Raw genomic sequence first — 57,671 nt, 5'->3', positions numbered from 1 at the left:
ATTATGCAGCGCCAACCCGGACAATCAGCAATTTCTCTCGCCCAAGATTTGCTGTTTAGCCGCACCACAAGTGAAGTTGAACCTTTGCCATTCTTACGCACGGATCAGGCTATAAATATCTTGCTGGTTTTAGGTCATGATGAAAACTTGCAACTCGAACAAGAAGCAATTATTTTGCAACAAATTCTGGAGAATAAACCGCAAATAAACTATAATTACTCAGGATTTGCTCCTTGTATGGTGAAAACGCTGATTCAACCAACGCCACAAGAGTTGATTCAAGAATTAGAAACTAAGGCTTACAATGTCTTTTTTTACGCTGGTCATGGATTGCCTGGCCCAGATGGAGGACTGTTGTTTTTACGTCCTAGCAAGACACTCAATGGCATAGAATTAGCGCAAGTATTAACTCGGAGTGGACTAAAATTAGCTGTTTTTAACGCTTGTTGGGGAGCGCAACCAGCAGCAGTTAATCACCAAGCAATTCCCGCCAGTAGTTTAGCGGAAGTACTAATTCGTCATGGTGTACCAGCAGTTTTGGGAATGCGAGATGTAATTGCTGACCATGAAAGTCACAGTTTTATTAAAGCTTTTGCGGCAGCTTTGCGATCGCGCAAGCCAATTGATGAAGCTGTGGCGGAAGCACGACAAGAAATGTTAACACTGTATAAGTTCAACCAACCGGCTTGGACTTTACCAGTTCTGTATTTACATCCAGATTTCAATGGCGAACTTGTTAAAAGCATTGATGAGGGAATTACAGAGTTACCAGATATTTCAATTGTCAATATAAATATTGCTACTTCTAAAGCTTGTTTGCGATCGCTTGCCCCAGGAGGTAGAACTTGGTTTTTGCGAGCAGGTGTAACGCGCATTGGTCGTACTCAAGACAATGATATTGTAATTCCCGAACCATCAGTTTCTAAGCGTCATGCCGAAATTTTATGCCGAAATACTTTTGCTGGCACTACTCCAGTACAAACTTATTATTTACAAGATCTCTCAACTTACGGCACAACTTGGTGTTTAAGCTCTAATGGTTGGCAACAAATCCTTCGGGAGGAAGTACCTTTACAATCTGGTAGCAAGTTAAAGTTTGGGAATTCTAGCAATGAAACTTGGGAGTTTGTTATTGAAAATTAAGCATTCTTTCAGGATAAAAATTGCAGTGAATTGTATACTTCCTGCCTTATGCTGGCTCTGACATAATTTTTCTGATTCAATTGCTAAATAAAATCAGTTTAATTTTTGCGGAAATTGTAATTTACAACTTGTAGCAGTCAGTACTGCGAAATAATTCATCAGGAGTCGAAAAATGATTAAAAAAATCAACAATTCCCACAATCTCTCATCCTCGGTAACTCAAGTGGAATTAGAGTTCCTCGAACTACTGCTCCAACCCGAAGATGCAGCTTATCCTTGGAATCCTGCTGATGATCAAGCAGAGACATATTTTGATGAATTAGAAAAGCAGTTTGCTATGCAGGATGTTTTGGAGGAAGAACTCAATACTAGAGCGCAATCTTTTTACGGAAATTTAGATAATTTATGGTCTCAAGCGGCAAATTGTGGTGATTACAACTGTAATACAAATGCCAGCATTTTAGACAGTCTTTGTGAAACTTTACATACTTTTGCGACTGGAGTACCAAAAGGGTGGCTAAAGGCGATCGCTCAGAAAGCTACAGAAGTAGCAGCCGTGCAGCAATCAATCAATGAACAGTTAGTGCAGTGTGTTCAAACAGTATTGCCTACATGGGAAACAGACGATCTAGCAGTTTTCGCTCGTCCTTATGCCTATGCGATGCGTAGTAGTGAACAGCAAAACCTAGCATCAGTTATGAATAAAATTAAAAATCGGGATTGGGCGACTTTATCAGAAATGGAGCAAGCTAAAGTTAGTGTGGCGATCGCCTATTATGCTCTCAGACAGCTAGACAAATTGGAAAATGAAGCTTAAATATAAATTTGCTTTGACTGTCTAAATTATGGGCTGAGATGAAATCGCCAGAGCCACTGGATTTTCTCTCAGGTAGCATTTGTATTGCTGATATCAATAAATGATTAGTCTTTATCCTAATCTATCCTTAGATGGGTATATCTTTCTTTAGATAGAAGATACTTAGAGTATTTTTAAGTTAAAGCAATTTTTATAGCGAAGCAATCTATCTTGAGATAGAAACAATCTTTGAGTTCAAAAAACCTAGTTTCATAATCACAGGAAAAGGTGGGCAGAAAGTAAATTTGCTACTTCTACCCTTTAGTTGATAATTTTATCTGAGATTTATTTGGGGCCGAGAAAGCGAGTAGCGAAATTTTGCGATCGCGTTGGTGACAATGCCCTTGCCTTTAAAATTGCCGCCATCAAAACAGCGTAAGATAAAACCCCAACAATTACTAACAACAAAGCATTAATAGAACCTGTTGCGTTCCATAAAGCGTGGAGTGCGGATGCGCTTAGATAACCAATCGAGAGAATTTGCCAACTCTGACTCGGTTTGAGAACAGCCAAACCGATAAAATATCCCAAGTAGCCACTATAAGCCATGTGACCAGCAACAGAGCCTAAAACGCGAGGAATCAGCAATTGTAAGCCGGCTAATTGGCCAGCCGCACCAATACCTACCTGTTGACTAACATTTTGTGTGATATCTGGTACATACTGTCCAAGAGTTTCTAACAGAGTAAACCCCAAAGCTGAAGCTGTTCCTAGGAGAATGCCATCTAGAGGTTCCCACACACCTATGCGTTCTCGCCAAGGTGAAGGCAATTGTCTGCCAATCACAAAAGCTCCCAGTACAGGTAAGGCCTTAAGCAATTCTTCCATCAACCCTGCACCAAAGAACATTCGTACTAGCAACTCAGTCAATGTAGTAGAATCTTGGGGTGAAGGTAAATTACCTGGCAGAACGCCGCGAAACACAAAGATAAATAATTCTAAGACAGGACTCAGTAAAATTAATGCTGTTGTCAGCGCTGTACCAACCAGTACCCACCAAGGCTTTTGCTTACCACACAATTGATAAACAAAGTAGTAAACAACAAAGGCAATATAACTGGCGACAATGACTTGGTTAGCCTGGGGTCTACCAACAGTCGCAAACATTAGCACAACAAAAACTACTGTGAGTATTCCTGGGACAAGGTAAGCTTTACTTGTTAAATCCTTACCAGTAGAAATAATCGGAAAAAGTTGTGTAAAGCTAACTGAATCAGGCTGCTTGATTTGGGTGTGATTCTGGTAGTTAGCGGCTGAAGGCAATGATGCGTTTTGTTTCGTCATCATTGTCGGTTGAGGTATTAAGTCATACTCAAAAATAAATTGTGGGCCATCACTACCTAAAGCAATGCGATCGCCTGATTGTAATTCTTGGCACCCATAAAAACGTTCACCATTGAGATAAGTACCATTCGCACTATTTAAATCACAAATTACCCAAGTAAATTTATTATCTGGAGACGAAGATAGAGGACGAACCGCAGCATGACGACGAGATACCATTCGATATGTCATGGCATCCAAGACAATCTGACAGCTGGGGTCACGTCCAATTACCATCTCTTTACTTGCATGTAGTGCGTAACGAGATTCTGAACCAAAAGCTGCTGTATTACCAGACACCAGCCGCAGAAAAGCGTTATGTCTTGCGTTTTTGCCTGTCATCGAGTTAGAGTGTCTTCCCAAACTAATTCATCAAATATTCTGGCAGGATGACTGAACCTTAGCCATACCAACAGCAGAATTGCTAAATCCACTATAGCTTTAGTCTCTGCTAACAAATTCAAAATTTTCTCATACAAAATTTAAAATTATCTAACTCAATATTGACAAGCATTATGGCTAATTGGAGTGTCTTATGTGCCTATTTGCTAAGAAATATTTTTCTTAATACATAAATATGATGTTTTGAAAAGCCTACAGGCAAAAAATGTACGGTAATTTCTGGAATTTTTAGTAGTATTTGCCACATCTTGAGTGATGGAGAAAATATAAAATTAGCTATCCAAAAAAAGAATAAGAAACCTTATACTTTTTAAAGTATAAGGCTTAACTAATTTTTGCTTTCATTCTTAAACTTTTGCCACTTCTGGATGTTCGACCTTAGTACCCAGTACTTTCAGAAATTCTGCTAACCAACGAGAATGTGCAGGCCAAGCTGGTGCTGTTACGAGATTTCCATCTACTACGGCTTCATCAACTGGGATTTGTACATAAATACCACCAGCAGCACGCACATCTGGACTACAAGCTGGATAGGCTGTACAACTTTTACCTTGCAGTACATCAGCAGCAGCTAATAACTGCAAGCCATGACAAATGGCCGCAATAGGTTTATTTGTTTGAGCAAAGTGACGAGTAATTTCTAGCACCTGTTGATTTAAGCGTATGTATTCTGGTGCGCGGCCTCCGGGTATTACAAGCGCATCGTATGTGTTAACATCTACCTCGGTAAAAGTCGCATTCAAAGTAAAGTTGTGACCAGGTTTTTCACTATAGGTTTGGTCTCCTTCAAAATCGTGAATAGCGGTTCTTACCTTATCACCTGCTTTTTTGTTGGGACAAACAGCATGAACAGTGTGTCCTACCATTTGCAAAGCTTGGAAAGGAACCATCACTTCATAATCTTCCACAAAATCGCCCACAAGCATTAAGATTTTCTTAGCTGCCATGTTGTTATCCTCAGTTTTTAGTTTTGGATCAATAGTCTATTGAAGCTTGAATATTGACCATTGACTAAAATTAAAGCAAATGAAATTCTGCTATGGCATTAGGAAAATTTTTATTTTCGTGGCTGGGACGGCTGAGTTTAATCAATGCAAATCGCTGTAGGGGAGTTAAAGCCGCCCATTGTTCTAAGGTTAAGTTTACGCCTAGTTCTTGGGCTTTTTCTTGCAAAGTAACTGGCAAATTACTAGAGTCCATCCACACAGGATAAGGATCTACAGGTAGTTGTGCCACAGGTGTACCTGTCCTTTCTAAAATTAGTTGCTGGAGATATTCTTTATAAGTTTCAATTTCTGTTTGTGTGGTGCAAGGCAGTTCAAATAAAGCTTCACGCTCATCTTGAGTCATCTGCAACCAATCTGATAGCTTGAGTTTGATACCACAAGTATCTAATTTATATCTCACCTGCATAGGTATACAACGCAGAGAAGTGACAAAATCTGCTTCAAATTCAAAAAAGGTTGTCATACTTTAGGTAATTTTAAAACATACTATAGGAATCCGCTTTGATTCCTGCAATAATTTGCGTAGGAAGGGAACTCTTAACAGGGAAAAGGAAACAGATAAGAAGGAAGAAAAGTGTACTGAGGTTTTTTGAGAAATCAAATATGAGTCCTATAGTGAACACAAATCACTATTTATAATATTATAAAAACATTTATTAAAATATAAACATCTCATTTATGAGATAGAAGTTAGTGGGATTTATGGGAATTACTAGAACGAATTATTAAATAGCTGATAGATAAAGCTAAAATTGCTATACCTAAGCCGATTATATCAATTCCTGTGACTTTTTCTAAGTCAAGAATAATGATTTTACGAGCGACAGCAATTAAAGAAGTTACAATAACTAATTCTACTTGGAATACGTGTTTGCGTAGGTAAGCTGTGATATTTTCGAGGATTTCTAAAGCAATTAGAATATTTAAGAACAAGCCAAATATTTTAAATAATGTTGTATTGAATTTTCCATAAGGAGTATCAAATAACTCTTTAATCAAAAAAGCACCTAAATCTCCGATCGCTACTAATATTACTAGCACCATTAACACAGATAAAACCTTAGAAACTATAACCTCGACGTTTTCGATAACGTGCATGAAGCCTTCATCGGTAAATACTCCGAAGATGTTTTTGAATAATTTTTTCATCTGGTGCATCCTGGTTTTAGTTCAACAATAAATTGGTAATGATGAGTGTTTCAAATTATCATCATTGACTAATGTCTATTGATTGAATTACTAAGTATAATTCTTAATTACCAATTTCTTGTTTAAGGATATACCAAGCAGATCACCATTGCGACGACTGGAGTTGATAATTTTTGCTTGTAACTTCTATAGAAATTGGCACTAGTTGGACTGCACAAGCTTTTAATTCTGGTTGCAGAGAATCTGGACAAGATTCGGGATGGGTGAGGGCGTTAGCTTCAGCATCATTTGCCCAGAGTGCGCCCCAGTGCATGGGGACAAATACAGTACCAGGTGCGATCGCCTTAGTCACTTTTGCAGGAAAATGAGCTTGACCACGCCGCGATCGTACTTCTATCACTTGATTATCGGTAATTCCTAACCTAGCCGCATCGCGGGGATGAATTTCAATAAACGGTTCGGGGTGCATCGAGCGAATTTTTTCGATGCGGCCAGTACGCGTTTGCGTGTGCCAATGTCCGTAAAGCCTTCCTGTGGTTAACACAAAAGGATAATCGGGGTCTGGTGGTTCAGCTAAACCTTTAGAGTAATATGCGCCGAACCGCGCCCGTCCATCAGGGGTGTGAAAGCGTAAATCTGTGTACAGGCGTTTTGAGGCATTAGGAAGCGGAGAATAGGGAAATTCATTACTCCCCACTTTTGGATGCGGCCAATGCGTTGGCCCTTGTTTCTGTAATTTTTCATGACTAAGACCCGACATATCGCAAGGGCGATTTTGAGTTAGCTGGGCAAACTCGGCGTAAACTTCGGCAGAATTAGCAAAGTTAAACTTATCGCCAAAACCTAACCTTCGTCCGACTTCCGCGAAAATTTCCCAATCGGCTTTGGCTTCTCTTGGCGGTTGACGGAATGCTTGACACAGAGTTACCCGGCGTTCAGAATTGGTCATTACGCCAGTTTTCTCACCCCACTGGGCAGCAGGTAACAACACATGGGCATAAGCGGCGGTTTCTGTGGGATAGTATGCGTCTTGATAAATTGTGAAAGGCGATCGCAATAACGCTTTTTTAGTCCGTTCCAAATCTGGCATACTTACAGCTGGGTTAGTAGCTGCAATCCAAAGTAAACCCACATCGCCAGTTTCCAAGCCTGTAATCATATCCCAAGCAGTCAAACCAGGGGTAGGAGAAATTTGTCCCCGCTTCAGTCTCCAAAAATCTTCTACTTCGGCGCGATGCTGGTCATTTTTCACCAAGCGATAACCGGGTAATAAATGTGATAAACCTCCGGTTTCTCTACCTCCCATAGCATTCGGTTGACCTGTTAACGAAAACGGCCCCGCCCCTGGCTTACCGATTTGTCCAGTCATCAAGTGCAGGTTAATAATAGTTCTAACCTTGGCTGTACCTTCACTTGATTGGTTGACACCCATCGACCACAAAGACAGCACCCGTTGTGATTGACCCCAATAACGGGCGGCTGTTTCTAAATCTTCAATACTGATACCGCATTGACGCGCTGCTACTTCTGGCGGATAGTGGCGAATAACTTCTGCGTATGCCGAAAAATTGCTGGTACAGTCATCGATAAACATTGTGTCAATGTAGTTCCAACGCATTAATAAATGGGCGATACCATTTAACAAATCAATATCTGTACCGGGACGAATTGCTAAGTGTAAATCCGCAGCTTCGGCGGTGGGTGTGCGACGAGGATCAACCACAACCATTTTCATTTTGCGATTTTTTCTATGGTATTTTTCCAGTCGGTTAAAAATGATGGGATGACATTCTGCTGTGTTAGTACCAATTAAAAATGCACAATCAGTTAACTCTAAATCTTCGTAACAGCAGGGCGGGCCATCAGCACCAAAACTTTGAATATATCCAGCAACCGCACTGGACATACATAAGCGTGAATTTGCATCAAAATTGTTAGTTCCTAAACAACCTTTTAAAAGTTTTTGGGCTGTGTAATAGTCTTCGGTTTGAAATTGACCAGAACCATACATACATATCGCTTCTGTCCCTTGGGTGAAGCGCACAGTTTGAATGCGGTTGGTGATGAGATCAAAAGCTTCATCCCAACTAACTTGGCGGAACTCTTGATCTAAAGACTCCCGCACCATTGGGTAATGTAATCTATTTTTATCTAAAGATTCTGCGATCGTTGCGCCTTTAACACAAACCATACCCTGACTTGATGGGTGCGATTTATCGCCTCTTACCCGCCAAGTCGGATTTCCCTGACTATCTCGATTAGTGGCTTTATTAAGTTGCGCTGGCGGCGAAACTTCTAAACCACAGCCAACACCACAATAAGGACAAAGAGTTTTAGTAAATTCACTCATGTAGCTACACCACTGTTGATTTTTAGAGGCTAGACACAGATAATTCATCTGTGTTCATCTGTGGTTTTTTATAAAAATAATTTTGGTAATTTAGTAATAGAAATTAATGATTAACCGCTGATGTACACAGATGTAGGTGAACGAATAAGGATGAAATTAATTAGTAGCTAATTTCATCCTTGATTTTCCAGAGTTATTCTTCAGCTAAAATTGTTGATTGTTGATTTGAAGATTCTGGTGATTCTTCCGGCGCACCTGCAAAAGAGCCTTGTGGTTCTTTGAGGAAGAAAGCACACATAAAAGCACAAATCATTGCTGCTATACCCATTGTGGAAAATAGGGTTGGTGCATCGGTTAAGCTGTAAATTGTCAGGTAAACTACGCCGCCAAAATTACCGTAAGCTCCGACGTTACCTGCAATTTGTCCGGTGGCTTCTTTTTTGATGAGGGGGACAATACCGTAAGTTGCACCGCAGCCAGCTTGGGCAAAGTATGCACAAAACATAGTTACGGCGATCGCCAGCCCAATTGGCCAGTTAGCATTAATAAAATGTGCCATCAAATAGCCAACTGCAATGCCAGCAGAAATAATGGTCATTGTCCATTTGCGAGAACCAAATTTATCAGAAATTACGCCACCGCTAGGACGAGAAACTAAGTTTAAAAATGGATAAGTTGCCGCAATCATCGCTGCAACTACGTGTTCTAAAGCAAAGGTTTTTTCAAAGAAAGCTGGCAGCATGGAAACAGCTGCTAATTCTGAACCAAAGTTAGTTACATAAGTAAATTCGAGTATTGCAACTTGGCTGAAGTTATAACGTTGTGCGGGAGCGTAAGTTTTCTTGCCAGTTAATAGTTCTTTGTTAACTTCGTAAGCTTTGTAGGTTTGGTAAGCAAATAATCCAGCTAATACTAACCAAACTAAATACATTTGGCTCAGAGTCAAAAAGTGAATATTTTTTTGTTCTAACCGCCAAGCTAATAAACCAAGGGCAAATATCAAACCAAAATTTGAGACTATCATTGCCCAGAAACTTTTGACGCTGGTAACTTCTAAAGCACCATTTTTCTTAGGTCGCTTGTAGACTTTGCCAGTAGGCGTATCTTGAACGGTATTAAAGTAAATTACGCCATAGATAGCGGCAATGATACCAGTAAGAGCGATCGCCAACCGCCAGTTAGACCCACCACCAGCCAAGAAGCTAGTAGCAATAGCAAGCATCGGTAAGGCAAACTCTGCACCAAAAGCCCCAAAATTTCCCCAACCGCCATAAATACCCTGCGCGCTTCCCATCTCTTTCGGTGGGAACCATTCAGCTACCATGCGGATACCGACGACAAACCCGGAACCGACAATTCCCATCAATAAACGGCTGATGACTAATTGGTTAAAGTCCTGAGATAACGCCGTCGCTAAACAGGGAACAGCAGCAAATACCAACAATATCGAATAAGTAATCCTGGGGCCAAAACGGTCTAACAGCATCCCAATGATTAGCCGCGCTGGAATCGTTAAGGCTAAGTTACAGATTCCTAAAGTTTTAATTTGCTCAGGTGCTAAACTTAGTTCCTTGCCAATCGTGGTAGCAAAAGGAGCAAAGTTAAACCAACAGACAAAGGTGAGAAAAAATGCAAACCAAGTCTGATGTAAGATGCGATAACGATCCCTGAATGAAAATAAATTTTTTAACATTCCAATCTTCCTGATTTTAGGGGAGTGGGGCGTTGGGGAGTAGAGTTACAAAAGAAAAACGAACCGCAAAGGACGCAAAGGACACAAAGAAATTAGAGTTTGAGAGGGTTTATAAGTAAGTCATAGACTATTGACTATTGACCATTGACTCTTGACACTATTGACTACTCTTCATGAGCAAACCGACGATAAAGGAAATCTAAAGCGTAGTTCCGCAAGTTGTAGTATTCAGGGTCTTCCATAATGCGGCGACGGTTGCGGGGACGGCCGAAGGGAATCTCTAAAACTTCACCGATTTGAGCAGCTGGGCCATTTGTCATCATCACCACTCTGTCGGCGAGAAACAACGCCTCATCAATATCGTGAGTAATCATCAGCACGGTAACTTGATGGTCACTCCAGATTTGGAGTAATTCTTCTTGCAATTCTTCTTTGGTGATTGCGTCTAATGCACCGAAGGGTTCATCTAGAATCAAGACTTTGGGACGGATAGAAAGGGCGCGTGCGATCGCAACTCGCTGTTTCATCCCGCCGGAAATTTGACTTGGTTTCTTGTCTGCGGCTTCGGTGAGTCCCACCATTGCTAAGTGTTCTCTAACAATGGCGCGTTTTTCGGCTTGGGGCTTTTTGGGAAATACGGAATCGACAGCTAAATAAACGTTCTCAAATACACTCAGCCAAGGCAGTAAGCAATAGTTTTGAAATACCATCATCCGGTCTGGGCCTGGTTCGGTGATGGGTTGGTCTTGCAGCATAACAACGCCATCGGTGGGTGTGTTGAACCCGGAAATCATGTTGAGGAGGGTGGATTTACCGCAGCCAGAGTGACCAATTAAGCAGACAAATTCGCCTTCACGAACTTTGAGGTCGATGCCATCGAGGACGGTGTAGGGGCCTTCAGGGGTGGCGTAAATTTTGCTTACGCCTTCGATGACGAGGAAATTGTCTGCTTTGGTTTGTGGTTGTTTGAGAGTTTTATTTACTAATTGCATGATATTTTTCTGAATTTATTATTTACTCACGCAGAGGCGGAGAGGCGCGGAGAGTTTGAGGGAGATGAGAGAGTTACAAAGGACGAATGATTAAATAAAGACTTCTTCTATACGGATGTCTCGTTTGATTTCTAGGCTTTTGAGGTATTCTAGGGGGTCTGAAGAGTTAAAAACTTTACCGTCGAATAGGTGAATTGGGTCGTCGTATCCGGTATCAAGTAAGCCGAGGTCACGGGCGGCTGCACCAAAGATGTCTGCACGGCAGACTCTTTCGATAACTTCTACCCAGTTTTTGGGGAAGGGTGTTAAGCCCCAGCGTGATAGTTGAGTTACCATCCATAAGATTTCGGTGCGGTTGGGATAGTTGGTTTTGTTGAGGTAAAACTGGTTGTAGGCTGTGAGTGATTGGGGTTGGGTACCATCGCCGCGATCGTAGGGATCGGTGAAGCCTGGGCGGACGTATGCAGGATTGATATTGAGGTATTCAGGGCGGCAAATTAAGTCAAGGATTTCTTCGCGGTTGCGGAGGTCATCACAGTATTTGCAAGCTTCTAACAGGGCTTTGACGAGAGCTAGATAGGTTTCTGGATACTGCTGCGCCCAGTCTTCGCGCACACCTAAGACTTTTTTGGGCTGTCCTGACCAAATTTCTAAGGCGGTGGCTGCGATGAATCCTACATCATCATGAACGGCCATGTGGCTCCAAGGTTCGCCTGCACAGTAGCCGTCAATGGTTCCGGCTTTGAGTTGAGCCACCATTTCTGTGGGTGCGATCGCAGTTAAACTCACATCTCTATCAGGATCGATACCACCAGCCGCTAACCAATAACGCAGAATTAAGTTCTGCATGGATGTGGGATGCACAACTCCCAAGGTCAAAATTTGGTCGGGAGTAGCGTTAATCGCAGCTTTGAGATCGCCTAGATTTCTTACACCTTCGCTATACAATCTTTTGCTTAAGGTGATAGCGTTAGCATTCCGGGAAAGATTCAGCGCATTGACAACAGGAATTGGTGTTTTACCACCTGCGCCTAAAGTTAGTGCTAAAGGCATTCCTGCAACCATCTGGGCTGCATCTAATTTGCCTGTCGCTACGCCTTTGGCGATTTCATTCCAATTGCTTGCACGGCTGAGGGTGACTTCTAAACCATATTGGGCAAAGAAACCTTTTTCTTGAGCCACGATTAAAGGTGCAGAATCAGTTAAAGGTAGAAAGCCAATTTCGAGATTGAGTTTTTCTAAACCTCTTGGAGATACCGCCACAGATGCGGCTGTTTGCTGCGCTTTGCGTTTCTTGGATTGCTTTTGCTGGTTGAGGAAGTAAATCATCTCATTCCGCAGATTGTAATAACTGGGATGATTTACTACTTCCAAACGTTGACGGGGGCGAGGAATTGGTACTTCGAGAATTTGACCAATGTGCGCTTCTGGGCCATTGGTGAGCATAACGATGCGATCGCTCAACAATAATGCTTCATCTACATCATGAGTTACCATCACGCAGGTAACATTATACTCGTTGCAGATTTTCATTAATTGTTCTTGCAAACTCCCCCGTGTGAGCGCATCTAAAGCACCAAACGGTTCATCTAACAATAACAACTTCGGACGAATAGCCAAAGCACGAGCGATCGCAACTCGTTGTTTCATCCCACCAGATAACTCACTGGGACGTTTCTTAGCTGCCAAACGCAAGCCCACCATATCGATATGTTCTTCGATGATGTGGGTGCGATCGCTTTTAGACTTATTTTGATAAACCTCATCCACAGCCAAAGCGATATTTTCCCGCACCGTTAACCAGGGAAGCAACGAGTAATTTTGAAACACCACCATCCTGTCGGGACTAGGTTCTCTAATCTCCTTACCTTCCAACGTCACACCGCCAATACTGGCTCTATCTAAACCAGCAATAATATTAAGTAAAGTAGACTTCCCGCAACCAGAATGTCCAATTAAAGAAACAAATTCACCTTGGCGGATTTTTAACTCAATATTCTTCAGAGCAATATATTTACCACCATTAGGTAAGTCAAATATTCTATCAACGTGGTCAACTTCAACAAAAGTAGTAGTCATTGGTCATTTGTCCTTTGTCATTTGTCTTTAATACTCGTTCTCTATAAACTTGCACTTCCTTTCTCTCTTTGCGCTCTTCGCGCCCTTTGCGGTTCGTTTAATAGAGAATATTAACTGTTGACTACTTCTGTTCTGCCACCATCTTACTAGCAATAAAACCCACCAATCTATCCAACATTAATCCAACTAAACCAACATAGATTAATGCCAAAATAATCTCACTCAAATTAGTTTCAGTTGTCGTGTTGTAAGCATCCCAAATAAACGAACCAATACCTACACCCCCAACTAACATTTCCGCCGCAACAATTGCCAACCAAGACAATCCAATCCCAATCCGTAAACCTGTAAAAATATAAGGCACAGTCGCCGGAAACACAATCTTAAAGAAATACTTTGCGCCTCTTAATTTTAAAACTCTTGCAACATTCACATAATCTTGGGGAATTTGCTGCACTCCAACAGTTGTATTAATAATAATCGGCCAAATCGAAGTAATAAAAATTACGAAAATTGCTGAAGGATTAGCTTGTTGAAATGCAGCCAAAGAAATTGGTAGCCATGCCAACGGCGGTACAGTTCGCAATACTTGAAATATGGGGTCTACCGCATTGTATACAAATTGATTAGCACCAATTAAAATTCCTAATGTGATACCGACAACCGTTGCTAATGAAAAACCTAAACCAACCCTTCCTAAACTGCTGAGAATTTGCCAACCCAAACCCTTATCACTTTCACCATTGTCAAAAAATGGATGAATAATAAAAGGGTCAAAAGTTTCAGTAAATGTTTCTATTGGCCCAGGTAATTTAAAGCCAGGGTTCAAACAAAGTAATTGCCAAATAATTAGAAAGATAGCTAATGCAACCAAAGGCGGGATAACTTTTTGAGTAATAAATTTATTAATCGCCTTTTGGGGATTTTTTCTGAAGGTGCGATTTCCAATAACAGCTGCCATTTTATTATAATTCCGTGGTAATACAGTGTGCTAAATTTTGTTGTGATAGTTGGGATAATTGTGAGAAATTAGACTTTCTTAATTTTCAAAGATTGCAAATATTCTTCTGGTTTTTCTGGGTCAAATTTCACCCCATCAAAGAAAGTTTCCACCCCACGAGAACTGCTGGTAGGAATTTGGGAATCAGGTACACCAAGAGCCTTAGCTGCTTTCTTCCATAAATCTTCTTTATTTACTTGGTCAACAATTTCTTTAACTTTGGTATCTTTTGGCAAATAGCCCCAGCGAATATCTTCAGTTAAAAACCAAATGTCATGGCTCTTGTAGGGATAAGAAGCATTATCAGCCCAGAATTTCATCCGATAGGGGTATTCTTTTTCTGTCCGCCCATCACCATAGTCAATATTGCCTTTAGCCCTCTCAACAATATCTGCTGCTGCAACGTTAAAGTATTTACGGTCAGCACAGATTTTGCACATTTCTTCTTTGTTTTCTGCCTTGTCGCACCATTGTTGCGCTTCTAGAATTGCCATCAATATTGCTTGTGTAGCGTTGGGATTTTTATCAACCCAATCTTGCCGCATAGCAAAGGCTTTTTCTGGATGGTCTTTCCACAACTCACCTGTAACTAGGGCTGAATAACCGATTTTTTGGCTGACCAATTGAGCGTTCCAAGGTTCACCCACACAGAAAGCATCGATTGTATTGACTTTCATATTGGCAACCATTTGTGGTGGTGGTACAGGTTCCAAAACCATATCTTGATCTGGGTTGATACCACCAGCAGCTAACCAATAACGCATCCACAAATCGTGAGTACCGCCTGGAAAAGTAATACCTGCTTTCAAAGATTTCTTGTCAGCTTTAGCTTTATTAGCGGCTTCTTTAAGTGCTTTGCTTTGTAAATTGACCTGGAGTTCTTTGAATCTATTCGCAACGGAAATCGCTTGACCATTGGTATTCAACCGCGCCAAGAGATACATTGGCACTTTATCGTTGATGGTCATCAGGTAAGGCATGGGGCTGAGGATATGTGCGCCATCAATACCATCGCCAGCAGAACCGATTTTTAAGTTATCGCGGGTGACAGGCCAAGATTTTTGTTTGATAACCTCGACATCGGTCATGCCATATTTCGCAAAGAAACCTTTTTCTTTGGCAATAATTAAAGGAGCAGAATCAGTCAGAGCAATAAATCCTAGCTTGGCTTTGGTTGTCTCTACTTTGGGAGCATTAGCAGAGGTGACATTGGCTACTGGTGCTGCGGATGGTGCATTCCCGCCGTTAGAGGCTGTATTGCTTGAACAACCATGAGCAACAATAGAAGCCGCTGCTGCTGCACCAGTGGTGAAAATAAATTTTCTGCGGGAAAGATTGGTCATTAATTTGTCCTTTGTCATTTGTCATTTGTAGGACTTACGCAGGAGTTACGAACCGCAGAGGCGCAGAGTTCACAGAGAAATGAGAGTTTGAGAGATTTTGCGTAAGTTTCAGAAATAAAGCAGAAGTCTGAAATTTCAGACTTCAGCCTACCCTTCGGGAACGCCAAAGGCGAACAGACTTCACACTTCAACCAAGGCTTCTTGTTTGAGTTTTGCGCCGAAGTGCTTGATAAGTAAGTCTTGTAATACTGGCTGCAAGTCTTCGCAGGGGATGCCTTTAATTGCACAAGTTCCTAAATGAGCGTCTTTGCCGACTTTGCCGCCCATATAGATGTCTACGCCTTCTACGGCTTTACCATCTTTACGAGCTTTTGTACCCATTAAGCCGATGTCTGCGACTTGTGGTTGTCCGCAGGAGTTTGGGCAACCAGTCCAATGAATGCGGACTGGTTGGGTGAAGGTTAAGTCTTCTTCTAAGGCTTGAATGGTGGCTAGGGCGCGGTTTTTGGTTTCGATGAGGGCAAAGTTGCAAAATTGTGCGCCTGTGCAGGAAACTAGCGATCGCTCCAACACACCCGGATTGATGGAGAATCTTTCTAGTAAGGGTTCTGCCAAAAATGTTCCGAGGCTACTATCAGAAATATTAGGAATGATGATGTTTTGTTCAACTGTCAGTCTAATTTCACCACTACCGTAAACTTCTGCTAGTCTGGCTATTTCAAACATATCTTCGGCATACAACCGCCCAACCGGGACGTTAAAGCCTACATAGTTCAATCCTGGTTGTTTTTGCTTGTATACACCGATATGGTCGCGTTTTTCCCAATCAATTTCGTCTTTGGGTGCAGCAGGTAAAAACGATTTACCTAAACGCTGTTCAACTTCTGCGCGAAACTTATCTATACCCCATTCATCAAGTAGCCACATCAAACGAGATTTGAGGCGGTTTGCACGTGAGCCATTGTCTCGAAATACTTCTAAAACGGCTCTACATACAGCCACGACATCTTCAGGTGCTACCCAAGCATTGAGAGGAATCGCTGCATCACAACGTTTAGCAGAGAAAAAGCCACCAACTAAGATGTTAAACCCGAATGTTGCCTCTTTAAAAGCTGGGACAAACGCTAAATCGTTGATTTCTGCGTGAACTGAATTATCTCTTCCACCTGTGATAGCAATATTAAACTTGCGAGGTAGGTTGGTAAACTCTGGGTTGCCTTCGCCTTTGTTGGTGAGCATATCTTGAATTTGCTGCACCAAATCTCTTGTGTCGAACAATTCATCTGCATCTAGTCCAGCCACGGGATCGCCTGTGATGTTACGCACGTTATCCATGCCTGACTGCACACTTGTTAAACCAACGGCGTGAAATTTATTGAAGATATCGGGTAAATCTTCAATTCTGATCCCCCGCAATTGAATATTCTGTCTGGTAGTAATGTCAGCACTACCTTCATCTCCGTAACGCTGCAATACTTCTGCTAATACACGCATTTGGTCGCTGGTGAGAATACCGTTAGGCATCCGCAACCGCATCATAAACTTGCCTGGGGTAACTGGGCGGAAAAATACTCCTACCCACTTGAGTCGATGATCCCGGTCGGTTTCATCCATTGCTTCCCATCCGAGGGCAGCAAATTTTTCAATCTCTGCTTTGATGGCAAGTCCATCTTTTTCAGCTTTGAATTTTTCAAACTTATTCAGGCTGGTTTTGGTAGTGGTTCCTGTATCTGTCATGAGTTAACTCTCATTATTGTTAATCCAGTGAGAACTTCAGGCAGTATTTACCTAATATCAATCAACCCGTAGTCTGGATTGTGGTTCTACGAGTTTTAGGAACTTTAAACTAAATATTTATTTATTGCTGATTTCTAATGTTCAAGTGCGTTCTTAGGTGGTTAATGGACAGAGGATAGTATGTCTTTAACTAAATGCGACTTCGTAAGGTTTGGGAGAAGATTTGTAATCTTTTACATTGGGGAAATTCACCAAGTAAACACAGCAATTGTTTATGTAACAATTTCGATACTTTTTAGATTAAAGTTAGATCTCTGCTAAAATCGTATAAATAGCTACAAAATATTAGTAAAATTGCTAGTTGTAAATAATATCTATGCGTTTTCTGCATCACACAGAGAAAGTGAGTGATGCAAAATCATCGGTTTATACATCAGCATGGGCAAAAAATGAGAAACATGATGCTGATGGTGAACTTTTTACAAATCACTGACCGTAGAGCAGGCGATCGCTGTTACTCTAATTACAAATAATTTCCACAACTATGAAACGTCGTGATTTCATTAATTGGGTTGGTTTAGGTTTAATAGCTAGTAACCTACCAGTTGCGATTGCTGCCTGTTCTTCACCAAGCAGTACATCAACATCAGCAGCATCGGGAGATTGGCAAAAAATAGGTACAGCCAAAGAATTAGACCAAAATGGGCAACTTTTAGTCAAAAATTCTCCTGTCGGAAATGTTTTGGTGGTTGGTACATCTCAAGCAGGAAATTTAATTGCTGTTGACCCTACCTGTACTCATAAAGGCTGTACCGTAGATTGGAAAGCTGACGCGAAAAAATTTGCCTGTCCCTGTCATCGTGCAGAATATGGCACTGATGGTCAAGTGCAGAAAGGCCCAGCAGAAAAACCCCTCAAAACTTACACCGCTAAAATTGAAGGCGATGCCATTTTAGTTAAGGGTTAACTGAAGTATCAGATTTCACATTTCATACTTTTTATGCAAGGCAATATCAACCAGCTTTTGATGCAGGCGCAGACAGCGTATGATAGTGCTGACTGGTCATCACTGATTCAATATCTACAACAGTTGATTTTGGTAGATGATGAGCAACATTCAGAATATTTGCTGGAATTAGCACTCTCTATTTTAGAAATGGGGGATTTTCAGCAACGCTGGGATATTAGCAAGGTATTACTGCGCTTGGGAAAGATTGCTATTTCACCATTGATTAGCATCTTAGAAGATGAAGATACAGAGGAAGAATTGCGCTGGTATGCGGCGCGAACTTTGGGCGAGTTTCAGCATCCAGAGGCGATCGCACCTTTGGTAGAATTGCTCAAAACTAGCGAAGATGAAGAATTAAAAGCGATCGCCGCTACAGCACTAGGACAAATGGGTAGTTTAGCAATTACTGAACTCTCCCAACTTTTAAAACAAGATGATACAAGGCTTTTGGCAGTGCGATCGCTTGCTTATATTCGCACTCCAGAAACCATTGCACCTTTATTGACTGTAGTACAAGATACTGAAGTTGCAGTCCGCGCCACTACCCTAGAAGCCCTCAGCAGCTTTCATGATGAACGTGTACCACCTGTACTAATTAACGCTTTAGATGATGTGGTGGCGACAATTCGCCGCATCGCTGTGTTGGGTTTAGGGTTTCGCCCTGATTTAAATTCCGAACTAGATTTAGTAACACGACTACAAACCAAGCTTTACGACTTCAACATTGAAGTTTGTTGTGCTGCTGCTATAGCCCTTTCTCGCCTTGGTGGTGATGCTGCTACCCATCATTTATTTACAGTATTGATGTCACCCCACACACCCACAACCTTACAACTCGAAATTATTCCCGCTTTAGTTTGGGTGGGGACACTCTCTGGTTTGGAATATTTACAGCAAGCATTCAACCAAATTCAATCAGAAAAAGTGTGGCAGGAAATTGTCACCGTTTTGGGGCGAGTCGAAAAACCGCATTTAGCTACAAAAGCTACAGAAATTTTATTAGAGTTCCTGAATTCCCATCATCCAGCAAAAGAAATTACTAATATCAAAAGTGCGATCGCCTTATCTTTAGGACAACTAGGTAAACAGCAAGCTATCCCATCATTAACTATTTTAGTTAAAGACTCGAATGAACAAGTAAAATTACACGCGATCGCTGCACTTAAAAAACTCGCACCAGAATTTATCCCCATCCAGTCTTGATTACAATTAAAGTAATCATACATTCAGATAGTTTTTATGAGTATCTCAACTGCTAAACGCTTCACAACATCTGAATATCACCGTTTAACTGAACTCGGCTTTTTTGCAGAAAACGACCGCGTTGAGTTAATCAAAGGAGAAATTATTGAAATGGCTGCGAAAGGTACACCGCATTCTGTTTGTAATACCCGCTTGAATCGAGAATTATTCACACTCATTGCAGGGAAAGCAACTCTTAGAGGACAAGAACCGATTATTATTTCTGATATTAGCGAACCAGAACCAGATTTAGTAATTGTCCAAAATCGTTCTGATGATTATTTCACAGAGCATCCTAGTCCACCCGATGTAATACTACTAATAGAAATTTCTGATTCTTCTTTAAAATATGACCAAGAAGCAAAATTATCTATCTATGCTGAAGCGGGTATTCTCGATTATTGGATATTTAATTTAGTAGATAATTTTTTGGAGTGTTACAGCGAACCTTATCAAAGCTCACAAGGACAATTTGGTTATCGTCGCAAACTCATATTTCTACCAAATGAATCAGTCAATCTACCATACTTCAATGATTTAGTTTTAGATTTATCTAAGGTCTTCCCAGGTGTGTAATTTATTTGAAATTTCAATAAATTATGAGTGCTGATCCAGTTTGGTGCTTGTTTAGAATAGAGCCTTCAGATGTACTGAATGTATCTCAAGCTTTTAATCAAGCTGTGGAGCGATCGCAAATTGCATATCACCTACAAGACTATCTTAAAATCAGAACTGAAATTCTGAATCAGCTACCTTTCCGAACATTAGATGAATCTAATATTTATTTTCCTGATTGTCTGATTCAAAGACAACAAAATTCTGATGTGTTCGACTGGGAAGATTTACATCAAACATACCATATTTTTTTCCCAAAAGCATTTGTAGAAATTTTTGATACTCTATTTTTAGGTAATACTCCAATTATTTCCCAAAGAATGAGCCAAGCCCAACTAGAATTAATCATAACTAATCGTGTATGTGCCACAGAAATGTTATGGGGTGGTTTAGGTTGGCAACGTGCAAATAAACTTCCTGGTTACTTAGGAAATATGTTTGTTAAACCAGAAAATATAGCAAATGTTGTATCAATCATAGAAGAAGTTTTTACAGAAATAAGTACTGATGAATTTATTCAAGGAGCAAAGGCAATCGGATTCAGAGGAAACTGTAATGAAGATGATGCAGAAGCTCTGCAATCAATCATCTTATCTTGTTTTCACACGGTTTTACAGGAAGGAAATGGGCTTTTAGCTTTAAGCCATCCACACATTGGTATGATGCCATTTCCTGAAAATTATTAATCGACCTCTTGCATAAATTTAGATTATGCTCACTCAATAACTCTCCGCGACTCTGCGTCTCTGCGTGAAAAAAATATTCTCCTCATAAAATCAAATTTTGCAGAGACTGTTGTAAATCATTAGTAAAATCAGCCACAGCTTGTTTTGCACCTGCGCGACTTTCTTTATATGCCGAATAATGCTCAGATATAGATAACGGCTGTCCGATAGTAATCTTAACTTTCTGCTTACCTAACTGCGGACGTTGGAAAGATTTATCACCTTTAATTTTGGCAATCATCTGCGATAAAATTAAAGTCGTTTCAGCAAATCTTTCGACTGAGGGTTTCGCTTTAATATAGTTACCAGAAACTGCTACAAAACTTTCTACTAATCTCATGTGCCACATTCTCGCAGTCGCTTCTTCCGCAATGCGATCGCCTAATGCTACTTCCACAGAAGATAATTTTTTGATATCCTTAAAATCTTCTCTAAATATATAATTCCAACCAGCTTGTTCTACCCGCCGACAACGGTCTGTTAAATTACCTTTTGCTTGCAAGTTAAAATATTGTTCGGATATTTGTAATGCGGCATTTAATAAAGCCTGTAATCTTAATGCTAAGGCTTCATTTCTATCTTTAATTTCACTGACAGTTTGAGCATCTGCCAACTTTTGATGATAAAACCGCGTGTAAAATTGCTCCATTAAAGATAATAAATGCTCTGCTAAAGCCAATAATCGCGGATAAAGTAATTCCATTGAAGCAATATTATCTTTTCTTCCCGCATTCACAGGCAAACCACTAGCCGCTTCCAACTCACTTAATAATTGCGCGATCGCACTCCAAGGCGCAGTCGTATAACTATATTTCAGCCCAACTGGTACAATTAAAACTCGTTCCGAGCGTCCGGCTTTTTGTAAGTCTTCCGCACACCAAAAGCCTAACTGAGCAATACCAGGTTCCAATGGACTCATAATTTCTGATAGTCCATTTGTTGCACCTTCTGGCGCAGCAGCCATTGGAAATCTACCATTAGCGAATAAATCACGCGCTGAACGCAACCCTGTCCAGTCAGCCTTACCACGTTGAATAGGTGTTCCACCCAACCGCGAAGCCACCCAACCCGCATATTCACCTGCCCAAAGAGGAATGCCGCGATCGTAGATAAAATGAGCATGAATCGGAGATTGTAATGTTATACCCTGTTCTCGCGCGACCTTCGGCACAAGTTGAGACAGCAAGTAACCTAAACAAAAAGGATCATCTGTTTTGGGATGACGAAACGCCAACAAAAAGCGCACCTTCCCTTCTTGAAACTCACGATAAAGATCCGCCAAAATCTCAACGTTGTCTGCTTCAATGTGGGAAATAGCAGTTTGCCATTGTATCCAACTAGGTAAAACCGTTTGAACAACTCGCAAAAATAAGGGATTAAACGCTGGCTGGATAAATTCTAGAGGCGGCTGCGCTTGATAAATTACGTCTGACAAGGTAAGTTTCTCCTGAAGTAGTAATGGGAAGGCAGAAGGCAGGAGGTGAGACAGCGCGGTCTTCTCCCAAAGGGAGAGGCTAACGCCCGCCGTAGGATGCCCAAAGGGCTGTAGGGGGTTTCCCCTATGAGCGACTGCGTTAGCGCAGCGTTAGCGACGTTAGGAGCGTCACCCGAAGGGCAGAAGGCAGAAGGGATATGAAAATTAACTATTAACCAAGCACTTTATACTTCATACTTCATACTTCATACTTTATTTGACACAGAGATTAACGATTCTAAGAAGGGATTAAACGATGCGACTGTCACAAATGTTATTCGTTACACTCAGGGATGATCCGGCTGATGCGGAAATTCCCAGCCATAAGTTATTACTCCGTGCAGGGTATATTCGTCGCATCGGTAGCGGTATTTATGCTTATCTCCCATTCATGTGGCGGGTGTTGCAAAAGGTTTCTCAAATTGTGCGCGAAGAAATGAACGCCACAGGCGCACAAGAATGTTTGTTACCCCAATTACAACCTTCTGAGTTGTGGAAAGAATCAGGACGTTGGGATACTTACACCAAAGCCGAGGGAATTATGTTTTCCCTGATAGATCGCCGTGAGCAACAATTAGGATTAGGGCCGACTCATGAAGAAGTGATCACTGCGATCGCTCGTGATATGATTCGCTCTTATCGTCAGTTACCGCTACATCTCTACCAACTGCAAACCAAATTCCGTGACGAAATTCGCCCCCGCTTTGGTTTGATGCGCGGGCGAGAATTCATCATGAAAGACGGTTACTCTTTCCACGTCGATGAAGAAAGCCTGAAAAAAACCTACCAAGATATGTATCAAGCCTACAGCAATATGCTGCGGCGTGCTGGTTTAGCATTCCGTCCAGTAGAAGCTGACTCTGGTGCAATTGGTGGTTCCGGTTCTACAGAATTTATGGTGTTGGCGGAAGCTGGGGAAGACGAAGTTCTCTACACCGAAGATGGTAAATACGCCGCCAACGTAGAAAAAGCTGTGTCTTTACCTGCCGATGCAGAAACTTCACCGTTTACTAGTTATGAAAAGCGGGAAACGCCAGGAACAGATACGATTGAAAACCTCTGTCAATTCCTGAAATGTTCTCCTACCCAAATAGTTAAAAACGTTTTGTACCAAACAGTTTACGATAATGGTGCGACTGTTTTGGTACTGGTAAGTATTCGTGGAGATCAGGAAGTCAACGAAGTTAAATTACAGAATGAACTAACGCGGTTAGCAGCTAACTATGGTGCGAAAGCAATCATCGCCTTAAATGTACCGAGTGCAGAAACACAACAAACATGGGCGGCGAAATCCCTACCTTTAGGTTACATTGCGCCAGATATTAGTGATGAATATATTGCAGCTAATAAACAAGTCCAAGCCAAATTTGTGCGGTTAGTTGATAAAACAGTCGTTGAATTAAAAAATTTCGTGACTGGCGCGAATGAAACTGGTTATCACGTTGTTGGGGCAAATTGGAACCAGCAATTTAAGCTACCAGAAAGTGTAGTAGATTTGCGGAAAGCTAGACCAGGCGATCGCTCCTTACATAACCCCGAACAAACTCTAAACAGTGCTAGAGGAATCGAAGTCGGTCACATCTTCCAATTAGGCACAAAATATTCCCAAGCTTTGGGTGCAACTTATACTAACGAACAAGGAGAAGAAAAACCCTTGGTGATGGGTTGCTATGGTGTGGGTGTGTCTCGATTGGCACAGGCAGCAGTAGAGCAATCTTACGATAAAGATGGGATTATTTGGCCTGTAGCGATCGCACCTTATCATGCCATTGTGACAATTCCCAACATTAATGATGCACAACAAGTGCAAATAGCCGAAAAACTCTACACCGAACTTAATCAAGCCGGAATTGAAACATTATTAGATGACCGTGATGAACGCGCTGGAGTCAAATTTAAAGATGCTGATTTAATCGGTATACCTTATAGAATTGTTACCGGACGTGCAATCGCCAACGGCAAAGTTGAAGTAGTAGAAAGAGCAACTCGTCAGTCTCAAGAAATTGCCATTGATGAAGTTATTACTACACTAAAACAATGGATTACCACTGCCATAGAAGTTAAAAATTAACCCCTAAAGAATTTAGCAGCCAGCTTCTGCAAGTTATTTGCAGTTAAAGGCAAGATAACTTTTAAAGTTAGAGAAACAGGTATAGGTAATAGATAAAAATTCTGTTCCCTGTTTCCTGTTCTCTGTTCCCTAATTCTTAATAATTTCCTAAATCTTACGAAACAATGAGATTTATAGAATTTGGCAGATGACGGATTTAAATTACAAATTCTAGAATTAAGGAAGGACTATTTAGATTTAGCGATCGCATTATTTAAGCGTATCGAGCTATTGATGAAATCTCTGGAAACTCTCAACTTATAAGTATCGTCCATAACCAGGCTGCTCTTCACATAAACATTATTTCAGCCCTAAGTCAGTCAAGAAGGTTTTTAATATGAATAATGAACCAAGATCTAATCGCGTATCTTCGGGTGTAGTTGCAGCCGTATCAGCCGCTGTCATCGCCGTTAGCGGTGGTGTAGCTTGGTTGACAACTACCCAGTCGCCAAACAAAGCCCCTGTAACAACCAATCCTGCCAACCCTAATCAAAGCATTCAACAGCCAACACAGCCAACAACTACCCAACCAAATGAAAAAACTGCTCAAGTTTACTGGTTAAAACCTCAAGAAAAAAATATTGCTTTAGTTCCTAAATCAGTTGAAGTAGCAGCAAATCAGCCCAACCAAGCTTTAGAAAGAGCTTTTCAAGCTTTATTAGAAGGGCCAAGCGACAGTACAGATTCAACCACCATTCCCAAAGGTACTAAACTATTGGGCTTGAATGTCAAAGGTGATGAAGTCCACGTCAATTTATCAGATAGCTTTACCAGTGGTGGCGGTAGCACCTCAATGGTGGCGCGTGTTGGACAAGTTGTTTACACAGCCTCCAGCTTGAACACCAAAGCTAAGGTTTACATTGACGTAAACGGCAAACCTTTAGATGTCTTAGGTGGTGAAGGCGTAGAGTTGCAACAACCTCTGACGCGTGAAAGCTTTGATAAAAATTATCCGCTTTAGTCAAGAGTCAAGAGTCAAGAGTCAAAGGTCAAGAGTAATTATTCTGACAAATGACCAATGACAAATGACAATTGACAAATGACCTAAAGTTTTGTATTCAGAACGCGAAAGTTACGAGCTTGCTGTTCTAACCTTGTAGCGATGCGATCGCATACCTGATTACACAATTCAAAAATCATTTCGTCTTCCACCCGATAGTAAGCGCAAGTGCCTTCACTGCGACGGCTGAGGATTCCGGCTTGCCACATTACTTTCAGGTGTTTGGAGACATTTGCCTGCGAAGTTTGTGTTGCCTCTACCAATTCTTGTACACATTTTTCTTCATCCCGTAATAAGTGTAGTAGCCGCAGACGCATCGGCTCACTTAACAGGCTGAAATATTCGGCTACTTGTTGCACCACTTCCGGCGGTACAGGCAACGCTTGTTTCATCAGGAATGATCCGTAAAAACAGACAAGGTTAACAATCACTCATTTCATATATAGATTAATACTTAATCAGGGTTAATTCGCATCAAAGGTTGACCATATTCTACAGGTTCCCCATTTTGGAGAAGAATTTCCATAACTTGCCCGGAAATTTCGGCTTCAATTTCGTTCATTAGCTTCATCGCTTCAATGATACACACCGTTTGTCCTTGACGGACGCGATCGCCAACTTCCACAAAAGGCGCTTCGCCTGGTGCGGGTGCGCGATAAAAAGTTCCTACCATTGGCGAAGCAACTTCAACTAATCTTTGATCTATCGTTGAAGGCGCATTTCCCGATATTTGTACACCAGCACCAGCCACAGCATTATCTAAAATACGCTCGGCAGACAGCGTGGGTGCTACGCCTCCGGTTGCAACTGTCGTCACTGCCGCTACACCACCAATAGCAGCTGGCGGTACAGCGTGATTGTTAAAGCTCACAGCTTTACGCACTGTTAGCTCAAAGTCATCACTTTTAAGAGTTACTTCTGCAATATCTGTTTGTGCAATAGTTACCAGTAGTTGGCGGATTTCATTAAAGTCCAAAGGCACAGCTTTTATTACCTCAACCTGTCCGTAAATTAAGAATTTTTCAGTAATACCAATTTAAAAATGATTGAGACTGATGGATTGACACAACTCAGACACAGACAGTCATTCCCAATCCAAAATCCGTCTTGAAAAGTTTGCTCAAGTCGGGAAACCCGCCCACGCAACGCCAGTTGCTCTAAGCCGGGAAACCCGTCCAACGCACTGGCTTAACTTTTCGCAAAATCTAAAATGGTATGAAGGCAGGGATTTAAACCCTATACAGGGATTTAAATCACAATTAACTCTAAATTCAAGAGAAAATTTATTCCCTGCCTAAATATTTATCTTCACGAGTATCAATCCGAATCCGTTCTCCTTGAGAAATAAACAAGGGAACCATAATAGTTGCACCAGTTTCTACTATGGCTGGTTTAGTGCCACCTGTAGCCGTATCACCCTTGACACCAGGATCAGTTTGAGTAATTTCTAGTACTACTGAATTAGGTAATTCTACTTCTAGCACTTGCTCACCCCAACGAATCACATTGACTTCCATACCTTCTTTGAGGTATTTAACGCGATCGCCAATTTGCGTTGCGCTAAGTCGTCCTTCTTCATAGGTTTCCATATCCATAAAGACAAACTCATCGCCTTCTTTATAGGTATGCTGCATTGTGCTTTTTTCCAGAGTCGCTTGCGGCACAGTTTCCCCAGCCCGGAAAGTCCTTTCTAGAACCTTACCGCTTTGGACGTTTTTCAGGGTTGTTCTGACAAACGCCGAACCTTTACCGGGTTTAACGTGGAGAAAATCTACCACCCGCCATACAGACCCGTCTAATACAATTGATACACCGGGTCGAAAGTCGTTACTAGAAATCATGAAGCTTTCAAATGTTGGAAGACAATCGGCATTTATTGTACCCTTCAAGCGGATTAATTGGTTAATTAAGTAGAAGGCAGGAGGCAGGAGGTGAGGTAGCCCCCGTCTTGGCGGTTCCTGTCGTTAGCGCAAGCGGTAGCGAGGAACGAGCGTCTGGGGGACTGCCGAACCCGAAGGGCAGGAGGCAGAAGGTAAAAACCAGCTTGTAGCAAGGTTTAACAGGTTAACCCTCTACTTAGTTAATGGTTATTTGGAAGAATTCGCAGGCACAACGGCTCAATTTCATACTTCACACTTCACACTTCACACTTTCTCCGCACTCCTACTGTGGGAAGATTATTGTTGGGTTCCGCCCAGTCAACAATATTCATGCTGCATTTGAGCCATACTCATGTTTAAGTTAATAAAATCCTGGCTAAAGTCCAGCCTAGTAACAATACTGTTGGTAATTATATTTTTAGGCATCAATACAGCTGGCTGGACTCCCTCCAGTAATGCCGCCTTGCCCTCTGGCAATGCAATTACCGACGGCAAAGCTTTGTTGCGTTATGCACTCCCAATTAAAAATGAACCAGTACGGCAACTACAAGCCAGTCTAGAAGACATATCAACCCAGTTGCGGGCTAATCGACGCTGGGGTGCTATTTCCAAAGACCTCAGCAAAGCATCCCGCGTTCTCGATAAGCCTTCACAAATCTTAGCAAGCGTCCCCGAAGAACGCCAACCCCAAGCCCAAGCATGGGTTGAGGAGTTAAAATCTGGTGTAGCTAAACTGCAAGAATTGACACAATCTAAAGATAAAGAACAAATTCTGCAAGAGAGAAATAAACTGCTAAATTTAGTTTCTTTGCTAGAAGAGTCAATGGTCAAAGGATTTCCCTTTGAAGTACCTGCTGATTACAGTAATTTGCCACAACTCAAAGGTCGTGCCACTTTAGAATTTAAAACTAATAAAGGCAACTTAACAGTTGTTGTTGATGGTTACAGCGCACCAGTGACTGCTGGTAATTTTGTCGATTTGGTACAAAGGGGTTTTTATAACGGGCTAGAATTTACTCGTTCAGAAGAATCCTACGTCTTGCAAACTGGCGACCCCCCAGGCAAAGAACAAGGCTTTATTGACCCAAAAACAGGCAAATACAGGGCAATTCCTTTAGAGATTCTAGCGGAAGGGGATAAAGCACCAACCTACGGCATTACCTTAGAAGACGCTGGTCGTTATCTAGATATGCCAGTTTTACCTTTTTCGTCCTTTGGTGCATTAGCAATGGCTCGTCCTGAAAGCCAAGTTAATGGCGCTTCCTCGCAAGTGTTCTTCTTCTTATTTGAACCAGAACTCACTCCCGCCGGACGTAACTTGCTAGATGGACGTTACTCTGTATTTGGTTATGTCACAGAAGGCAAAGATGTTTTAGATACACTCAAAGCTGGTGACAAAATTGAATCGGCAACTGTAACTCAGGGCATAGAAAATTTAGTGCAGCCTCAAGCAGCTTAAATTGAAGATGAAGTATGAAATTTTACACTTCATACTTCATACTTCAAATTTTTCCAGCAGCAAATACTTGATGAGGCGCGATCGCTAATTCTGGAAAAGTCCACGATACAATCTTCTGGTCAGCAGTAAATACCGTTTCTTCGTAAAATCCTTCTTCCAGCAATAAAACAGTAATTTTTAATTCTAGCGGGTCTACAACCCAATATTCTGGCACTCCAACCGCGGCATATTCAGAACGCTTGTGGCGATAGTCCCGCTTGATGGAATCTGGGCTAACCACCTCTACAATCAGTAATGGTGCTGAATCAAACACAGCTGAAGCCTTAAGTAAGTCTCGTGCTTGTTCCTGTGTCACTACACACAAATCAGTTAACCTAGACTTATTTCTTCCTGTTCTCGTCCCAGTTTCCCGAAAAGTTAACCAAGCTAAACTTAAACGCTGAATTTCTGAGATGAATGTGGTATCTAAAAAAGCCACAATTAAGAAATGTTCAATCGTTGGGGGATTCATTAATTCCAGTGTGCCATCCACTAACTCGTAGTGAAAACCACTGCCATCATCATAAGTTAAATACTCTTCAAATGTGAGTTTTGTTATTGGTATAGTGACCATATCAACATCCCCCTAGACGATACCATCATAGTAACTGAAGTGTGAAGTCTGAAGTGTCATCTTCCTTCCTCCTGACTATTGACTAATGACAACAATTAAAGATATTGGCGAACAAGGCCTGTTAGCAAAATTACAAAGCTTTTGTCCCGCAGAGATTATTGGGGATGATGCAGCAGTGTTAGTAACTGCGCCAGGAAAATCTTTAGTAGTAACAACAGATGTCTTAGTTGACGGCGTACATTTTAGTGATGCTACTACTTCTCCGGAAGATGCAGGTTGGCGAGCCGCAGCCGCTAATTTATCCGATTTAGCCGCAATGGGGGCTTGTCCTTTAGGAATCACAGTTGGATTAGGTCTTCCTGGTGACTTAAAAGTAAGTTGGGTGGAGCGACTTTACCAAGGAATGACAGAATGCCTGCAAAAATACAATACCCCAATTGTTGGCGGTGATGTAGTGCGATCGCCAACCACAACTATTTCCATTACAGCCTTTGGCCAAGTCGATCCCCAGCGAATTATCCGCCGTGCTGCTGCTAAAGTAGGAGATGCGATCGTGGTCACAGGTGTTCATGGAGCCTCCCACGCTGGCTTACAATTGCTCCTGCATCCCCAATTAGGGCAGAACCTCACTACCGAACAAAAAAACACTTTTATCAAAGCCCATCAACGCCCTCAGCCACGATTAGATGTCTTACCCATTCTTTGGGATATTGTAAATCACACCCCCTCTACTGTCGCAGGTATGGATAGTAGCGATGGTTTAGCAGATGCTGTTTTACAAATTTGCCGCGTTAGTGGTGTTGGTGCTGTATTAGAAAGCCATCAAATTCCCTTCCCTACAACTTTGGAACATTGGCTTAAACCAGAACAAGCAATAGAATATGCTCTTTATGGTGGCGAAGATTTTGAATTAGTGCTGTGTTTACCACAAGAACAAGCAAAAACTCTAGTTAAACAACTCAGTCAAGGCGCAGCAATTATCGGCAACATCACATCTGGTTCAAAAGTGCTATTACATGACGAACAACAAAAAATCCCTGACCAAGTTCTCAGCCTTAGCCAGGGATTTCAACATTTTGGTCAATAGTCTAGAGTCAATAGTCCATAGTAATTACTATTGATCATTAACAAAAGAATATTGACTATTGAAAAATTATTGCCACTTCTCAGCTACTAGTTCAGCCAAATCAAGAACACGTTGGCTGTAGCCCCACTCGTTGTCATACCATGCCATAACTTTTACCAAGTCACTGCCCATTACCAAAGTTAGGCTGGCATCAATAATCGAAGAAGCATCAGTACCTTGGTAATCAGATGATACCAACTGAAGTTCACTGTAATCTAGTATACCCTTTAGTGAACCCTCTGAGGCATCTTTGAGAGCTTGGTTCACTTCTTCCGTAATAGTACGCTTCTCAACCTGAACAACGAAATCTACCATTGAGACGTTCGGGGTTGGTACACGCAAGGCAACGCCATTCAGCTTACCTTTGAGTTCTGGAATTACTAACGCCACTGCTTTTGCTGCACCTGTCGAGGTGGGGACAATATTGATGGCTGCTGCTCTTGCCCGACGCACATCACGGTGAGAAGCGTCTAACAAACGCTGGTCTCCAGTGTAACTGTGGGTTGTGGTCATTGTGCCTTTGATGATGCCGAATTTGTCATTTAGCACCTTGGCAATGGGAGCCAAACAGTTGGTAGTACAGCTGGCATTACTAATAACGTGGTGTACATTGTGATCGTAATCGTGATGATTCACACCAATAACAAAAGTACCATCTTCATTTTTCCCAGGGGCGGTAATTAGAACCTTTTTGGCTCCAGCATTTACGTGCTTTAACGCTCCCTCTTTGCTAGTAAATACCCCAGTTGCTTCGATAATTAGGTCAATTTCCCATTCTCTCCAGGGCAAGTTTTCTGGATTGCGATCAGATACGCATTTAATGGTTTTACCGTTAACGATGATAGAGTTATCATCGGCGGTAATGTCAACATCCTTTAACTTCCCAAGCATCGAGTCATACTTCAGGAGGTGAGCATTTGTTCTAGGATCTGATGTGTCATTGACAGCTACAAGGTCGATATTACTATTTTGCCGACCTAGCCAACAACGTGCAAAGTTACGCCCGATGCGCCCGAAACCGTTGATTGCGACTCTAATCACAGTGTCTTGCCCTCTGTATTTATGCCTATAAGTTGATATCTTTGACCCCAATCATATCGCAAAGGAGGGGAGTATTAATAACTATAAAGTGTTAGATCGAAAAAAAAATATATATTTTATTCAGATTTTTCTGAATAGAGGTTATGAGTCCTGATGTAAAATCTAACCGGCTCAGGGACTAAAGACTTAATAGATTTACTTTCGCAACAAAGTTTGCGAATATGACTTGACGAAAATCCTACTAAGGGTATATTCAAGAATTGCCAGTGAATGGTATGCGACCTCTGTCTTAGTTGTTGCTCTACTTGTTGGCAGATTATATCGCTGTGAACTGTATCACTATCTAATTGTCGGGGCGCAATCAACCAATCACACATTTGTGCTAGTTCGTTTCCACGGTACCAACGGGGTAAGGTTTGGAAAGTATCCAAACCTACAATCCAGTACCAGCGAGTATTTGAATAAATAGCAGATAAGTCAATGAAAGTGTTGATGGCATAAGAAGTTCCAGAGCGACTGGTCTCAACTAATGAGACAGTAAAAGCTGGGTTTTCTTGTGTTGCTAGTTGTAGCATCTTTACCCGATGCTCAAATGGTGCTGCTTGTTTATGTGGAGGATTAAGTGATGGTACCCAAATTATTTGATCTAGGGATAGTTGATGCAAAGCCGTTTCGGCTATAAGCAAGTGTCCCCAATGAATCGGATCAAATGTGCCACCAAAAATTGCCAGTTGCTGCATTCAATCATGCCTAGGCTTATACTTTTGAAACACAATTTCACTATCAATGTATTATTGTACTCAATTCATGCCTTAGCTTGATGAAATTTAAAAGTGATTTGGTTACGAATGTATTATCGTAACTCTTACCAGTCAGGAATCTAAAAATATGTATTTGTCATTACATGAATTTCTTTCCCGATGCAGTGGAAATTTGCAGAATAATCTTAAAAACAGTTCAGAAATAGCAAAAACCTCCTACAAAGGTAAAATCATTCTCAATCCGCATAACGAAAGCGGAAAAGCTCTCAGACAACTAGCCTAAAAAAGCTGTAGAAAAATTTACGGTAAAAAACAAATTCCTGTTATGATACGCGTGTCATTTGTGAATATGGTGTGGTGTAGAGGAGTAATCAATGAGTAATGCTGTGGATTTTGGCGGTAGACCATTCCATTTCATTGGAATTGGTGGCATAGGTATGTCTGCTCTGGCTTATGTATTGGCAAAGCGTCAATTGCCAGTATCAGGTTCAGATGTTCGGCCAAATCATATTACGCGCAAGTTGGAATCTATCGGTACACATATTTTTGGTAAGCAAGAAGCAAGTAATCTTGAATTCTTTCGTCCCAAGGTAATGACGAATGAAGCAGCATTAAGTTCACAAGAATTATTAGCTGTTCCTGTGTCCTTACTACCTCAAGTAATTTGTTCAACTGCAATTAACACTAACAATTTAGAATATAAAGCTGCTTTAGAATTAGGTTGTCCGATATTGCATCGCTCAGATGTACTAGCTGCTTTGATTGCTGATTATAAAAGCATCGCTGTAGCAGGTACTCATGGCAAAACTACAACAAGTAGTATGATTGGTTATATGCTTCTGCAAGCTGGTTTAGACCCCACAATTTTGGTAGGTGGTGAAGTCAATGCTTGGGAAGGTAATGCTCGTTTAGGAGAAAGCCAATATTTAGTAGCAGAAGCAGATGAATCTGATGGTTCTTTGGTGAAACATGCACCGGAGATCGGCATTATCACTAATATTGAACTAGATCACCCTGACCACTACGACACATTAGAAGAAGTAATTGATACTTTCCAAACATTTGCGCGGGGTTGTAAGACCTTAATTGGCAGTATAGATTGTGAGACAGTACGCGATCGCCTGCAACCCACAATCAGCTACAGCCTACATCAAGATACTAATGCTGACTATAGCGTTACTAATATTGACTATCGTCATGATGGCACCACAGCACTGGTTTGGGAACGCGGTAAAGCTTTAGGTGTGTTAAAGTTGCGCTTACTGGGTCGTCATAACCTTAGCAATGCTCTAGCCGCAGTTGCAGTCGGTCGAGTTTTAAATTTAGAATTTGGTGAAATCGCCAAAGCTATTGCCACTTTTGAAGGTGCAAGACGACGCTTTGAGTTTCGTGGAGAAGTTGATGGCATTACATTTATTGATGACTATGCCCATCATCCTAGTGAATTGCGTGCTACTCTGGCGGCTGCACGTCTTCAGGCTAGACCAGGACAAAGAGTGGTGGCTATCTTCCAACCCCATCGCTATAGTCGCACACTGACGTTTTTAGAAGAATTTTCTGAGTCGTTTGCCCATGCTGATTTAGTTGTATTAACTGATATTTACAGTGCAGGCGAACCTAACTTAGGGCAAATCAGTGGTGAGCAGTTAGCAGCAGAAGTGGGTAAATTCCATCCACAAGTGGTGTATCAATCAACGTTACCCCAAGTGCGCGAATTCTTGCTGAAAACGCTCCGTCCTGGAGACTTGGCACTGTTCCTGGGTGCAGGAAACCTCAATCAAGTAATTCCGGAATTAATTACTACTCTTTGCGAGACTGCTACAGCCACATCTTAAGACCGTTGAGTAACGGCGCTATCAATTCATAATTATTGCTGTATTTTTGCGGCAGAAAAATGTAAAAATTTCACAAAATTGATGTCAAAATGAAAATCTCCCAGGCAGCTGGAAACATCTGCACAGTTTCTGCTACACCTACACAGAAACCAGAAACAGATAAATCATCAGATAGCAAAATAATTTACTTACCAGGTACAGATTGTATTATCAAGCCACAAGCTTCGTTGTCTGCATTTACATCCTATAGAGTCGGGGGAGCGGCGGAATGGTATGTTGCCCCCCGTAACTTAGAAGCATTGCAAGCAAGCTTGAATTACGCAAAAGAACATAATTTAAGAGTAACAACTTTAGGTGCAGGTTCTAACCTGCTAGTAAGCGATCGCGGTTTACCAGGTTTAGTAATTGCCACACGCCATCTTCGTCACAGTCACTTTGACCCAGAAACAGGTTTAGTAACAGTCGCTGCGGGAGAATCAATCCCTAGCCTAGCATGGGAAGCAGCACAACTGGGCTGGCAAGGTTTAGAGTGGGCTGTGGGGATTCCCGGAACCGTGGGTGGTGCCGTAGTGATGAATGCAGGCGCACATAATAGCTGCATCGCAGATATCTTGGTGAGTGCTGAAGTCTTTTCACCTGATGGCAAACTAGAAACTCTGACACCAGAGCAATTAGGTTATACCTACAGAACTTCATTACTCCAGGGAAGCGATCGCATTGTTACCCAAGCAACTTTCCAATTGCAACCAGGCGCTGATCCAGCCAAAATTTTAGCATTAACTAAACAACACAAACAGCATCGGCTTTCTACCCAACCTTATAATTTTCCCAGTTGTGGTAGCGTATTCCGCAATCCCAAACCTTATACCGCTGGCTGGTTAATTGAACAAACAGGTCTCAAAGGCTATCAAATCGGTGGCGCACAAGTAGCACAACTTCATGCTAATTTTATTGTGAATCGTGGGGGAGCCAAAGCTAGTGATATTTTCTGCTTAATTCGCCACATTCAAGAACAAGTGCAAGAACGCTGGTCGATTTTGTTAGAGCCAGAAGTCAAAATGATCGGTGAGTTTCAGGCAGCTTGTGGATAGTACACAAAAGTATGAAGTCTGAAGGTTAAAATATGAAGTTTTATTCTTTAGTCTTCGTACTTTATTCTTAAGCAGATCCCCGGCCTATTAATTATTAGTAACAAAAGTGGCAAATTACCACCCGCATCTATAATTGAATTTGATTTGTTATTGAAAGCACACGCGGACAATCAATTATGACAGGTAAAGGACAAGGATTCGGCTTTGGCTTAGGAAAAATGAAAGAACTAGCCGAAGCCTTTAAAAAAGCGCAGCAAGTTCAAGAAGGCGCAAAGCGACTCCAAGAAGAATTGGAGCAAATGGAAATTCAAGGAGAAGCTGGCGGTGGTCTGGTCAAGGTGATTGTCAGCGGAAACCAAGAACCGAAGCGAGTCGAAATTTCTCCCGATGCTTTAGCACAAGGATCAGAACTACTTTCTGATCTCATAACAGTGGCAATGAAAGATGCGTATAACAAGTCCACAGCAACAATGCGGGAACGTATGGAAGAATTAACCAGTGGACTCGAACTGCCTGGATTTTAATTAGTAGTCATTGGTCAATAGTCATTAGTCATTGGTTTGTACAAATGGCAAATGACTAATGACAAGTGACAAAGGACAAAAAATATCTATGCCCTACAAGCTATTGTTTGTCTGTCTGGGGAACATTTGTCGTTCGCCATCGGCGGAAAACATCATGAATCATCTGATTGATCAGGCTGGATTAAGTAGCAGCATCTGCTGTGATTCTGCTGGGACATCTAGCTACCACATTGGTAGTCAGCCTGACCGTCGGATGAGTGCGGCGGCGGCTAAATTGGGAATTCAACTGCGTGGTCGAGCCAGACAGTTTGCCAAGTCAGATTTTCAAGAGTTTGATTTAATTTTGGCAATGGATAAAGATAATTATGAGGATATTCTCACCCTTGACCCAACTGGCAAATATCACGACAAAGTACGCTTAATGTGTGATTTTTGTACTCGACATAGCCTGAAAGAAGTTCCTGATCCTTACTACGGCGGCGTAGAGGGATTTAATCAAGTTATTGATTTACTGGTTGATGCTTGTGAAGGGCTACTTCAGGAGATTAATAATCAGCAATTAAAAGCTTAATTGATATAGCGCCAGCAGCTATTCTACTAAACCATGTTTGATGGCAAACCGCACCAGTTCAGCCCGGTTACTGGTAGCGGTTTTTCTTAATAAACTACTAACGTACTTTTCTACTGTTCTCGAACTCAGGTGTAACTGTTGACCCATTTCGACATTAGACAAGCCATGAGTCAGTAGTTCGAGAACTTCTTGTTCTCTAGAAGTCAGAGATGAGAAAAACTCAGGTTTTTCTAGATGGGTAAATACAGAGTTATGAGCTTCTAGTGCTGTTGCTGGGGTTGAAGTAGTGACATTTTCTTTATGGGAAACCCGGTACTCTGATTGAATAATTTGCGATCGCTCCAACAAATTGCGAATCGCCGCAGCTAACTCCTCCAACTCAAACGGTTTTGGTAAATATAAATCACACCCCGACTGATAACCTAGAATTCTCTCTTGGGTTTTGGTACGTGCTGTTAATAAAATTACAGGCAATAAGCGGAATCCTGGTTGTTGGCGCACCCGACGTACCAATTCATAGCCATTCATCCTTGGCATGACAATATCAGTGACAATTAAATCAGGATGGTATTCTTCTACCATTGCCAAAGCCTCTTGACCGTCATTAGCTGTGATCACTGAGTAGCCAGACAGTTCAAGATAATCACTAATAGACAGACGAGTGCCCAGGTCGTCATCCACCACAAGGATCGTCAAGGGCATGGACAGTACACCCCTAGCATGTTTGTTACTTAGAAATTTGCGTCTACGAACTGTTTCAGTGAACACAGGCAATAATAGTGTTCTTATGTTTCATACTATGACAGGATTACTAGTTAATGACTGTCCGATAGGGAATTTCTAAAGAAAATATTAAATCATTAGAAGTTGCTCAAGCAGTTTAACGTAGGTTTAATAGCCAGTGCTTGTCAGGCATAGAGACTTTTGTAATTCTTAACAACACGCAACTAATATAAAGTATTCACTCACCATAATGTAAAGAATATCGACTTTATTAATCATAATGCCGCAAGTAGTCGGCAAATAACATTTTAATTGATGGTTATAAAAAGCTAGATTAATAGGATAACACTGATATTCAGCAAATAATTAATTTATAGTAGTTTAATACGCCTCTATAAATTCACAAGGTAGTCTAAACGATTTTGGCAACACATTTAAAGTTATAAAAATATCAATGAGTGAAAAAAGCGACAGTTACAAAGTTATTAGCGACAATCGTCAAGCCCGTTATTTGTATGAAATCTTGGAAACCTATGAAGCTGGCGTTCAGTTGACCGGAACAGAGGTTAAGTCTATTCGTGCCGGCAAGGTAAATCTACAAGATGGTTATGGTTTGATTCGTGATGGGGAACTATGGCTACTCAATGTGCATATTTCTCCATACAATGCTAGTGGGCAATATTTCAATCATGAACCAAGACGCACGCGTAAGCTACTACTGCATCGTCAAGAAATTCGTAAGTTAATTGGCAAAGTCGAACAACAAGGTTTGACACTAGTACCTTTAAAAATGTACCTCAAGCGAGGTTGGGTAAAAGTTAGTCTTGCCCTTGGTAAAGGTAAAAAAACCCATGACAAGCGAGAAGACATCAAACGCCGTCAAGATCAACGCGATATTCAAAGAGCAATGAAAAATTATTAAATTGTCAATAGTCATTAGTCAAGACGTAGAAGTAGGAAATTTCATACTTCATACTTCAGCGTGAGTTGATAAACAACCTAGTTTATAGCTACAGATTGATTCTGGTTGCGTTAGGACTCGATACATTGGTGAGTAACTTTGGAACCAATGAGGAACTTCACCATGAAAAGCAACCTTACTAAAGCTGTTAGCGCTGGAGTACTAACATTAGGGATGGCAATTATGCCTTTAACATTGCCTGCACAAGCCCAGGACAATACTACTACTACCACTGGTGATACACCACGGACAACTACTTACGATCGCAATGATTTTGATTGGGGTTGGTTAGGATTACTCGGTCTGCTAGGTTTAGCTGGTTTAGCGGGTAGAAAACATAACGATGAACCTAGCCGTTATCGTGACCCTAACGCTCCTGGTGCTACTAGTTACAGGGACTAGTGCAACAAGACAGAACTCAAAAATTCAGCATAAGACATGGGCAAGTTTCAAATTCAACTTGCCCAATTTATTTACTCTTAACTAGTAGCTGAATCTAGGTTAGAGGAATTAATCGGTTGGCTATTGTTTTGATTTAGCGGCACCCAGTAGCTGGCAATTATAGCAACCATTAACCACCAAAGGGTATTGACTTCAGGCCGGAACCAAATTGTATCCACTGTACCGTGAGCTAACATTCCCAGCAAAGTAGCACAAGCACCGATTAACCAAAATCCTTGAATATTTCTCGATTCTCGCAATCTTCGCAGTTGTAACAATGCTGTATTAAAAGTGACTAAGATTAGCCACAGAAAACAAGCTAAACCAATAAAGCCAGTTTCAACAGCCACCTCTAGCAGAATTGAATAGGCGCTTAAAGCACTATAACGAGGATGTTGATAAAGTGGGTAGATTTTATTAAAAGCATTATGACCGGGGCCAATGCCAATAATCGGGCGATCGCGAATCATTTCAAAGACAGCATCCCAAACATTACGGCGATAATTATTACTGCTATCTTGGCGATCAGCAAAAATGCTAAAAACTCGCAGTCGGACTGGCTCCACAAATATGACTGCTAGGAGCAATAATCCCAGGGTACCTCCCAAAATTATCGGCAGTGACCAAGTACGCCAAAAACGCGGGAGTTCTAGACTCCGCCAATAAACTAATAATGCGATCGCAGTTAAAATTGCCACTACTAGCCCTATCCACCCGCCACGGCTAAAAGTCAAAATTAAGCAGGCACTATTCACAACTAGCATAGTCAATGCCAAAGCTTTTTTAATCCAACCTTGCCAAGCGAAAATAGCTACTAAACTCAAAACAACAGCTGGCATTAAATATCCAGCTAACAAGTTAGGATTACCCAAATAACTATAAACTCTGGTTGTTTTAGACAAAGGTGATTCCGGGTCTACCCATGTAGCCAATTGGGCAGCGCCAAAGAACCATTGCCGTAATCCATATACACTAACAATTAGCGATATATGTAGATATAAGGTAATAATCAAAGACCGGAGTCGCGGCGACCTGAGTACCCTAGCACAAAGGGCAAACAGCAACAAATATAGTGTTAATGTCACCAAGTCGTTCAAAGCGGCCTTTTTTACTGGTGATAACGCTGTAGCTACTACAGCAATTCCCCAATAAAGCAATACCAATAAATGAATAGGCGTAACTAACGGAACAGTTGCTGGTACTGGCTCATCAGATAAAGTCAACAACAGCCAGAATCCTACACATGCTGTCAGCAGTAACCCGATCAATGTACTTGAAACAAAAGGTGCAAGAGCATAAACTAAGCTGATTAAAGCAGCTGCAATTATGTCTCCCGACTGCATCAGAATGCTGCTTTGCCGCCACGAATTGAACAAACCAACCGCAAAACGGCGTAAGTAGCTAGTAGCGAGGTATTCTTTGAGTGGTAAATCAGATAAAGTAAATCGTTGCCAGGCTAAATTCATAAAACACACTGCATTTAATGAGCAGATCTGCACAAGCAGAACTTGCACTTAATCATAATGCGGGTGATTATAAACAGGTAACAACGAAGATGGCAAATTTAGTAGAGAAACTTTCGTGCCAAGACACAAGTGTCTCTGGGCAAAAATAGGAAGATCACATCTAAAAATTGGCAAAAAATTGAAATTTAAGGTTTTTATATTTTTACTTATGCCTCTTCATACTAGTATGATTCATCAGGCGATGCTGATTAAAGGAGAAAAATGAATAGTTGGGTAGATTCAAAAAAAGTAGCTTGTGATTAAATCTCGTTAACGGCTTCAGTATTAGTAGCAGTTTGTAGCGGCAAAGAAAGTACATAACGGTGTCCTGATTCTGCTGAACCTTGGATCGAAATTTGCCCACCATGCAATTCTGCTAACTGACAACTTAGTAACAAACCTAAGCTTTCACGGGATAAACTATTATTACTCTTAACTAACTCCAGATCAGGGTTTACACTTAACAAATCTGAGTAGGAATCAGTCAAGTTTGGTGATTGTTCTAGTGTGATTGATAAACCGCCTAACTCATCTTGGTTTGTGGAATAAGTACTGTACGATGCCGCTTCGTTGGCAAGTTCCAGTAGAGATAGGGGATGAAGACGAAAATAGGGATCAACTTCAGTAATCCCATCTCCCAACCAAGGATGTGAAACCCAAACAGTAATGGTGAGTATATTTTCCTTGTAAGAGACGTGAATTCTCACAATACTACCTGTTGCCGATAATTGAATAACACTGAAAACCATGTGGTAAAGTATTTGTCGCACCTTGTCTTTGTCTAAAGGCCAAATGCGACCACGCCCAGGTTCTATTGAGAGGCGAATATCTTGCTCCCGACGGTTAGCAGGTTCTTCTAGACTATTAATAGCTTGTTGACATAACATTTCAATGTCTACTGGAGCTATGTTTAGTACCAGTGAATTTTCATCTACTGTGCCTAATTCAGTAATCTCGTTAACTAAAGAAAGTAAGTAACGCCCGCTGTGTTGAATAATTTCTAGATATTCTCTTTGCTTAGTTGTCAAAGGCCCATAAATTTCTCGACCTAAGACACTAGCCATACCTAATACTGATGTTAAAGGAGTGCGTAACTCTTGCGTAAGTTGCCCTAAAAGTTCTAATTTTAGTTGTCTAGTAGAACGTGATTCTTTTTCTAAAGTCGCTGATGTTAATTTTAAGCTATTGGTAGCTTCTTCATTAATAAACAAAGTAGACGCGCTTTTATGATTGCTCTTTTCTGATCTACTTTGCAGGAGTCGATTCCGCTCAAATTCACTCATGCTCCAACGAGCTATGATTTGTAAAAATTCAATATCTCGATTTTTAAATTCGCGCGGTACCAAATCCATAACTGCCAAAGCACCTAAACAATGCCCTGAAGAATCAATTAATGGCACTCCCAAATAAGCGCGAATGCCATATTCCTGAACTAATTTACTAGTAACAATAGTATTATTACTGTACTTTTGAGTATCGTTAATAACTAATTCTCTACAAGATTCTACTACTTGGGTGCAGAAAGATTCTCGACGCAACAACTGACGGTTTTGCGCCAAATGATTCATCAATCCCAGTCTGGATAAACCTACAGATGACTTGAACCAGTGGCGCTCCTGATCTACAAATCCCAATATGGAAATTGGCGCTTCCAAAAAATGGGCAGCCGTTTGAGTAGCTTCCTCAAAGACTGGAATTGTTTCAGGTTGCCGCAAACCCAGTTCAGATAATACTGTGAGTCGTTGTTGTTCTCTCGTTTCCTGAGAGGCCCAACCATCCTTAAGAGCAAATAATTTGTTTTCAGGCTCTACCATTGCCACCGCTACCTTGATAATTCGTCGATATTGTAATATATATAACCAATGTTGCCTGGTTATGATTTCCTATAGTTAAGCATTCCCCAATTTTGCCCTCGACAAACAATAATCGCATAGAAATTTTATACAACTGTGGAAAATACCGTGATCTAGTAGGATGTTGTGATTAAGCGAAGTTTTAATGTCAGAGAACGTTAGTTTCCAATTTTATCTGGGTAAAATAATCTTAGAATTGGTATAAAAGTATTTTTTCTTAGTTGATTTTATACATAGAGTAAAAACTAGGAGTTTCTGATATATCTACGCAATGATTGTGGACTTAAAATTTGCTTTTTACGTAAAAATACTGTTGCTCAGTTAATGGAATCGAAAGCTATGTTTTGAGAAAAATCAAAACATAGTCTAGATTTGTTCAGTATTTAGTCACTAATAAAAAATGCCATTCTTGAGAAAGTTAACAACGTGCATTCAAGAAAAATAAATCCAATTTACATGTATATTGATTTTTCAGAATACGTGATATTCCGATTAAAAATAATCAAAATTAAAAGCAGAATTTACCAAATATTTACTGAGGTTTTACCAATTATTGCTATTTAAATATTATGGTTAAACAACAGGATTAATTTTAATTGTTGTCAAGTTTAATATTGAGATTTTGAGGCATAATCATCAATGAATAAAATGGTTGTTCGAGTCCCTTTTGTAGACCTGAATTTACAACATCAACCAATTCAAAATCAATTAGAACAAGCAATCAATAGTGTATTACATCGAGGAGATTTTGTTTTAGGTAAAGCAGTTGCAGATTTTGAGACAGCCTTTGCCACAGCATCAGGTGCAGACTATGGTGTAGGTGTAGCATCAGGAACCGATGCGATCGCTCTTGGTTTACAAGCTTGTAATATTGGTGTTGGTGATGAAGTAATTCTGCCAGCTAACACTTTTGTCGCCACATTAATAGGCGTATTACGTGTAGGGGCTAAACCAATTCTGGTTGATTGTGATCCTCAGACAGCCTTAATTGATTTAGCAGCAGCAGCTAAAGTAGTTACATCTCATACCAAAGCAATTATTCCCGTCCATCTTTATGGGCAGATGGTATCACCAAAACAGTTGTTGGATTTTGCGGCTACCCACAAACTCTTAATTTTTGAAGATGCAGCCCAAGCCCATCTAGCTGAACGAGAAGGGTATCGGGCAGGTTCTGTGGGTATTGCTGCTGCTTTTAGCTTCTACCCCAGCAAAAATTTAGGGGCTTTTGGCGATGGCGGAATGCTAATTACAAAAGATCCAGAGATTGCTCAAAAAATGGTGCGCTTACGCAACTACGGTGCAGCGCAAAAGTATGTGCATATAGAATCAGGAACAAATAGCCGCTTAGATACCTTACAAGCAGCAATTTTACTGGCAAAATTACCTCATTTACAACAGTGGAATGGCGATCGCAATTCTATCGCCCAACAGTACGATACTGAATTAGCCTCCTTAGCATCTGCTGGTATTATCCCCATAGAAAATCAAAGCGGTACAGGACATGTTTATCATCTCTACGTGATTAAAATTGATGATATTTCTTCACCGGAATGCCGCCAGCAAATTCAGGACAAACTCACAGCAGCGGGAATTCAAACCGGAATTCACTACCCTATTCCTTGCCATTTACAACCAGCATTCACCTACTTAGGCTATCAACCAGGCGATTTTCCTCAATCTGAAAAACTAGCAAAGCAGATATTATCTTTACCCATGTATCCTGGTTTAAGTAGTAGTCAAATTAAAGAAGTCGTGGCAGAGATTACATCAATCATGAGTGGTGAACAACAACAGTTGTTATCCGTTTAATAACAAAGAATTCAGAAATAGGATTCAGGAGCTAGAATTCATCATTGACTTTGTGGTTCCTGATGGTTGAATCAGTAAAATACTCACCTGTTATCTTTTGATTTGATAGTCTTCTGAATGCTGAATTCTGAATTCTTCAATACTTTAAAATCATGGCAATTCCACAACAAATTCAAATTAGAAGCACACAACAATTACTGAGTATAGCCATTTTAGGAGTTTTGGGATTATTGTATGCTCCTCTGTTGCTCCACTGGCTTGATGGTTGGTTAAACAAAAGTATCAGTATAGAACACGAATATTTTAGCCACGGAATTATTGGTATACCATTTGCAGCTTACTTGAGTTGGTTGAATCGCAAACAGTGGCAACGTTTACCAGATAGCACTCATCCTGTGGGTGCTTTTTTGCTTTTAATCGGCGGAGTATTCTATCTTAGCGGTATCGCGGATTGGGTTAACCTTTCTTTGCCAATTATCTTAGCCGGATTGTGCCTGTGGTTTAAAGGCATAGTTGGCTTACAATTACAAGGCTTTCCCTTGGTATTAGTATTTTTGGCAACTCCCACCTTTGTTCCATATCTATTAGTTCCCTACACCTTACCATTGCAAAGTTTTATTGCAGGTACAGCAGGGTTCATCCTCAACCAAATTGGGATGCAAGTCACCGTTGATGAAATCAACATTTATGTCAGCGGACGCATTGTAGAAGTGGCTCCCTATTGTGCGGGGCTAAAAATGTTGTTTACCACTCTCTACGTCAGCTTGATGTTGCTGTATTGGACTGGTACTTTGGCTTCGCGCCGCATTAGTGCTTGGTTTATATGTATAGCTGTTGTTATTAGCATTACCGCCAACATCATCCGCAACACTTTTCTCAGTTACTTTCATGGCACAGGTAATGAAGCCGCATTTAAATGGTTACACGATAGCTGGGGCGGTGATGTTTACTCTGCTTGTATGCTTTTATTATTAGTCCCATTACTCAACTGGATGAACAGCAATTTTTTAGTAGAACCAGAAACTGTAGAACCAATAGACGAGCAGAAATAACAGAAAATCAGAGGTTACAGATTAATTGTTTTTCAAAAAGGGTTTGGAGAAATTTCATTGCTCCACATAGCGTTTCCAGCTATTTCAGCCTAGTAGTCTATAAAACCCCTATTAGAGACTGCTACTTTTACTGAACTCAGAGTGCCATTTTTTCAGTAAAATCTTGCGTAAATATTGCAAATTTTACTGATGATTTCCTTTTCTAAGGTTCTCAAAGAAAAACAGGTGACATATATAGTAGCTCTAGTATTGTTGCTACTACTATTGGCAATGGGCGGAGTTTCCGGTTACTTCAGTGGACGCTGGGAATGGAAACAGCCACCACCTGTCACCACCCTCAAGGAATTAAGAAAAATACGCAAAACCGGATTAACTATTCCTGGCTGGGAAACGGTTCAGCAAAGCGAACAACAAATTGGCGAACATAAATGGTCGTTGCAAATCCTCAAACAAGCAAGTTCGCAAACTCAGGTGATATTGCTATTACTGCCACAGAATGGGCCAAAGGATCAACCTGAAGTGGAATGGACGGAGATTAACGGCTGGGGCAGATTGCGTTGGGGAAAATGGGATATAGCTCAAGAACGCTCTCTGGAATTTCCAGTGAAACAGGCTCAAAATTCAGCTTCCCATCCAGAAACGCGAGTCAAAGCTAGATTTTTGCGAATTTCGACACAACAAGATACCTTTGCTACCTTGCAATGGTATGCTTTCCGCAATGGTGGAGACCCATCACCTTTACGCTGGTTTTTTACAGATCAGTTGACGCAGTGGCAGAAACATCGGACTCCTTGGGTAGCTGTAAGTATTTTGATACCAATGGAGCCTTTGGGAGAAGTAGAAAATACTAAATCTTTAGCTCAGTCTCTGGGTGAAGCGGTGCAAACCACATTGATGGCAAACGCTTTATAGTTAAGTATGTTTGAAAATATGAGAAATCAACTAGTAGTGTGGATAAACTGCTATCTTTGATCCAATAATTTCGGAGAATGGCAAGATAAAAATTTTCATGCTTTTCTATAAGCAATTCTGCAACTCACAACCAATATAAAAGTTATTTCCAACATCAAATAACAACTCGGCAGAACCAATTCTCAATACAGCTTTACAGCACCGATGTTTATAGTTTCTCATCCTTATGTACGTGCATTTAGCACTTTATGTTTTGTCAGTTTTCAGGCAGGTGTTTGGCTGACAAACTCTGTGCAACCTGTTGTCGCTCAATCTTTACCATCTTCTGAAACTTCGCCAAGACAACAATTTCCGTCGCTACCACCTGCAAATCCGGCGACTGAAGAATCCCCGCTACAGCCTCCTTCACCACCACCCAATGCTGATGGTGTATTGCCAAATGAAAGTGGTGAAGTTTCTTCTCAACTCAACCGTTATCTATTAGGGCCAGGAGATGTAATTAGTGTGGCGTTTCAACGTCCTCCTGGTGCTTATCGCTTAGGGCCGGGAGATTCGATTAATGTTGTGGTTCAACGCTTCCCAGATTTAAGTTTTGCCGCTTCCATTAATCCAGAAGGTAATATTGCAGTGCCACTACTAGGTACAGTGCCACTACAAAGTTTAACTTTGCTAGAAGCTCAAGAAAAAATTCGCTTGTTATTTAATCGTTATGTAGTTAATCCCGTAGTAGTTTTGTCATTGACTGGCTTGCGGCAAGATTTAAGTTTTCAAGCCCAAATTAGCCCCGAAGGCAATATTGTTGTGCCACAGGTGGGCATTTTATCCATACAAGGTTTGAGTTTGGCAGAAGCTCAAGAAAAAATTCGCTTGAGTTTAAGCCGGGTGATGGTTGATCCGGCGATCGCAGTTTCTCTATTCTCACCACGACCTGTACAAATTACAATTAGCGGTGAGGTTTTTCGTCCAGGAATTTATCCTGTTACTTCTTCCACACCTAGAGTTGCTGATGCTTTACTGATAGCTGGCGGTTCGACAATGAGCGCTGACCTCCGACAAGTGCAGGTACGTCGAACATTAATGGATGGTTCTGTAATTTCCCAAAATATTGACTTATATGCAGCGTTGCAAAATGGCGGTTCAGTACCTAATTTGCGTTTGCAAGATGGGGATGCAGTGATCATACCCCGTCGAGAAGTCGGCAACGATGATGGTTATGACCGTAATTTAATTGCTCGCTCATCCTTGGCGGTACCGCAAATTCGCGTCCGCTTGTTAAACTATGCGGCTGGTGGACTTGTAACACAAACCTTGCCGAATGGCAGTACTTTTATTGATGCTTTGGGAGGGATTAATTTAGATACAGCTAACCTGCGAGATATTGCCCTAATTCGATTTGACCCAGAACGAGGTCGCGCAATTACGCAAAAACTGGATGCAAAAAAAGCACTTTCTGGTGATATCTCTCAAAATGTCCCCTTACAAGATAATGATGTTATTGTTGTTGGTCGCAACCTAATTACTAGAATCACTAATATCTTCAGTACAATTACTCGGCCGTTCTTTGATGTTCAAAGTTTTATTCGCTTCTTCCAATTTTTTGGCGGTGGCTCCAATTAGTGCATTTTATTTGTTTGGCTTGGCGAAACATAAATGACAGTTGACTCTTGACCATTGACTATTAACCAGCTTTCTCTCGCTTATTTCTATATGCCTCTGCTATGACCCCACCAATTGTTAAACGCTATCTAATTGCATTCGAGAAGTACAAGTGGATTGGACTAGGTAGTTTTGCGCTAGTTGTCGCCGGGTCAACAGTAGTAGCTGTACAGCCAGATCCACCGATTAACTACATAGCAGATGCTGCATTAACTTATAATCGTCCACCAGTTTCATTTTCGCTGACGGGGAATGAAATTCAGCAGCAAGGGCAAGAATTAAGTGAGGGTGCTTTGCTGTCAGATCAGATTATTGAAACTGTCGCCACAAAAGTTAATGTTAAGCCAAAAACAATTGGTACAAATGTTGCCTTGAAATTACCCGAAAAAGCTAAGGCTGGAGAAGTTGCATCTACAGTTATTGATCTGAAATATAAAGATACTGATCCTAAACGCGCCCAAGAGGTGCTTCAGGAATTAATGCAGGCAATGATCAAGCTGAGTGGTGAGATTAACACGGGAAGGTTAAAAGCAATTATTCAAAAAATTGAAGAACGGGTACCTCAAGCGAGAACAGAATTGCAAACCGCAGAAAAAAGATTAGAGCAGTACGATCGCCGCGAACGACCAGCAATCTTATCCGCAGAGAATGGTAGTTTATTAGCAGGAATCACTAATAGCCAAAATCAACAACGACAAATTCAATTAAATATTGCGGGGATTGATGCCCAAATTCGCAGTTTGCAAGCAAAGTTAGGTTTAGATGTTAATAAAGCTTATATTTCTTCGGCTTTAAGTGCTGACCCAATTTTGGGTAATTTGCGAACACAGTTATATCAAACAGAATCGCAAATTGCCTTGCTACGCAAAGATTTACGACCTGAACATCCTACGATGATTCAGTTACAACGTCAAAAAGAAGCCACAGAACTATTAATCCAACAACGTGCTAACGAAGTGATTGGTGGCGGTGGTGCAGCCGCACCTTTTTCTGGAGATATTTCGGGAATTCGCGCTCAAAGTAACTTAGACCCAGCCAGACAAGGGTTAGCAAATCAGATGGTAACTTTGCAAACCCAACGGGATACGCTGCAACAACAGTTAGCACAGCAAATTCGCGAAGAAGTCCGCCTACGACAAGAGTATTCTTTAATACCAAACAAACAGTTAGAGCGATCGCGTTTAGAACAGGAAGTAGCTCTAAAAAAAGCAGTTTACGACCAAATGCAGGCTAAACTCACAGACTCTAAAACCGCAGAGGCAGAAACTGTTAGTAGCTTGACTGTTGCCCGAACACCGACTATCATTCCGGAACCCACCAAAGTCAAGAGCGTCCCCACAACTTTAGGAATTGGTGGTTTCTTAGGCTTTTTAGTTGGTGGTGGCGTAATATTTTTGCTTGGTTCCCTAGAAGGAACCTTCAAAACCCAAGAAGATATCCGCGACAGCTTGAAGCAACGAGAAGTGGTGTTATTGGGCGAAATACCTTTAATGCCCGTTGATGATTTAGCATCTGAAGCAGTACCAGTGGTATTTTCTGTTGATTCACCTTATTTAGAATTTTATGAAAAGTTTCGTAGTAATTTGCGCCGTCTAGCAGGTAAAGACGTAAAAATTCTCTTAATTGCTAGTACTGGCGCTCAAGAAGGGAAAACAGTCAGTGCTTACAATTTGGGCGTGGCTTGCGCTCGTGCTGGCAAACGTACCTTGATTATTGAAACTGATTTGCGATCGCCTTCACGGGCTACATCCCTAAAAGTTACGCTTGACCCTGACGCGGCTATAGAACCTTTGCGTTATTATGCCAGCTTGAGTGATTGTATTCGCTTAGTACCTGACGTAGAAAATTTATACATTATTCCCAGTCCCGGCCCTGTACTTCAATCACCAGCTATTATCGAATCTAGCGAAATGCGGCGACTAATGGAAGATGCTCGTGAGCGTTATGACTTAGTAATTTTAGATACTAGTCCCTTAAGTTACTCCAATGATCCGTTACTGATTCAACCTTACAGCGATGGCATAGTATTAGTAGCGCGACCGAACTATACCCAAGAAAGTATGTTAGGTGAAGCGATCGATCAACTACAAGAAGCTGAACTAGGATTGTTGGGTGTAATTATCAATGGCGCTGATATTGAGGTTACTGTACCAGAAATAGCAGAACCTCTACCAACTTCTTCATCAGAACCAGTAATTGTGGAAGAATCTGATCAAGTTTCCGCAGGTGTGAATAACACTTACAACTAGTGAGGAATAAAAGTTTGGGGATACAAGGGTGGGGAAAATGAAACCTTGATGCCCCAAATCCCTTGGGATTAAGCACTCAGCACTTTATTAAAGCTTATTCATAGTCGCGTTTAAATAAACCAAACAAGGGCGCAAGCATAACTCCAAAAACAAAGCCACCGATATGCGCCCAATAAGCAACTCCCCCAGTTTGGACGCTCATATTAGCAGCAGCTTGGAGACTAGCAAGACCAGATATCACATTCTGCGCAAAGAAAATGCCGATGACTACCAGTGCTGGAACACTAATTGTAGTTGCAAAAAAACCTAAGAATACTAAGGTTGTAATTCTGGCATGAGGAAAACGGATGAGGTACGCGCCTAAAACCCCAGAAATTGCACCACTAGCGCCTAATGAAGGAATTGGAGAATTCATTCCTATCGCCCATTGGCATAAAGCTGCTAAAGCACCGCATGTCAAATAAAAAATTAGATATTTGAAATGACCCAAACGGTCTTCGATATTGTTGCCAAAAACCCAAAGAAAAACCATATTCGAGATTAAGTGCCACCAACCACCGTGGAGAAACTGTGATGTAATTAAAGTTATCCATTCTCCATCAAAGTTGTAGGTTAATTCTCTGGGTACTACAGCATACTCACTGAAAAAGAGATTTAGTCGGGCATGGGACAAACTCACTTCATGAAGAAAAACTAAAACATTCATGCCAATCAAGCCGTAAGTGAAATAGGGCGTGATTCGCGTTGGATTTTCGTCATAGAGTGGAAACACAGGTGTTTTTCCTAATTATCAATTAACTGCAATATAGCTTGTGTGACTGGCAGTTGAAAAATTTTGATAATTGCACCTGTGATAAAGTGCTGAGTATAAACCAATTCGCTGCAAAGCTTTCAGCAAATAATAAAATGATTACGACAGATGAAGTGCAACAAAGCTCACTAATAAACCCTGCCCCAATCTAAAATCCAAAATTGCCTTAGCTGTACCATGATTCTTCGGGAGATTTGTCACTAAACAAACCTAAAACCGGGCCGAGAATCGCTCCAAAGATGAAACCGCCTGCGTGCGCCCAGTAAGCGATACCACCGCTTTCCATACCAATATTAGTAGGAGTTTCTAAACTGGCAAGTCCGTAGAAAGATTGTTGGAGAAACCAAAATCCTAAAAAGAAATAAGCGGGAACCCGGAAAGTAGGGAAGAAAATGCCTAAAGGGACAACACCAAGAATCTCAGCTTTCGGGAAGCGGAGGATATATGCTCCCATAACTCCCGCGATCGCACCACTAGCCCCCAAAGATGGAATATTAGAATCTTGGGAGAAATACCATTGGGTCAAAGACGCTAAAATACCGCAAGCTAAATAAAACAGCAAATATTTGGCATGACCTAATTTATCTTCAACGTTATTCCCAAATATCCACAGAAACAACATATTGCCAGCTAAGTGCAAAAAGCCACCATGCAAAAATTGCGAGCTAATTAAAGTTGCCAATTCTGGTACTGGTTGATGTACAGAAACACCAGCAAAGCTTAAGCTAAGTTCGCGGGGAACAACAGCCGCCAGGTGTAAAAAGCCATCTAATGCTTGTGGTGGAAGACTACTTTCATAGATAAATGCCAAAACATTAGCGGCAATTAAACCGTAAGTTACATAAGGGGTAATTTGCGTAGGATTATTATCTCTAATGGGAACCACGGGCTTTTTTCCTGATTTTTGAAAAACTAGCCTCAAATTACCGAATATTCCTAGTAATTTCTTCTACCTCTTGGCTAGATATTTAGTCTCTGCCTTTTAAACTAAGAGTATGAGCTAGATTTCCCAAGCTTGGAGGTACTGCTATGGTACAACAACTAACAAGTTGAGATAATTTATGTTTTTACCCAATTCTTTAGACAATCAACTACAACATTGGGATGATATAATTCACGATCAACCAAATAATCCCAAGGCTTACATTCGGCGGGGTATGGTTAAATTCCAATTAGCCAAAATTGATGAATCTATTCAAGACTTTGACACAGCAGAAAAAATAGAACCTCGTCTCAAACCATATCTCTGGCAACGGGGCTTATCTTATTATTATGCTGAAAGGTTTGCTGAAGGCGCTCAACAGTTTGAAATTGATTTAACTGTAAATGCTAATGATGTCGAAGAAACTGTGTGGCGATATCTTTGTATAGCTCGTTGGCAAGGTGTACAAACAGCACGGAATTATCTATTAAAAGTCAAAAATGACCCCAGACGAGTGCTGTGCTTAATATATGATTTGTTTGCGGAAAATTGTACACCAGAAGAAGTTTTAAATGTTGGAGAATCTGAAGGAATTAAAGGTAAATTTTATAGTCATCTTTATCTAGGATTATATTATGAATCCCAAAGCAATTTGAATTTAGCTCAAGAGTACATTGTCAAGGCTGCCGATAAATATCAGATTGATGATTATATGTGGTACTTAGCGCAGGTACATAAAAAGTTACGCAACTGGCTGTAATTTAATCAGCAGAGGCTACGTTCTTTATTTTTTGAAGTTGGTGAATATTTCATCAATGGCAATATATCCACACCACAACAGCTTTCACCTTGATACTAAGTTGCGTTCAGAAATAATATTTCTATTCCCTACTCCCTACTCCCTACTCTCCACTCCCACCCCTATTAACTATCTTTGACTGCAACTCAGTATGAGTAGTCTGCGTACATCTGCGGATAAAACCATATAATCACAAGAATAAGCGGTAGCGTCAGGCTGATTTCGGATGATTGGGCGATGAAACTCGATTTAATTAGGTTTTCTCAGGCTTGCAACCCTAGCAAGACTTTGATGATCAGCAAAGCTGAAGATAGACAATATTATATTGATTTTGCCAAAGTGCGGGGTGGCAAAATTATTGAGGAATTGCGGCGGACAATTGCGGTACTTTCGCCAGACGACCCAACTTGTCAGTTGTTTACCGGACATATCGGCTGTGGGAAATCGACAGAATTACAACGGTTGAAAGTAGAGTTAGAACAGCAGGGTTTTCATGTAGTATATTTTGAGTCTAGCCAAAGTTTAGATGTGGCCGATGTTGATATTACGGATATTTTACTGGCGATCGCACGAGAAGTAAGTCAAAGCTTAGAAAAATCCCAAATCAACATCAAGCCCAGCTATTTTCAAAATCTGTTTACAGAAGTTGTCGATTTTTTACAAACACCTTTAGATTTGTCAGCCCAGGCTGAACTATCTGTAGGTATTGCCAAATTAACTGCCAAAACTAAAGATAGCCCAAAATTGCGAAGTCAATTGCGGCAATATTTAGAACCGCGTACCAACAGTATTTTAGAGTCAATTAATCAAGAACTCCTTAAACCTGCAAGAGAAAAACTCAAGCAGCAAGGTAAAAAAGGACTAGTAGTTATTGTTGATAACCTTGACCGCATCGATAATTCCTTAAAACCTTCGGGTTATTACCAACCAGAATATTTATTTGTCGAACGCGGTGAACAGTTAAACCAGCTAAGTTGTCATGTCGTTTACACCATTCCTTTAGTTTTGATTTTCTCTAATGCTTTGGGACGGTTGACAAATCGCTTTGGCGTTGACCCCAAAGTTTTACCAATGGTTCCTGTACAACTTCAAGATGGAACTAAATTCACTCAGGGAGTTACACTACTGCAACAAATGGTGATGGCGAGGGCATTTCCGGGGGTGAGTTGGGAACAAAGCCAGCATTTAATTACAGAGGTTTTTGATAGTCCTGAAACATTAGAAAGACTTTGCTTAGTCAGTGGCGGTCATTTGCGGAACTTACTCATGATATTGTTTCGCTGTCTGCAACAAGAAGACCCGCCAATTTCCTGGGAATGTGTCAATAGAGTAATTAAAAAACGCTGCAACGAACTAACTTTAGCAATTACCGCAGATGAATGGGAAGTATTACGGGAAGTCGCCCAAGGAAAAAGCCTAAGAGGTCATGAAAAATACGACCTTCTGCTCCGCAATATGTTTGTATTTGAATATCGAGATGAAGATGGTTCGTGGTTTGATATTAATCCGATTTTGGCGGAGGCTAGAGAATTTAGGTTGTAAGGGAGATCGCAATTAATTTACCATTTGGAAGGACTATTGGGATGCAATTGATCTAAATTTCAAGATAGAGGATTAGTCTGCACGTATTGACGAATTTCCTATAAGGCTGCTTCATGGCGGATAATGCGATCGTAGTAATTGCGTTACCATACTGGGGCTTTAGGTGTATTGCGGTTGATGTTGATTTGTTTGGTTGTTGCTGATTTGAATCCGGCAGGCAATCAATGATGAAATAGATCGCTGTTTCATTGGGGGTATGACATTTGTGCTGTTTCCTGAATGTAGGGACGAACGGCCATAATTTAGGGGCGAACGGCCGTTCGCCCCTACGGGATAGTTTGTTGTGCAATCATCACTATTTTGGCATTCAACAGGTTCAACAAAAACAATCCCATGAAAATGGTTTGGCATTACAATCCATTCATCTAATTGAATTTCTTGACGTATGTTAGATGAACGATTCCATTCTTCTGCAACCAATTGTCCAAATTCATTTAATTCCATCACTCCATTCACTACATCACCAAACAAGCATTCTCGATGGTGGGTGCAAATGGTAATAAAATAAGCACACGCAATCGAATAATCATGTCCTTTAAAGCGAATGGATTGGCGGTAATGTTTATCTGGGTTATATTTCACAGCTTATCGATATTAATTAATTTTATTGTTCCCCAACTGTAGGGGCGAACGGCCGTTCGCCCCTACATTATGTTTACCGCGACATTCGCCCCTACGAAAATCTCGTTGATCAAGACGTTCGCCCTTACAACAATCACGCTTTTCACGACAATGACTGAAAATCTCACCCTTAATAACGAGAATTCATTAAAAACTTTAGTTAGAGCAATTACTCTTTCTCAGTGTCAATTTTCACTGATTTTGTTGCGGTGTAATTATGCTGATCTGCGGCGACGTATTAGCCAAAGATTGCACCAAATTTCTCCTATAAACATACACGAAATTACTATACCAGCATCAGTAAAAACGCTGTATACAAGCATAACTGAAGAACTAGGAAATATACAGCCACCCGCATTAATGGTATTTGGCTTAGAGAATGTTAAAGACATTGATACGATGCTGACTGCGGCTAATAGGGTGAGAGAAGAGTTTAGCAGCAACTTTCCTTTCCCGATATTGCTGTGGGTGAATGACTCAGTTTTGCAAAAATTTATCAGACTAGCCACTGACTTAGAAAATTGGTCAACTATTATTGAGTTTGAAAATTCTACTCATGAGTTAATTGCATTTATTCAGCAACAGACTGAGGCAATATTTACTAGTAAAATAATTATTAATTTGCAGACTTGCTGGGAATTAGAAAAAGCAATTCAAGATTTGCAAAGTCGTGGCGAAGTTTTGGCACAATCATTACAAGCTAATTTAGAATATGTGCGTGGGTTGCATAATTATTTGGCTGACAAAATAAATGCGGCTGTTGAACATTATCAACAAAGTTTTAGTTTTTGGCGACAATGTGAAGATTTAGAACGACAAGGTATATTATTAGCTCATATTGCCTTAGCTTATGAACGTCAAGCAGTAATTGACAAAACAGAAAGTCAACGTTGTTGGCAATTAGCTAAAGAATATTTGCAGCAATCACTGGATATTTTAGAGCAGGGAGAATATTTAAATTTAGTCGCGCAGTATATTAATAAATTGGGTGAAATACTGCAAAATTTAAAAGAGTGGTCTGAGCTAGAAATAGTCGCTAATAAAGCATTGATATTTTACAAAAATTATAACCTACCGTTGAAAACAGCCCAAATTTATGCTTTTTTGGCAGAAGTAGCTTTAGAGAAATCACAATGCTATGAAGCAAATCAATTAGCACAAAAATCTTTTCAAATAGTAGCTAATACTCCTAGTTTACAGTTATATGAGTATAGTTATTATCTCTATATTCTAGGAATATCAAGGTACAGCTGCGGTGAAATGTCAGCAGCTCTTCGTAGTCTAGAATCTGCTAAAGAATCAATTAATCATCAATACAATCCGCAGTTATATATATCTATTTTAGACAAGTTACGCTCACTATATTTTGAGCAAGGTGAATATCTTAAAGCTTTTAATTTTAAGTTAGAACAATTACAAATTGAGCAACAATATGGGTTTAGGGCTTTTGTTGGGGCTTCTTATTTAAATCCGCAGAGAAAGGTGATTAATCCTTACATTGCACAAGTTATAAAAGACCCCTCTCCACACTTATCCCTTGTAAAGAGAGAGGCTTTAAATATTCCCTCTTCCCTTATAGGAAAGGAATCTAAGGGGTTAAGTCAATTAGATAATACTGGGGCAATTGCTCAAGAAATTGCTGCTTCTGGGCGAGAAATCGATGTTAACAGATTACGAATTAGAATTAGTGAAAATCAGCATAAATTAACCATAATTCATGGTCAATCGGGTGTAGGTAAAAGTTCAATTTTACAGGCGGGGTTAATTCCAGCTTTGCAACAGCAATCTATAGGTGAACGGGATGCTTTGCCAATTTTAATACGGGTTTATACAGATTGGGTAGCTGTTTTAGGGCGGCGGTTGAGTGAAGAATTTGAGGCGATTAGAGAAAAGAAATTAACTGTGAATCTTGATTCAGCGACAGCAATTCAATCACAGTTGCATAATAATGTTGACCGGAATCTATTAACAGTTTTAATTTTTGACCAGTTTGAAGAGTTTTTCTTTGTTTACCAAGATAAAGCACAACGGCGTGAGTTTTATGAGTTTTTGCGGGTTTGTTTGGATATACCGTTTGTTAAAGTTGTACTGTCTTTACGGGAAGATTATTTACATCATCTATTAGAGTTAGAGCGCCTGTTTAATTTAGGCATTATTAATAATAATATTCTAGATAAAAGTATTCGTTATTATTTGGGGAATTTTTCACCGGATGATACAAAAGCAGTTATTCAAAGTTTAACAAAAAGAACACAGTTTTATTTAGAGCCTATACTAATCGAAGAATTAGTTTGTGATTTAGCTAGAGAATTGGGAGAGGTACGCCCAATCGAATTGCAAATTGTTGGTACTCAGTTGCAAACTGAGCGTATTACTACTTTAGAAAAGTATCGGCAAATTGGAACTAAAGAGAAACTAGTTGAGCGATTTTTAGAAGATGTAATTAGAGATTGTGGTGTTGAAAATGAACAAGCAGCCAGATTAGTTTTATATTTACTTACAGATGAGAATGGAACACGCCCACTCAAAACTCGTGCTGAGTTAGTACAGGGAATGGCTGCAAAAGCTGATGAGTTAGATTTGATATTGGATATTTTTGTTAAATCTGGATTAGTCTTATTGTTGCCAGAATCACCAACTGACCGTTATCAATTAGTGCATGATTATCTTGTAATTTTTATTCGTCAGTACAAAGATAATGAAATATTAACAGAACTGGCAAAAGAAAGAGAACAGCGGCAATTGACAGAAGAAGAATTAAAACGAGTTGAACAAAAAAATAAAATATTGGCTTATGCTCAAAAGGAAGCTGATAAGAAAATTAAGCAAGGACAGAATCGCTTGTTCCTGAGTTCTGGACTGTCAATAGCTTTATTAACAGTAACAATTGGATATGCTTCTACTTTATTTCAACAATCGCAACATACTAAACAAGTTTTACAATCATTTAATAAACAAAAAGAACAAACACAAAGTAAGGTTTATGCAAACTTAAAGAAAGGAAAAGAGTTACAAAAAAATAAGATTTTATTAGAAAAGAAAAAAGAAGATTTAATAGAAAGAAAACAAGATATAGATATAAACTTGCAGACTGTAAAATTAGAAAACCAAATAGCAATAAAAAATTTAATTGATGCTCAACAAGAAACACAAGATACAGAACAAGAATATAACATAAAAAATAGTATAGAAATTGCTCAAGAAAAAGTGCAATCTACACAGGCAGAATTAGCAGCTTTACAAGCTAAAGTTAGAGAAGTTGATAACGCTCTGCAACAACTACAAAGAAAACTAACAAAAATACAGCAAGACATAAAATTGACACAAGCAGCGCAACAAGAATCACAAAAAGGAATTGAACTAGAACAATCTGGCCCAAATACTTTAAAACAGTTTGAATTTGCTGCATTAGAAACGCTAGTATCAGCAATATACAATGCGAAGCAACTAAAAAATCTAGTAAAAGATGGTCGTCCGTTAGAAAAATATCCAGCTATTAGTCCAATTTTTACATTGGATAGTGTTCTCAACCAAATTATAGAACTGAATCAATTCAAAGGACATCAGGATTCAGTTAATAGTGTAACTTTTAGCCCAGATGGCCA

49 protein-coding genes (1 of these 49 running past the window's edge) are annotated in these 57,671 nt (G+C 40.6%); 25 read left to right on the top strand and 24 right to left on the bottom strand.

The window, feature by feature from the left end:
• A protein-coding gene (locus NCWK1_RS27270; RefSeq protein WP_103126853.1) for a CHAT domain-containing protein crosses the window boundary here: on the top strand, positions 1-1,143 show its 3' portion. Its footprint begins 435 nt before the window's first position; only the last 1,143 of its 1,578 coding nucleotides appear in the window; its start codon lies beyond the left edge, outside the window; the stop codon is at positions 1,141-1,143.
• Between the two features lie 172 nt (positions 1,144-1,315).
• Entirely contained in the window at positions 1,316-1,960 is a 645-nt protein-coding gene (locus tag NCWK1_RS27265; RefSeq protein WP_103126852.1) for a hypothetical protein, read from the top strand.
• 324 nt (positions 1,961-2,284) lie between these two features.
• Here NCWK1_RS27265 and NCWK1_RS27260 read toward each other — a convergent pair whose 3' ends face one another.
• The 11 genes from NCWK1_RS27260 to NCWK1_RS27210 form a co-directional block, all read right to left on the bottom strand.
• Complete coding sequence (locus tag NCWK1_RS27260; RefSeq protein ID WP_103126851.1) at positions 2,285-3,664, bottom strand: PrsW family glutamic-type intramembrane protease; 1,380 nt, start codon at positions 3,662-3,664, stop codon at positions 2,285-2,287.
• A gap of 407 nt (positions 3,665-4,071) precedes the next feature.
• On the bottom strand, positions 4,072-4,671 hold the full coding sequence (locus tag NCWK1_RS27255) for a DJ-1/PfpI family protein (protein ID WP_096574837.1): 600 nt from the start codon (positions 4,669-4,671) through the stop codon (positions 4,072-4,074).
• 70 nt (positions 4,672-4,741) lie between these two features.
• Entirely contained in the window at positions 4,742-5,194 is a 453-nt protein-coding gene (locus tag NCWK1_RS27250) for a nitrate reductase associated protein (protein WP_096574839.1), read from the bottom strand.
• Between the two features lie 227 nt (positions 5,195-5,421).
• Complete coding sequence (locus NCWK1_RS27245) at positions 5,422-5,880, bottom strand: phosphate-starvation-inducible PsiE family protein (RefSeq protein ID WP_096574841.1); 459 nt, start codon at positions 5,878-5,880, stop codon at positions 5,422-5,424.
• Positions 5,881-6,022: 142 nt separating this feature from the next.
• Positions 6,023-8,230 carry a molybdopterin oxidoreductase family protein gene (locus NCWK1_RS27240; protein WP_103126850.1) on the bottom strand — a complete coding sequence of 736 codons (2,208 nt, stop codon included), beginning with the start codon at positions 8,228-8,230 and terminating at the stop codon, positions 6,023-6,025.
• A 193-nt stretch (positions 8,231-8,423) separates the two neighbouring features.
• The gene (locus NCWK1_RS27235) at positions 8,424-9,923 is read right to left on the bottom strand and encodes a NarK family nitrate/nitrite MFS transporter (protein WP_096574845.1); all 1,500 of its coding nucleotides are present in this window, start codon (positions 9,921-9,923) and stop codon (positions 8,424-8,426) included.
• A gap of 164 nt (positions 9,924-10,087) precedes the next feature.
• A complete protein-coding gene (locus NCWK1_RS27230) occupies positions 10,088-10,915 on the bottom strand; it encodes a nitrate ABC transporter ATP-binding protein (protein ID WP_096574847.1) in 828 nt (275 codons plus the stop codon).
• Positions 10,916-11,005: 90 nt separating this feature from the next.
• Positions 11,006-12,994, bottom strand: coding sequence for an ABC transporter ATP-binding/substrate-binding protein (locus tag NCWK1_RS27225; RefSeq protein ID WP_103126849.1), 1,989 nt, complete (start codon positions 12,992-12,994; stop codon positions 11,006-11,008).
• Positions 12,995-13,115: 121 nt separating this feature from the next.
• Positions 13,116-13,955 (bottom strand): nitrate ABC transporter permease, encoded by an 840-nt coding sequence (ntrB, locus tag NCWK1_RS27220; RefSeq protein WP_103126848.1) that lies wholly within the window; start codon positions 13,953-13,955, stop codon positions 13,116-13,118.
• A gap of 68 nt (positions 13,956-14,023) precedes the next feature.
• A complete protein-coding gene (locus tag NCWK1_RS27215) occupies positions 14,024-15,337 on the bottom strand; it encodes a CmpA/NrtA family ABC transporter substrate-binding protein (RefSeq protein ID WP_096584665.1) in 1,314 nt (437 codons plus the stop codon).
• A gap of 180 nt (positions 15,338-15,517) precedes the next feature.
• Positions 15,518-17,074, bottom strand: a complete 1,557-nt coding sequence (locus tag NCWK1_RS27210) for a ferredoxin--nitrite reductase (RefSeq protein ID WP_103126847.1) — start codon at positions 17,072-17,074, stop codon at positions 15,518-15,520.
• 544 nt (positions 17,075-17,618) lie between these two features.
• Here NCWK1_RS27210 and NCWK1_RS27205 point away from each other — a divergent pair.
• From NCWK1_RS27205 to NCWK1_RS27190, 4 genes are read left to right on the top strand one after another with little or no spacing between them, the layout of a single operon-like run.
• On the top strand, positions 17,619-18,041 hold the full coding sequence (locus NCWK1_RS27205) for a QcrA and Rieske domain-containing protein (RefSeq protein ID WP_103126846.1): 423 nt from the start codon (positions 17,619-17,621) through the stop codon (positions 18,039-18,041).
• A 33-nt stretch (positions 18,042-18,074) separates the two neighbouring features.
• A complete protein-coding gene (locus NCWK1_RS27200) occupies positions 18,075-19,286 on the top strand; it encodes a HEAT repeat domain-containing protein (RefSeq protein ID WP_103126845.1) in 1,212 nt (403 codons plus the stop codon).
• Between the two features lie 36 nt (positions 19,287-19,322).
• Positions 19,323-19,901, top strand: a complete 579-nt coding sequence (locus NCWK1_RS27195) for a Uma2 family endonuclease (protein ID WP_103126844.1) — start codon at positions 19,323-19,325, stop codon at positions 19,899-19,901.
• 23 nt (positions 19,902-19,924) lie between these two features.
• Entirely contained in the window at positions 19,925-20,626 is a 702-nt protein-coding gene (locus NCWK1_RS27190) for a hypothetical protein (protein ID WP_103126843.1), read from the top strand.
• 82 nt (positions 20,627-20,708) lie between these two features.
• Here the strand turns inward: NCWK1_RS27190 and NCWK1_RS27185 are convergent, their stop codons facing one another.
• Positions 20,709-22,100 carry a lysophospholipid acyltransferase family protein gene (locus NCWK1_RS27185; protein WP_103126842.1) on the bottom strand — a complete coding sequence of 464 codons (1,392 nt, stop codon included), beginning with the start codon at positions 22,098-22,100 and terminating at the stop codon, positions 20,709-20,711.
• Between the two features lie 295 nt (positions 22,101-22,395).
• Here NCWK1_RS27185 and NCWK1_RS27180 point away from each other — a divergent pair, with 295 nt between their 5' ends.
• The 3 genes from NCWK1_RS27180 (at position 22,396) to NCWK1_RS27175 (ending at position 25,210) form a co-directional block, all read left to right on the top strand.
• Complete coding sequence (locus NCWK1_RS27180) at positions 22,396-24,210, top strand: proline--tRNA ligase (RefSeq protein WP_103126841.1); 1,815 nt, start codon at positions 22,396-22,398, stop codon at positions 24,208-24,210.
• 180 nt (positions 24,211-24,390) lie between these two features.
• Positions 24,391-24,513 carry a hypothetical protein gene (locus NCWK1_RS30480; protein ID WP_281259175.1) on the top strand — a complete coding sequence of 41 codons (123 nt, stop codon included), beginning with the start codon at positions 24,391-24,393 and terminating at the stop codon, positions 24,511-24,513.
• A gap of 73 nt (positions 24,514-24,586) precedes the next feature.
• On the top strand, positions 24,587-25,210 hold the full coding sequence (locus NCWK1_RS27175; protein ID WP_096574867.1) for a GerMN domain-containing protein: 624 nt from the start codon (positions 24,587-24,589) through the stop codon (positions 25,208-25,210).
• Positions 25,211-25,293: 83 nt separating this feature from the next.
• On the opposite strand, the gene NCWK1_RS27170 is transcribed toward NCWK1_RS27175, so the two are convergent.
• The 3 genes from NCWK1_RS27170 to efp all read right to left on the bottom strand — a co-directional run bounded on the left by NCWK1_RS27170 (position 25,294) and on the right by efp (position 27,090).
• Positions 25,294-25,641, bottom strand: a complete 348-nt coding sequence (locus tag NCWK1_RS27170) for an ArsR/SmtB family transcription factor (protein ID WP_062289993.1) — start codon at positions 25,639-25,641, stop codon at positions 25,294-25,296.
• Positions 25,642-25,703: 62 nt separating this feature from the next.
• Entirely contained in the window at positions 25,704-26,231 is a 528-nt protein-coding gene (accB, locus tag NCWK1_RS27165; RefSeq protein ID WP_103126840.1) for an acetyl-CoA carboxylase biotin carboxyl carrier protein, read from the bottom strand.
• Between the two features lie 301 nt (positions 26,232-26,532).
• Positions 26,533-27,090 (bottom strand): elongation factor P, encoded by a 558-nt coding sequence (gene efp, locus NCWK1_RS27160; RefSeq protein WP_096574871.1) that lies wholly within the window; start codon positions 27,088-27,090, stop codon positions 26,533-26,535.
• Positions 27,091-27,481: 391 nt separating this feature from the next.
• Between efp and NCWK1_RS27155 the strand changes: the two genes are divergently transcribed.
• Positions 27,482-28,588: a peptidylprolyl isomerase gene (locus NCWK1_RS27155; RefSeq protein WP_096574873.1), complete on the top strand. Its 1,107-nt coding sequence runs from the start codon at positions 27,482-27,484 to the stop codon at positions 28,586-28,588.
• 43 nt (positions 28,589-28,631) lie between these two features.
• Here NCWK1_RS27155 and NCWK1_RS27150 read toward each other — a convergent pair whose 3' ends face one another.
• A complete protein-coding gene (locus NCWK1_RS27150; protein WP_096574875.1) occupies positions 28,632-29,201 on the bottom strand; it encodes a Uma2 family endonuclease in 570 nt (189 codons plus the stop codon).
• A gap of 85 nt (positions 29,202-29,286) precedes the next feature.
• Between NCWK1_RS27150 and thiL the strand changes: the two genes are divergently transcribed.
• The gene (thiL, locus tag NCWK1_RS27145; protein ID WP_096574877.1) at positions 29,287-30,288 is read left to right on the top strand and encodes a thiamine-phosphate kinase; all 1,002 of its coding nucleotides are present in this window, start codon (positions 29,287-29,289) and stop codon (positions 30,286-30,288) included.
• Between the two features lie 66 nt (positions 30,289-30,354).
• Here the strand turns inward: thiL and NCWK1_RS27140 are convergent, their stop codons facing one another.
• Positions 30,355-31,368 (bottom strand): type I glyceraldehyde-3-phosphate dehydrogenase, encoded by a 1,014-nt coding sequence (locus NCWK1_RS27140; RefSeq protein WP_096574879.1) that lies wholly within the window; start codon positions 31,366-31,368, stop codon positions 30,355-30,357.
• A 116-nt stretch (positions 31,369-31,484) separates the two neighbouring features.
• The gene (gene nadD, locus NCWK1_RS27135) at positions 31,485-32,108 is read right to left on the bottom strand and encodes a nicotinate (nicotinamide) nucleotide adenylyltransferase (RefSeq protein WP_096574881.1); all 624 of its coding nucleotides are present in this window, start codon (positions 32,106-32,108) and stop codon (positions 31,485-31,487) included.
• Between the two features lie 395 nt (positions 32,109-32,503).
• On the opposite strand from nadD, the gene murC reads away from it, so the two are divergent.
• From murC to NCWK1_RS27115, 4 genes are all read left to right on the top strand, one after another.
• Positions 32,504-33,964 (top strand): UDP-N-acetylmuramate--L-alanine ligase, encoded by a 1,461-nt coding sequence (gene murC, locus NCWK1_RS27130; RefSeq protein WP_096574883.1) that lies wholly within the window; start codon positions 32,504-32,506, stop codon positions 33,962-33,964.
• Between the two features lie 89 nt (positions 33,965-34,053).
• The gene (murB, locus tag NCWK1_RS27125; RefSeq protein ID WP_096574885.1) at positions 34,054-35,055 is read left to right on the top strand and encodes a UDP-N-acetylmuramate dehydrogenase; all 1,002 of its coding nucleotides are present in this window, start codon (positions 34,054-34,056) and stop codon (positions 35,053-35,055) included.
• A gap of 176 nt (positions 35,056-35,231) precedes the next feature.
• Positions 35,232-35,579 (top strand): YbaB/EbfC family nucleoid-associated protein, encoded by a 348-nt coding sequence (locus tag NCWK1_RS27120; RefSeq protein ID WP_015113098.1) that lies wholly within the window; start codon positions 35,232-35,234, stop codon positions 35,577-35,579.
• Positions 35,580-35,667: 88 nt separating this feature from the next.
• A complete protein-coding gene (locus NCWK1_RS27115) occupies positions 35,668-36,150 on the top strand; it encodes a low molecular weight protein-tyrosine-phosphatase (protein ID WP_096584668.1) in 483 nt (160 codons plus the stop codon).
• 18 nt (positions 36,151-36,168) lie between these two features.
• Here the strand turns inward: NCWK1_RS27115 and NCWK1_RS27110 are convergent, their stop codons facing one another.
• Positions 36,169-36,852 carry a response regulator transcription factor gene (locus NCWK1_RS27110; protein ID WP_096574887.1) on the bottom strand — a complete coding sequence of 228 codons (684 nt, stop codon included), beginning with the start codon at positions 36,850-36,852 and terminating at the stop codon, positions 36,169-36,171.
• A 475-nt stretch (positions 36,853-37,327) separates the two neighbouring features.
• On the opposite strand from NCWK1_RS27110, the gene smpB reads away from it, so the two are divergent.
• Positions 37,328-37,795, top strand: a complete 468-nt coding sequence (smpB, locus tag NCWK1_RS27105) for an SsrA-binding protein SmpB (protein WP_096574889.1) — start codon at positions 37,328-37,330, stop codon at positions 37,793-37,795.
• A gap of 162 nt (positions 37,796-37,957) precedes the next feature.
• Complete coding sequence (locus tag NCWK1_RS27100; protein WP_103126839.1) at positions 37,958-38,236, top strand: WGxxGxxG family protein; 279 nt, start codon at positions 37,958-37,960, stop codon at positions 38,234-38,236.
• A gap of 77 nt (positions 38,237-38,313) precedes the next feature.
• On the opposite strand, the gene NCWK1_RS27095 is transcribed toward NCWK1_RS27100, so the two are convergent.
• Positions 38,314-39,741 (bottom strand): IctB family putative bicarbonate transporter, encoded by a 1,428-nt coding sequence (locus tag NCWK1_RS27095; RefSeq protein WP_096574893.1) that lies wholly within the window; start codon positions 39,739-39,741, stop codon positions 38,314-38,316.
• 299 nt (positions 39,742-40,040) lie between these two features.
• The gene (locus NCWK1_RS27090; protein WP_103126838.1) at positions 40,041-41,594 is read right to left on the bottom strand and encodes a GAF domain-containing sensor histidine kinase; all 1,554 of its coding nucleotides are present in this window, start codon (positions 41,592-41,594) and stop codon (positions 40,041-40,043) included.
• A 678-nt stretch (positions 41,595-42,272) separates the two neighbouring features.
• Here NCWK1_RS27090 and NCWK1_RS27085 point away from each other — a divergent pair.
• The 5 genes from NCWK1_RS27085 (at position 42,273) to NCWK1_RS27065 (ending at position 49,311) form a co-directional block, all read left to right on the top strand.
• Positions 42,273-43,442 carry a DegT/DnrJ/EryC1/StrS family aminotransferase gene (locus tag NCWK1_RS27085; RefSeq protein WP_103126837.1) on the top strand — a complete coding sequence of 390 codons (1,170 nt, stop codon included), beginning with the start codon at positions 42,273-42,275 and terminating at the stop codon, positions 43,440-43,442.
• 152 nt (positions 43,443-43,594) lie between these two features.
• A complete protein-coding gene (gene crtB, locus NCWK1_RS27080) occupies positions 43,595-44,494 on the top strand; it encodes a cyanoexosortase B (RefSeq protein WP_103126836.1) in 900 nt (299 codons plus the stop codon).
• 189 nt (positions 44,495-44,683) lie between these two features.
• Positions 44,684-45,406, top strand: a complete 723-nt coding sequence (locus tag NCWK1_RS27075) for a cyanoexosortase B system-associated protein (protein ID WP_103126856.1) — start codon at positions 44,684-44,686, stop codon at positions 45,404-45,406.
• 204 nt (positions 45,407-45,610) lie between these two features.
• Complete coding sequence (locus NCWK1_RS27070; protein WP_103126835.1) at positions 45,611-47,023, top strand: polysaccharide biosynthesis/export family protein; 1,413 nt, start codon at positions 45,611-45,613, stop codon at positions 47,021-47,023.
• A gap of 101 nt (positions 47,024-47,124) precedes the next feature.
• Entirely contained in the window at positions 47,125-49,311 is a 2,187-nt protein-coding gene (locus NCWK1_RS27065) for a GumC family protein (RefSeq protein WP_103126834.1), read from the top strand.
• A 94-nt stretch (positions 49,312-49,405) separates the two neighbouring features.
• Here the strand turns inward: NCWK1_RS27065 and NCWK1_RS27060 are convergent, their stop codons facing one another.
• Positions 49,406-50,083: a rhomboid family intramembrane serine protease gene (locus NCWK1_RS27060; RefSeq protein WP_103126833.1), complete on the bottom strand. Its 678-nt coding sequence runs from the start codon at positions 50,081-50,083 to the stop codon at positions 49,406-49,408.
• Between the two features lie 205 nt (positions 50,084-50,288).
• Positions 50,289-51,008, bottom strand: a complete 720-nt coding sequence (locus NCWK1_RS27055; protein WP_103126832.1) for a rhomboid family intramembrane serine protease — start codon at positions 51,006-51,008, stop codon at positions 50,289-50,291.
• A 175-nt stretch (positions 51,009-51,183) separates the two neighbouring features.
• Here NCWK1_RS27055 and NCWK1_RS27050 point away from each other — a divergent pair, with 175 nt between their 5' ends.
• A complete protein-coding gene (locus tag NCWK1_RS27050; protein WP_103126831.1) occupies positions 51,184-51,804 on the top strand; it encodes a tetratricopeptide repeat protein in 621 nt (206 codons plus the stop codon).
• Between the two features lie 276 nt (positions 51,805-52,080).
• On the top strand, positions 52,081-53,385 hold the full coding sequence (locus NCWK1_RS27045) for an ATP-binding protein (RefSeq protein ID WP_103126830.1): 1,305 nt from the start codon (positions 52,081-52,083) through the stop codon (positions 53,383-53,385).
• Positions 53,386-53,544: 159 nt separating this feature from the next.
• Here NCWK1_RS27045 and NCWK1_RS27040 read toward each other — a convergent pair whose 3' ends face one another.
• The gene (locus tag NCWK1_RS27040) at positions 53,545-54,027 is read right to left on the bottom strand and encodes a transposase (protein WP_245895001.1); all 483 of its coding nucleotides are present in this window, start codon (positions 54,025-54,027) and stop codon (positions 53,545-53,547) included.
• Between the two features lie 150 nt (positions 54,028-54,177).
• Between NCWK1_RS27040 and NCWK1_RS27035 the strand changes: the two genes are divergently transcribed.
• A partial coding sequence (locus NCWK1_RS27035; protein WP_187308259.1) for an nSTAND1 domain-containing NTPase occupies positions 54,178-57,671 on the top strand: 3,494 nt, incomplete at its 3' end.

This window comes from Nostoc cycadae WK-1, from assembly GCF_002897135.1.
Classification (GTDB): domain Bacteria; phylum Cyanobacteriota; class Cyanobacteriia; order Cyanobacteriales; family Nostocaceae; genus Nostoc_B.
Note: the sequence above shows the minus strand (reverse complement) of the source record. Positions and strands in the feature narration are given on the sequence as shown.

Bases quoted from the DNA above. Each gene is read 5' to 3' on its own strand.
- crtB (WP_103126836.1), top strand. From the start codon at position 43,595: ATGGCAATTCCACAACAAATTCAAATTAGAAGCACACAACAATTACTG.
- NCWK1_RS27100 (WP_103126839.1), top strand. From the start codon at position 37,958: ATGAAAAGCAACCTTACTAAAGCTGTTAGCGCTGGAGTACTAACATTA.
- ntrB (WP_103126848.1), bottom strand. From the start codon at position 13,955: ATGGCAGCTGTTATTGGAAATCGCACCTTCAGAAAAAATCCCCAAAAG.
- NCWK1_RS27090 (WP_103126838.1), bottom strand. From the start codon at position 41,594: ATGGTAGAGCCTGAAAACAAATTATTTGCTCTTAAGGATGGTTGGGCC.
- NCWK1_RS27260 (WP_103126851.1), bottom strand. From the start codon at position 3,664: ATGACAGGCAAAAACGCAAGACATAACGCTTTTCTGCGGCTGGTGTCT.
- murB (WP_096574885.1), top strand. From the start codon at position 34,054: ATGAAAATCTCCCAGGCAGCTGGAAACATCTGCACAGTTTCTGCTACA.
- NCWK1_RS27240 (WP_103126850.1), bottom strand. From the start codon at position 8,230: ATGAGTGAATTTACTAAAACTCTTTGTCCTTATTGTGGTGTTGGCTGT.
- NCWK1_RS27190 (WP_103126843.1), top strand. From the start codon at position 19,925: ATGAGTGCTGATCCAGTTTGGTGCTTGTTTAGAATAGAGCCTTCAGAT.
- NCWK1_RS27195 (WP_103126844.1), top strand. From the start codon at position 19,323: ATGAGTATCTCAACTGCTAAACGCTTCACAACATCTGAATATCACCGT.
- efp (WP_096574871.1), bottom strand. From the start codon at position 27,090: ATGATTTCTAGTAACGACTTTCGACCCGGTGTATCAATTGTATTAGAC.
- NCWK1_RS27150 (WP_096574875.1), bottom strand. From the start codon at position 29,201: ATGGTCACTATACCAATAACAAAACTCACATTTGAAGAGTATTTAACT.
- NCWK1_RS27230 (WP_096574847.1), bottom strand. From the start codon at position 10,915: ATGCAATTAGTAAATAAAACTCTCAAACAACCACAAACCAAAGCAGAC.
- NCWK1_RS27180 (WP_103126841.1), top strand. From the start codon at position 22,396: ATGCGACTGTCACAAATGTTATTCGTTACACTCAGGGATGATCCGGCT.
- NCWK1_RS27050 (WP_103126831.1), top strand. From the start codon at position 51,184: ATGTTTTTACCCAATTCTTTAGACAATCAACTACAACATTGGGATGAT.
- NCWK1_RS27175 (WP_096574867.1), top strand. From the start codon at position 24,587: ATGAATAATGAACCAAGATCTAATCGCGTATCTTCGGGTGTAGTTGCA.
- smpB (WP_096574889.1), top strand. From the start codon at position 37,328: ATGAGTGAAAAAAGCGACAGTTACAAAGTTATTAGCGACAATCGTCAA.
- NCWK1_RS27085 (WP_103126837.1), top strand. From the start codon at position 42,273: ATGAATAAAATGGTTGTTCGAGTCCCTTTTGTAGACCTGAATTTACAA.
- NCWK1_RS27255 (WP_096574837.1), bottom strand. From the start codon at position 4,671: ATGGCAGCTAAGAAAATCTTAATGCTTGTGGGCGATTTTGTGGAAGAT.
- NCWK1_RS27170 (WP_062289993.1), bottom strand. From the start codon at position 25,641: ATGAAACAAGCGTTGCCTGTACCGCCGGAAGTGGTGCAACAAGTAGCC.
- NCWK1_RS27250 (WP_096574839.1), bottom strand. From the start codon at position 5,194: ATGACAACCTTTTTTGAATTTGAAGCAGATTTTGTCACTTCTCTGCGT.
- NCWK1_RS27205 (WP_103126846.1), top strand. From the start codon at position 17,619: ATGAAACGTCGTGATTTCATTAATTGGGTTGGTTTAGGTTTAATAGCT.
- murC (WP_096574883.1), top strand. From the start codon at position 32,504: ATGAGTAATGCTGTGGATTTTGGCGGTAGACCATTCCATTTCATTGGA.
- NCWK1_RS27120 (WP_015113098.1), top strand. From the start codon at position 35,232: ATGACAGGTAAAGGACAAGGATTCGGCTTTGGCTTAGGAAAAATGAAA.
- NCWK1_RS27225 (WP_103126849.1), bottom strand. From the start codon at position 12,994: ATGACTACTACTTTTGTTGAAGTTGACCACGTTGATAGAATATTTGAC.
- nadD (WP_096574881.1), bottom strand. From the start codon at position 32,108: ATGCAGCAACTGGCAATTTTTGGTGGCACATTTGATCCGATTCATTGG.
- NCWK1_RS27155 (WP_096574873.1), top strand. From the start codon at position 27,482: ATGTTTAAGTTAATAAAATCCTGGCTAAAGTCCAGCCTAGTAACAATA.
- NCWK1_RS27095 (WP_096574893.1), bottom strand. From the start codon at position 39,741: ATGAATTTAGCCTGGCAACGATTTACTTTATCTGATTTACCACTCAAA.
- NCWK1_RS27045 (WP_103126830.1), top strand. From the start codon at position 52,081: ATGAAACTCGATTTAATTAGGTTTTCTCAGGCTTGCAACCCTAGCAAG.
- NCWK1_RS27210 (WP_103126847.1), bottom strand. From the start codon at position 17,074: ATGACAGATACAGGAACCACTACCAAAACCAGCCTGAATAAGTTTGAA.
- NCWK1_RS27215 (WP_096584665.1), bottom strand. From the start codon at position 15,337: ATGACCAATCTTTCCCGCAGAAAATTTATTTTCACCACTGGTGCAGCA.
- NCWK1_RS27070 (WP_103126835.1), top strand. From the start codon at position 45,611: ATGTTTATAGTTTCTCATCCTTATGTACGTGCATTTAGCACTTTATGT.
- NCWK1_RS27110 (WP_096574887.1), bottom strand. From the start codon at position 36,852: ATGCCCTTGACGATCCTTGTGGTGGATGACGACCTGGGCACTCGTCTG.
- NCWK1_RS27200 (WP_103126845.1), top strand. From the start codon at position 18,075: ATGCAAGGCAATATCAACCAGCTTTTGATGCAGGCGCAGACAGCGTAT.
- thiL (WP_096574877.1), top strand. From the start codon at position 29,287: ATGACAACAATTAAAGATATTGGCGAACAAGGCCTGTTAGCAAAATTA.
- NCWK1_RS27245 (WP_096574841.1), bottom strand. From the start codon at position 5,880: ATGAAAAAATTATTCAAAAACATCTTCGGAGTATTTACCGATGAAGGC.
- NCWK1_RS27115 (WP_096584668.1), top strand. From the start codon at position 35,668: ATGCCCTACAAGCTATTGTTTGTCTGTCTGGGGAACATTTGTCGTTCG.
- NCWK1_RS27265 (WP_103126852.1), top strand. From the start codon at position 1,316: ATGATTAAAAAAATCAACAATTCCCACAATCTCTCATCCTCGGTAACT.
- NCWK1_RS27235 (WP_096574845.1), bottom strand. From the start codon at position 9,923: ATGTTAAAAAATTTATTTTCATTCAGGGATCGTTATCGCATCTTACAT.
- NCWK1_RS27065 (WP_103126834.1), top strand. From the start codon at position 47,125: ATGACCCCACCAATTGTTAAACGCTATCTAATTGCATTCGAGAAGTAC.
- NCWK1_RS27075 (WP_103126856.1), top strand. From the start codon at position 44,684: ATGATTTCCTTTTCTAAGGTTCTCAAAGAAAAACAGGTGACATATATA.